General features: G+C 67.9%; 48 protein-coding genes (2 of these 48 running past the window's edge). 27 read left to right on the top strand and 21 right to left on the bottom strand.

Features of this window, described 5'->3' with window-relative positions; all coding sequences use genetic code 11:
* From I5803_RS12765 to I5803_RS12705, 13 genes are all read left to right on the top strand, one after another.
* A protein-coding gene (locus I5803_RS12765) for a TerC family protein (protein ID WP_196986722.1) crosses the window boundary here: on the top strand, positions 1 to 577 show its 3' portion. 113 nt of this gene lie to the left of the window's left edge; 577 of the gene's 690 nt are visible here — the last part of the coding sequence; its start codon lies beyond the left edge, outside the window; the stop codon is at positions 575 to 577.
* Positions 578 to 828: 251 nt separating this feature from the next.
* A complete protein-coding gene (locus I5803_RS12760) occupies positions 829 to 3,594 on the top strand; it encodes a CHASE2 domain-containing serine/threonine-protein kinase (protein ID WP_196986721.1) in 2,766 nt (921 codons plus the stop codon).
* Between the two features lie 10 nt (positions 3,595 to 3,604).
* The gene (locus I5803_RS12755; RefSeq protein ID WP_196988555.1) at positions 3,605 to 4,390 is read left to right on the top strand and encodes a Stp1/IreP family PP2C-type Ser/Thr phosphatase; all 786 of its coding nucleotides are present in this window, start codon (positions 3,605 to 3,607) and stop codon (positions 4,388 to 4,390) included.
* 49 nt (positions 4,391 to 4,439) lie between these two features.
* On the top strand, positions 4,440 to 5,129 hold the full coding sequence (locus tag I5803_RS12750) for an FHA domain-containing protein (protein WP_196986720.1): 690 nt from the start codon (positions 4,440 to 4,442) through the stop codon (positions 5,127 to 5,129).
* 51 nt (positions 5,130 to 5,180) lie between these two features.
* Positions 5,181 to 7,439: a CHASE2 domain-containing protein gene (locus I5803_RS12745; protein ID WP_196986719.1), complete on the top strand. Its 2,259-nt coding sequence runs from the start codon at positions 5,181 to 5,183 to the stop codon at positions 7,437 to 7,439.
* 12 nt (positions 7,440 to 7,451) lie between these two features.
* On the top strand, positions 7,452 to 8,243 hold the full coding sequence (locus tag I5803_RS12740; protein ID WP_196986718.1) for a 3',5'-cyclic-nucleotide phosphodiesterase: 792 nt from the start codon (positions 7,452 to 7,454) through the stop codon (positions 8,241 to 8,243).
* Positions 8,240 to 10,654 carry a GspE/PulE family protein gene (locus I5803_RS12735; protein WP_196986717.1) on the top strand — a complete coding sequence of 805 codons (2,415 nt, stop codon included), beginning with the start codon at positions 8,240 to 8,242 and terminating at the stop codon, positions 10,652 to 10,654. The genes I5803_RS12740 and I5803_RS12735 overlap by 4 nt, the downstream gene beginning before the upstream one ends.
* Before the next feature lie 164 nt (positions 10,655 to 10,818).
* The gene (locus I5803_RS12730; RefSeq protein WP_196986716.1) at positions 10,819 to 11,292 is read left to right on the top strand and encodes a pilin; all 474 of its coding nucleotides are present in this window, start codon (positions 10,819 to 10,821) and stop codon (positions 11,290 to 11,292) included.
* A gap of 104 nt (positions 11,293 to 11,396) precedes the next feature.
* A complete protein-coding gene (locus tag I5803_RS12725; RefSeq protein WP_196986715.1) occupies positions 11,397 to 12,566 on the top strand; it encodes a glycosyltransferase family 2 protein in 1,170 nt (389 codons plus the stop codon).
* Positions 12,567 to 12,568: 2 nt separating this feature from the next.
* Entirely contained in the window at positions 12,569 to 13,393 is an 825-nt protein-coding gene (locus I5803_RS12720) for a hypothetical protein (protein ID WP_196986714.1), read from the top strand.
* Positions 13,390 to 14,574 (top strand): hypothetical protein, encoded by a 1,185-nt coding sequence (locus tag I5803_RS12715; protein WP_196986713.1) that lies wholly within the window; start codon positions 13,390 to 13,392, stop codon positions 14,572 to 14,574. Before I5803_RS12720 ends, I5803_RS12715 begins: the two co-directional genes overlap by 4 nt.
* Positions 14,571 to 15,890, top strand: coding sequence for a glycosyltransferase (locus tag I5803_RS12710; RefSeq protein WP_196986712.1), 1,320 nt, complete (start codon positions 14,571 to 14,573; stop codon positions 15,888 to 15,890). Before I5803_RS12715 ends, I5803_RS12710 begins: the two co-directional genes overlap by 4 nt.
* Entirely contained in the window at positions 15,887 to 16,924 is a 1,038-nt protein-coding gene (locus I5803_RS12705) for a glycosyltransferase family 2 protein (protein ID WP_196986711.1), read from the top strand. The genes I5803_RS12710 and I5803_RS12705 overlap by 4 nt, the downstream gene beginning before the upstream one ends.
* Here the strand turns inward: I5803_RS12705 and I5803_RS12700 are convergent.
* The 9 genes from I5803_RS12700 to rfbF are packed head-to-tail and all read right to left on the bottom strand — an operon-like array spanning position 16,921 to position 26,197.
* A complete protein-coding gene (locus tag I5803_RS12700) occupies positions 16,921 to 18,156 on the bottom strand; it encodes a class I SAM-dependent methyltransferase (protein WP_196986710.1) in 1,236 nt (411 codons plus the stop codon). The genes I5803_RS12705 and I5803_RS12700 overlap by 4 nt on opposite strands.
* A gap of 25 nt (positions 18,157 to 18,181) precedes the next feature.
* Positions 18,182 to 19,390 carry a glycosyltransferase family 2 protein gene (locus tag I5803_RS12695; protein WP_196986709.1) on the bottom strand — a complete coding sequence of 403 codons (1,209 nt, stop codon included), beginning with the start codon at positions 19,388 to 19,390 and terminating at the stop codon, positions 18,182 to 18,184.
* Positions 19,391 to 19,431: 41 nt separating this feature from the next.
* Positions 19,432 to 20,904, bottom strand: a complete 1,473-nt coding sequence (locus I5803_RS12690; RefSeq protein ID WP_196986708.1) for a lipopolysaccharide biosynthesis protein — start codon at positions 20,902 to 20,904, stop codon at positions 19,432 to 19,434.
* Positions 20,905 to 20,918: 14 nt separating this feature from the next.
* Positions 20,919 to 21,725: a cephalosporin hydroxylase family protein gene (locus I5803_RS12685; protein ID WP_196986707.1), complete on the bottom strand. Its 807-nt coding sequence runs from the start codon at positions 21,723 to 21,725 to the stop codon at positions 20,919 to 20,921.
* On the bottom strand, positions 21,715 to 22,584 hold the full coding sequence (locus I5803_RS12680) for an NAD-dependent epimerase/dehydratase family protein (protein ID WP_196986706.1): 870 nt from the start codon (positions 22,582 to 22,584) through the stop codon (positions 21,715 to 21,717). The genes I5803_RS12685 and I5803_RS12680 overlap by 11 nt, the downstream gene beginning before the upstream one ends.
* On the bottom strand, positions 22,581 to 23,804 hold the full coding sequence (locus I5803_RS12675; protein WP_196986705.1) for a methyltransferase domain-containing protein: 1,224 nt from the start codon (positions 23,802 to 23,804) through the stop codon (positions 22,581 to 22,583). The genes I5803_RS12680 and I5803_RS12675 overlap by 4 nt, the downstream gene beginning before the upstream one ends.
* Complete coding sequence (locus tag I5803_RS12670; protein ID WP_196986704.1) at positions 23,801 to 24,352, bottom strand: dTDP-4-dehydrorhamnose 3,5-epimerase family protein; 552 nt, start codon at positions 24,350 to 24,352, stop codon at positions 23,801 to 23,803. The genes I5803_RS12675 and I5803_RS12670 overlap by 4 nt, the downstream gene beginning before the upstream one ends.
* Positions 24,349 to 25,422, bottom strand: coding sequence for a CDP-glucose 4,6-dehydratase (rfbG, locus tag I5803_RS12665; protein WP_196986703.1), 1,074 nt, complete (start codon positions 25,420 to 25,422; stop codon positions 24,349 to 24,351). The genes I5803_RS12670 and rfbG overlap by 4 nt, the downstream gene beginning before the upstream one ends.
* Position 25,423: 1 nt before the next feature.
* A complete protein-coding gene (rfbF, locus tag I5803_RS12660; protein WP_196986702.1) occupies positions 25,424 to 26,197 on the bottom strand; it encodes a glucose-1-phosphate cytidylyltransferase in 774 nt (257 codons plus the stop codon).
* Positions 26,198 to 26,322: 125 nt separating this feature from the next.
* Here rfbF and I5803_RS12655 point away from each other — a divergent pair, with 125 nt between their 5' ends.
* From I5803_RS12655 to I5803_RS12640, 4 genes are read left to right on the top strand one after another with little or no spacing between them, the layout of a single operon-like run.
* A complete protein-coding gene (locus I5803_RS12655) occupies positions 26,323 to 27,222 on the top strand; it encodes a GDP-mannose 4,6-dehydratase (RefSeq protein WP_196986701.1) in 900 nt (299 codons plus the stop codon).
* Positions 27,219 to 28,190: a GDP-mannose 4,6-dehydratase gene (locus I5803_RS12650; RefSeq protein ID WP_196986700.1), complete on the top strand. Its 972-nt coding sequence runs from the start codon at positions 27,219 to 27,221 to the stop codon at positions 28,188 to 28,190. Before I5803_RS12655 ends, I5803_RS12650 begins: the two co-directional genes overlap by 4 nt.
* A complete protein-coding gene (locus I5803_RS12645) occupies positions 28,183 to 29,364 on the top strand; it encodes a glycosyltransferase (RefSeq protein ID WP_354001658.1) in 1,182 nt (393 codons plus the stop codon). The genes I5803_RS12650 and I5803_RS12645 overlap by 8 nt, the downstream gene beginning before the upstream one ends.
* Positions 29,361 to 31,001: a PglL family O-oligosaccharyltransferase gene (locus tag I5803_RS12640; protein ID WP_196986699.1), complete on the top strand. Its 1,641-nt coding sequence runs from the start codon at positions 29,361 to 29,363 to the stop codon at positions 30,999 to 31,001. The genes I5803_RS12645 and I5803_RS12640 overlap by 4 nt, the downstream gene beginning before the upstream one ends.
* Positions 31,002 to 31,314: 313 nt before the next feature.
* Here the strand turns inward: I5803_RS12640 and moaC are convergent, their stop codons facing one another.
* On the bottom strand, positions 31,315 to 31,803 hold the full coding sequence (gene moaC, locus I5803_RS12635) for a cyclic pyranopterin monophosphate synthase MoaC (protein WP_196988553.1): 489 nt from the start codon (positions 31,801 to 31,803) through the stop codon (positions 31,315 to 31,317).
* Positions 31,804 to 31,846: 43 nt separating this feature from the next.
* Between moaC and I5803_RS12630 the strand changes: the two genes are divergently transcribed.
* Positions 31,847 to 33,370, top strand: coding sequence for a M48 family metalloprotease (locus I5803_RS12630; protein ID WP_231402404.1), 1,524 nt, complete (start codon positions 31,847 to 31,849; stop codon positions 33,368 to 33,370).
* Here the strand turns inward: I5803_RS12630 and I5803_RS12625 are convergent.
* From I5803_RS12625 to I5803_RS12615, 3 genes are all read right to left on the bottom strand, one after another.
* On the bottom strand, positions 33,338 to 33,691 hold the full coding sequence (locus tag I5803_RS12625; protein ID WP_196988551.1) for a phage holin family protein: 354 nt from the start codon (positions 33,689 to 33,691) through the stop codon (positions 33,338 to 33,340). The genes I5803_RS12630 and I5803_RS12625 overlap by 33 nt on opposite strands.
* Positions 33,692 to 33,757: 66 nt before the next feature.
* Positions 33,758 to 34,201, bottom strand: a complete 444-nt coding sequence (locus I5803_RS12620; protein ID WP_196986698.1) for a hypothetical protein — start codon at positions 34,199 to 34,201, stop codon at positions 33,758 to 33,760.
* A gap of 23 nt (positions 34,202 to 34,224) precedes the next feature.
* Positions 34,225 to 34,911, bottom strand: coding sequence for a TerC family protein (locus I5803_RS12615; RefSeq protein ID WP_196986697.1), 687 nt, complete (start codon positions 34,909 to 34,911; stop codon positions 34,225 to 34,227).
* Positions 34,912 to 34,961: 50 nt separating this feature from the next.
* Between I5803_RS12615 and I5803_RS22245 the strand changes: the two genes are divergently transcribed.
* From I5803_RS22245 to I5803_RS12605, 3 genes are all read left to right on the top strand, one after another.
* Positions 34,962 to 35,093, top strand: a complete 132-nt coding sequence (locus I5803_RS22245) for a hypothetical protein (RefSeq protein WP_255553415.1) — start codon at positions 34,962 to 34,964, stop codon at positions 35,091 to 35,093.
* Positions 35,094 to 35,257: 164 nt separating this feature from the next.
* Positions 35,258 to 35,698, top strand: coding sequence for a DUF3717 domain-containing protein (locus I5803_RS12610; protein WP_196986696.1), 441 nt, complete (start codon positions 35,258 to 35,260; stop codon positions 35,696 to 35,698).
* Positions 35,695 to 35,997, top strand: a complete 303-nt coding sequence (locus I5803_RS12605) for a putative signal transducing protein (RefSeq protein ID WP_196986695.1) — start codon at positions 35,695 to 35,697, stop codon at positions 35,995 to 35,997. The genes I5803_RS12610 and I5803_RS12605 overlap by 4 nt, the downstream gene beginning before the upstream one ends.
* 13 nt (positions 35,998 to 36,010) lie before the next feature.
* Here the strand turns inward: I5803_RS12605 and I5803_RS12600 are convergent, their stop codons facing one another.
* The 3 genes from I5803_RS12600 to purB form a co-directional block, all read right to left on the bottom strand.
* Complete coding sequence (locus I5803_RS12600; protein WP_196986694.1) at positions 36,011 to 37,465, bottom strand: mannose-1-phosphate guanylyltransferase/mannose-6-phosphate isomerase; 1,455 nt, start codon at positions 37,463 to 37,465, stop codon at positions 36,011 to 36,013.
* Between the two features lie 20 nt (positions 37,466 to 37,485).
* On the bottom strand, positions 37,486 to 38,046 hold the full coding sequence (locus I5803_RS12595; RefSeq protein ID WP_196986693.1) for a YaeQ family protein: 561 nt from the start codon (positions 38,044 to 38,046) through the stop codon (positions 37,486 to 37,488).
* A gap of 135 nt (positions 38,047 to 38,181) precedes the next feature.
* Complete coding sequence (purB, locus tag I5803_RS12590) at positions 38,182 to 39,561, bottom strand: adenylosuccinate lyase (protein ID WP_196986692.1); 1,380 nt, start codon at positions 39,559 to 39,561, stop codon at positions 38,182 to 38,184.
* A gap of 189 nt (positions 39,562 to 39,750) precedes the next feature.
* On the opposite strand from purB, the gene I5803_RS12585 reads away from it, so the two are divergent.
* On the top strand, positions 39,751 to 40,365 hold the full coding sequence (locus I5803_RS12585) for a glutathione S-transferase N-terminal domain-containing protein (protein WP_196986691.1): 615 nt from the start codon (positions 39,751 to 39,753) through the stop codon (positions 40,363 to 40,365).
* Positions 40,366 to 40,742: 377 nt separating this feature from the next.
* Here the strand turns inward: I5803_RS12585 and I5803_RS12580 are convergent, their stop codons facing one another.
* Positions 40,743 to 41,336 (bottom strand): glutathione peroxidase, encoded by a 594-nt coding sequence (locus I5803_RS12580; RefSeq protein WP_196986690.1) that lies wholly within the window; start codon positions 41,334 to 41,336, stop codon positions 40,743 to 40,745.
* A gap of 91 nt (positions 41,337 to 41,427) precedes the next feature.
* On the opposite strand from I5803_RS12580, the gene I5803_RS12575 reads away from it, so the two are divergent.
* Both I5803_RS12575 and rfaE2 read left to right on the top strand, forming a co-directional pair.
* Positions 41,428 to 42,294, top strand: coding sequence for a ferritin family protein (locus tag I5803_RS12575; RefSeq protein ID WP_196986689.1), 867 nt, complete (start codon positions 41,428 to 41,430; stop codon positions 42,292 to 42,294).
* 9 nt (positions 42,295 to 42,303) lie between these two features.
* On the top strand, positions 42,304 to 42,786 hold the full coding sequence (rfaE2, locus tag I5803_RS12570; protein WP_196986688.1) for a D-glycero-beta-D-manno-heptose 1-phosphate adenylyltransferase: 483 nt from the start codon (positions 42,304 to 42,306) through the stop codon (positions 42,784 to 42,786).
* Between the two features lie 16 nt (positions 42,787 to 42,802).
* On the opposite strand, the gene I5803_RS12565 is transcribed toward rfaE2, so the two are convergent.
* The 4 genes from I5803_RS12565 to glnE form a co-directional block, all read right to left on the bottom strand.
* Entirely contained in the window at positions 42,803 to 45,901 is a 3,099-nt protein-coding gene (locus tag I5803_RS12565; protein WP_196988550.1) for an efflux RND transporter permease subunit, read from the bottom strand.
* On the bottom strand, positions 45,901 to 47,028 hold the full coding sequence (locus tag I5803_RS12560) for an efflux RND transporter periplasmic adaptor subunit (protein WP_196986687.1): 1,128 nt from the start codon (positions 47,026 to 47,028) through the stop codon (positions 45,901 to 45,903). Before I5803_RS12560 ends, I5803_RS12565 begins: the two co-directional genes overlap by 1 nt.
* Entirely contained in the window at positions 47,025 to 48,419 is a 1,395-nt protein-coding gene (locus I5803_RS12555; protein ID WP_196986686.1) for an efflux transporter outer membrane subunit, read from the bottom strand. Before I5803_RS12555 ends, I5803_RS12560 begins: the two co-directional genes overlap by 4 nt.
* 72 nt (positions 48,420 to 48,491) lie before the next feature.
* On the bottom strand, positions 48,492 to 51,284 hold the full coding sequence (gene glnE / locus I5803_RS12550) for a bifunctional [glutamate--ammonia ligase]-adenylyl-L-tyrosine phosphorylase/[glutamate--ammonia-ligase] adenylyltransferase (RefSeq protein WP_196986685.1): 2,793 nt from the start codon (positions 51,282 to 51,284) through the stop codon (positions 48,492 to 48,494).
* A 24-nt stretch (positions 51,285 to 51,308) separates the two neighbouring features.
* Here glnE and I5803_RS12545 point away from each other — a divergent pair, with 24 nt between their 5' ends.
* The 3 genes in view from I5803_RS12545 to I5803_RS12535 are tightly spaced (at most 13 nt apart) and all read left to right on the top strand, a layout consistent with a single transcriptional unit that may run on beyond the window.
* Complete coding sequence (locus I5803_RS12545) at positions 51,309 to 55,463, top strand: YhdP family protein (protein ID WP_196986684.1); 4,155 nt, start codon at positions 51,309 to 51,311, stop codon at positions 55,461 to 55,463.
* Between the two features lie 13 nt (positions 55,464 to 55,476).
* Positions 55,477 to 56,283, top strand: a complete 807-nt coding sequence (locus tag I5803_RS12540; protein ID WP_196986683.1) for a carbon-nitrogen hydrolase family protein — start codon at positions 55,477 to 55,479, stop codon at positions 56,281 to 56,283.
* On the top strand, positions 56,280 to 57,473 hold the 5' portion of the coding sequence (locus tag I5803_RS12535; protein ID WP_196986682.1) for a two-component system sensor histidine kinase NtrB. It continues 873 nt past the right edge of the window; 1,194 of the gene's 2,067 nt are visible here — the first part of the coding sequence; the start codon lies at positions 56,280 to 56,282; its stop codon lies beyond the right edge, outside the window. Before I5803_RS12540 ends, I5803_RS12535 begins: the two co-directional genes overlap by 4 nt.

Below are 57,473 nucleotides of genomic sequence, written 5' to 3'. Positions count from 1 at the left end.
GCCCCCGCAGCAGCAAAAGAAGGCCATCCTGTTCGGCTCCGGCGCTGCCGTGGTCCTGCGGATCATCCTGACCGTGGTGGCCGCCAAGCTGCTTTCACTGCCCTACCTGCAGGTCGTCGGCGGCTTACTGCTGCTCTGGATCGGCATCCAGCTGCTGTCCGAAGAGGACGGTGAGGATGACGGCGAAGTCAAGGAATACGGCAGCCTCGGCGCCGCGATCCGGACCATCCTGATCGCCGACCTGGTGATGAGCCTGGACAACGTCATCGCCGTGGCTGCGGCAGCCAAAGGCAGCACCGTGCTGCTCATCCTGGGCCTGGCGATCAGCATTCCGCTGGTGATCTTCGGCGCGACCCTTATGGTCAAGCTGATGGAGCGCTTCCCCATCATCGTGGTGCTCGGCGCGGGCCTCATCGGCTGGGTCGGTGGCGAGACGATCGCGAGCGACGTGGTGCTGTCGGACTTCGCGCATGCGAACCCCTGGCTGCACTATGTGGCGGCCGCCGCAGGCGCCGTCTTCGTGGTCGGTGTGGGCAAAGCGCTGCAGGCGCGCGCGCACAAGACGCAAGAGGCTTGAAGCCGGCATTTCGCGGGGCGCGAATGCCCCGTGCACAAATGCAACAAAACGTAGTAGCGACGTGACAAAGTCCCTTGTCCGTCGCTGTTGCGTCTGTTAACGTCCCACCGGAGGCCTGCACCCTTCGTGGCGTCGGGTGTTGGTAATGCCGTGGTTGTCCGCGGTGTCGATCAGTTCTTCGCACGAGGGGCGGGCAAGTGAGCACATCTTCTTCGGCAAAACGTGGCCGTTTCTGGCGCGCGGACTGGTTCATGGGCGTCCTCGTCGTGGCGGCCGTGGTGTTGCTGAACCTCGGCACCGACACCATCGGCACGATGGAGCGCCGCTTCTACGATTACGCGAGCACCAGCAGCGGACGGCAGCCCTCCGACCGCATCGCGATCATCGCCATCGACGACCAGAGCATCGCGAACATCGGACGCTGGCCCTGGTCGCGCGACATCCACGCGCAGCTCATCGACAAGCTCGCCGCCGCCAAGGCCAAGACCATCGTCAACACGGTGTTCTTCTTCGAGCCCCAGACGGACCGCGGCCTCGTGTTCATCCGCAAGCTCAAGGAAGCGCTCGGGCCGGAAGGAAGCACGGGCGGCAATGCGCTGGTGGACAACCTGCACAAGGTCGTCGCGGAAGCCGAAGCCACGCTGGACACCGATGCCAAACTCGCCGCCAGCATGGCCAAGGCGGGCAACGTGGTGATTCCGTCCTTCTTCCAGCTAGGCGAGGCACAAGGCAAAGTAGACAAGGGGCTGCCTGCCGCAGCGTTGAAGAGCAGCGTCAAGGACACCGGGGGATTCTCCGTCCCCGCCATGGCCACTCAGCAGCCGATCGACATCATTGCGAATGCGGCGGCTGGGATTGGCCACCTCAACCAGCTCAACGACAAGGACGGCGCTGTGCGCACGGAGCCCCTGCTCGTGAATTACGACGGGAACGCGGTGCCTTCGATGAGCCTGCTCGCCGCGCTCAAGAGCCTGAACCTCACGACATCAGACATTCGCCTGAATGCAGGCGATTCCGTGCAGATCGGCAAGCTGCGAGTCAAGACGGACGAAGCGGCGGTCATGTTCCCGCAGTTCTACAAGGGTCGCGACGGCAAGCCGCCGTTCGCGATCGACTCCTTCTACGACGTGCTGAACGGCAAGATCCCGGCTAGCAAATACACCGGCAAGATCGTGCTCATCGGCGCCACGGCCGCGGGGGTGGGCTCGCAATTCGCTGTGCCCGGAACGCCCGCCGTCACGCCGGTGGAAATGATCGCCCACACCACTTCCAGCATCCTCAGCGAGCACTTCATCGTGCAGCCGGCCTGGGGCGGCTGGGCTGCGCTGGGGGCGTTGCTGCTGGTGGCCGCCTACGTCATCGGCGGCCTGCCGCGCCTGAGCGCGGGGCTGGCGGGCATGGTCACCGCGGTGCTCTTCGTCGCGCTGCTGGCCGCGGAGTTCGGCCTGCTAGCCGGCGCGTCGACCTGGCTGCAGCTCGTGTTCCCGGCCACGCTGCTCGTGATCGGGCACCTCGCGCTCACGACCAAGCGCTTCCTCGTCACCGAGGCCGGCAAGCTCAAGTCCGATGAAGAGTCGGCCGAGACCAATCGCATGATGGGCCTCGCGATGCAGGGACAGGGCCAGCTGGACGCCGCATTCGACCGTTTCCGCCGCGTGCCGCACAGCGACGCGCTGATGGACAACCTGGGCAACCTGGCGCTCGATTTCGAGCGCAAGCGGCAGTTCAACAAGGTGCAGGCGGTCTACGAATACATGGCCACCCTGGACAAAGGCTACAAGGGCCTGGACGCCAAGCTCAATCGCGCGAAGAACCTGTCCGAAACCGTCATCCTCGGCGGCGGCGGGGCGCACCCGGGCGGCACGATGCTGCTGGATGGCGGCGGCGTGGAAAAACCCATGCTGGGCCGCTACCAGGTAGAGAAGGAGCTCGGCAAGGGCGCGATGGGCGTGGTGTACCTCGGCAAGGACCCGAAGATCGGCCGCGTCGTCGCGATCAAGACGATGGCGCTGTCGCAGGAATTCGAGGGCGAGGAACTCGCCGATGCGCGCGAGCGCTTCTTTCGCGAGGCGGAGACCGCCGGCCGCCTGCAGCACCAGAACATCGTCACCATCTTCGATGCGGGCGAGGAGCATGACCTCGCCTACATCGCCATGGAATTCCTCAAGGGCAAGGACCTGGTCGATTTCTGCAAGGACGGTCAGCTGCTGCCCGCCGCCAAGGTCGTGTCGATCGTCGCGCGCGTGGCCGAGGCGCTCGGCTACGCGCACAAGCAGAACGTGGTGCACCGGGACATCAAGCCCGCGAACATCATGTACGAGTTCGACAGCGACACCGTCAAGGTGACCGACTTCGGCATCGCGCGCATCACGGACTCCAGCAAGACGAAGACGGGCCTCGTGCTGGGCACGCCGAGCTTCATGTCGCCCGAGCAGATCGCCGGCAAGAAGGTGGACGGCCGCTCGGACCTCTACTCGCTCGGCGTCATGCTGTTCCAGATGCTCACCGGCGTGCTGCCCTTCCGCGGCGACTCGATGGCGGAGCTGATGTACAAGATCGCCAACGAGGAAGCGCCGGACATCCGCATCGTGCGCAAGGACATCAGCGAGCGGCTGGCCAACATCGTCGCCCTGTCCCTGAGCAAGCGCCCCGAGACCCGCTACCAGGACGGCGACCAGTTCGCCGGCGACCTGCGTTCGGTGCTGGCGGAGTTGTCCGGTGCGCCGATGCCCGCGCCCGCGGCGAGAACCGGTCCCGCCACGCCCCCCGGCGTCGTCATGCGCCCCGACGACGAGGTCAACGTCGCCAACGCGGACAAGACGGTGGCGTTTGCCACCGGCGCGCACCCTTCCGCGGACGCCGCGCCGGTGTTCGAAGCCACGGTGGTCGGGATGCCGCCCCCCGCGGCGTCGCCGCCGGGCTATGATCCGACGCACAAAAATGACGGAGGAGACGCCGCCTTTGCCAAGACCGACGTGTTCCGCAAGCCAGGAACTGGCGGATCCGGCGAGTCCTGACCGGCAACCTATGAACTACGAGTTTTGCATCCGCACCGATCCGGGCCTTGCGCGCGAGAACAACGAGGATTCCGTCACCTTCGACGAACCGGTGCGCCTCGGCATCCTGGCCGACGGCATGGGTGGCTACAACGCCGGCGAGATCGCCAGCGGCATGGCCACCACGTTCATCAAGTCGGAACTGGGGCGCTGGCTGTCGCAGGCGGGGCGCCACGCCAACACCCGTGAAGTGCGCCGCGCGATGGAGATCTGCGTCGACAACGCGAACCGCTCCATCTTCAATGCCGCCAATTCGAATCCGCACTACAGCGGCATGGGCACGACGCTGGTCGTCGGCGTCTTCCAGGACGGGCGCGTGCTGATCGGGCACATCGGGGACTCGCGCTGCTACCGGTTACGGGGCAACGAGATCACCCAGGTCACCAAGGACCACTCGCTGCTGCAGGAGCAGATGGACGCCGGGCTGATCACGCCGGAGCAGGCGGCGACTTCCAGCAACAAGAATCTGGTCACCCGCGCCCTCGGCGTGGAAGACGCAGTGTTGCTTGAAGTCAACGAGCACAGGGTCGAACCGGGCGATATCTACATGATGTGCTCGGACGGTCTGTCCGACATGGTGGATGATGAGGGGATCGCGAAAATCCTGGCTGGAGACGCGACGCTGGAGCAGAAAGCCGCTCAATTGATCGATGCGGCGAATGCGAACGGCGGGCGCGACAACATCTCGGTTTTCGTGGCGCAGGCGAGTCTCGCGTCCAAAAAGCGGGGCCTGATTTCCAGAATGCTGGGAAAATAGCCTTTGGTACTAGTTCCCGAATAACGAGTCTTAAAGACAGGAGTGGACCATGCCGAAAATGATCGTTTCGATCGACGGTGTTGTCATCAAGGAAGTGCAGTTGACCAAGGACCGGACCTCTCTGGGGCGCCGGCCGTACAACGACATCGTGATCGACAACCTGGCCGTCAGCGGCGAACACGCGGTCCTGCAGATGAGCGGTAACGAGGTCTATCTCGAGGACCTGAACAGCACCAACGGCACCTATGTCAACGGCAAGGCCGTGAAGAAGCAGCTGTTGCAAAATAACGACACGGTGGAAATCGGCAAGTACAAGATCAAGTACATCAACGAAGTCGCCGGCCCCACCTTCGAGAAGACGATGATCATCAAGGCGGGCATGGTCCCGCCGATGCCCGGTCCGGCGGCGCCCGCCGCGGCCGGCGCCCAGGCAGCTCCCGCATCCAGCGGCGCTGCCCAGGCGAGCGACCTCGGGCACATCAACGCGGCGATCAAGGTGCTCTCGGGCGCCGCCGCGGGGCGCGAAGTGCCCCTCGTCAAGGTCGTCACCACCATCGGCAAGCCGGGTGTCGCGGTGGCGGCCATCACCAAGCGGCCCCACGGGTTCGTGGTGGCGCACGTCGAAGGCGCCAACAAGCCCACGCTCAACGGCGCGGCCATCGGCGCGGAGCCGGTCACCCTCAAGAACGGTGACCTGCTGGAACTGGCCGGCACGCAGATGCAGTTTGTGCAGCCCTGATCGCGCCGGCGCCCAGCGCGCCCCGCATCACCACCAGCGAGGTAGGGCCTGATGGGCTTGCTCTGGAAACACTGGCCACGCATCGCGGTGACGCTGATCCCGCTGGTGTTCGCGCTCGTGCATGCCATCGGCCTGGTGCCGATCGGCTTCCTGCAGCGCCTCGACGACATCATCTACGACGCGCGCATCCGCGCGACGCTGTCGAACAAGGCCGACGAACGCATCGTCATCGTCGACATCGACGAGAAGAGCCTGGCTGAGGTTGGCCGCTGGCCCTGGAGCCGCAACCGCGTCGCGGAGATGGTCCAGGACCTGTTCGACCGCCAGCAGGTCGCGCTCGTGGGCTTCGACATCGTGTTCGCCGAGGCCGACGAAAGCTCCGGACTGAAGCGGCTGCGGCAACTCGCGCAGGGGGAATTGAAGGACCAGGCCGGGTTCGGCGAGCGCGTCAACCAGATGCAGGCGTCGCTCGACTACGACGCGCTCTTCGCCAAGGCCATCGAGAAAAAGCCGGTCGTCCTGGGTTATTACTTCACGAGCGACCGCGATGGCCGCACCAACGGCGTCCTGCCCGCGCCCGTGATGACCAAGGACGCGCTGCGCGGGCGCCCCATCACTTTCATCGGCTACAACGGCTACGGAAGCAACATCGAGCAGATCGCCCGCGCCGCGCCGCTGGCGGGCTTCTTCAACCCGATCATCGAAGAGGACGGGGTGGTGCGATCCATCCCGCTCGTGGCCGAATACAAGGGCGCCTACTACGAGTCCCTGTCGCTCGCGATGTTCCGTGCGCTGCTGGGCCTGCCGAAGGTGGAGCCGGGATTCCCGCGCGACGACTCGCGCCTGGTCGGGCGGGACTACCAGAGCCTCGAAAACATCCGGTTGAACGTCGCGGCGGACAAGGTGCTGGGCATTCCCGTCGACCATCGGGTCGCCACGCTGGTCCCTTTCCGCGGTCCCGGCGGCCCGCAAGCCGGCAGCTTCCGCTACGTTTCGGCGTCCGATCTCGTGGCCCACCGCCTGCAGCCCGGCACCCTGAAAGACCGGATCGTCCTCGTGGGCACTACCGCGCCGGGCCTGCAGGACTTGCGCGTGACCCCGGTGGGGGGCACCTACCCCGGCGTCGAAACGCACGCCAACGTCATCGCCGGCTTCCTCGACGGCAAGATCCTCTTCAAGCCGGACTACGCCATCGGCTACGACGTGACGGTGGTCCTCCTCGCCGGCCTGGTCCTGGCGATCGGGCTTCCCCTGCTCACCGCCACCCGTGCCGTGCTCCTGAGCGTCGTGGTGATCGGCCTGGTGGTCGGCCTGAACTTCTACCTCTATCTGGGCAAGGGCTGGGTGCTGCCGCTCGCGACCACGCTGGTGATGTGCCTGACGGCTTTCGCCCTCAACATGAGTTACGGCTACTTCGTGGAAAGCCGAAGCAAGCGCGAACTTGCAAACCTGTTCGGCACCTATGTCCCGCCCGAACTGGTCGACGAGATGGTCAAGGACCCCGAGGCCTATTCGATGAAGGCCACCAACAAGGAACTGACGGTGATGTTCTGCGACATGCGCGGCTTCACCAAGATGTCGGAGACCATGGAGCCGACCCAGCTCCAGGAACTGCTCAACGCCGTCTTCAACCGCCTCACCGACATCATCCGCGGCAACCGGGGCACCATCGACAAGTACATGGGCGACTGCGTCATGGCGTTCTGGGGCGCACCGGTGGAGACCGCCGAGCACGCGCACCTGGCCGTGAAGACCGCCATGGAAATGGCCAACGCGGTGCGCAAGATCAACGAGGAGCACCGCGCCAAGGGGATGCCCGAGATCGGCATCGGGATCGGGCTGAACACCGGGACGATGTGCGTGGGGGACATGGGATCGGACATCCGCCGGGCCTATACCGTGATCGGCGACTCGGTCAACCTCGGCTCCCGGCTGGAGGGACTGTCCAAGGCCTACGGCGTGGACATAGTGGTGAGCGAAACCACCCGCAAAATCGCGCCGCAGTTCGCCTGGCAGGAGCTCGATCGGGTCCGGGTGAAAGGCAAGGAGCAGGCCGTGGCCATTTTCTGGCCGCTGGCGCCCGCCGACCGGCTGGACAAGGCCCACAGCGACGAGCTGAAAACCTGGGCGGCGCTGCTCAAGGCCTACCGCGCGCAGGACTGGGACCAGTGCGACCTTCTTCTGCTGAACCTGCAGCGGATGAATGCAAAAAAATACCTTTACGAACTGTACAGCGAGCGTGTAGCCTCGATGAGATTGCTCCCCTTCGACCCGGAGTGGGACGGGGCGACCAATTTCGAGACCAAATAGGAACCTTGTCGAATGAAGGTGCGGGTGCTGGGTTGCTCTGGCGCGATCGCGAAGGACTGCCGCACGACGTCCTTCCTGATCGACGCCGACGTGCTCGTCGATGCAGGCACCGGCGTGGGCGACCTCACGCTCGAGGAAATGCGGCAGGTGGACCACGTGCTGCTCACGCACTCCCACCTGGACCACGTGGCGGCCCTGCCGCTCATGATCGACGCGATCGCCTCGACGCTCACCAAGCCTGTACAGATCCACGCGCTGGCCGGCACGATCGCGGCGCTCAAGAGCCACGTCTTCAACAACGTCATCTGGCCCGACTTCAGCCGCATTCCCACGCCCGAGAAGCCCTTCATCACCTTCCACGAGATCCAGGTCGGACAGACCCTGGACATCACCGGCAAGCGCATCGAGGTGCTGCCCGCAGTGCACACGGTGCCGGCGGTGGGCTACGCGGTGACCTCGGGCAAGGGCTGCTGGATTTTCAGCGGCGATACGGAGCGCAATCCGGCGTTCTGGCGCCGCGTCAACCAAATGAACGTCGCGGCGCTCATCATCGAGACGGCGTTCAGCAACCGCGAAAAGGACCTCGCCAAGCGCAGCCTGCACCTGTCGCCGCATGCGCTGGCCGAGGAGCTGGATTGCATCGACAAGACCAAGTCCTTCCCGATCTACATCACGCACACCAAGCCGGCGGAGACCGAGCTGATCATGGCGGAGATCCAGAAGTTCGACCAGACGCAGCCTTTCGGCCCCAACGTGACACATGACATCCGCTGGCTTCGGGCGGGGCAGGAGTTCGACCTATGAATGCGGTATTGAAACCGGAAAAGGACTCGCAGGCGTTCTACGACTCGCAGATGCTGCCGCCGGAAAAGCGCGGCGTGTCGTTCGAGGCGCTGTTCTACAAGCAGCTGCAGGTCGTCACCACCAAGATCCACGAGACGGAGAACATCGACCAGATCATCCTGGACGCGAGCCCGGACATCTGCAAGCTGTTCAACGCCGACCGCCTGACGCTCTACGCGGTGAACGAAGACCGCACCGCGATCGTCTCCAAACTCAAGACGGGCCTGAACAGCAGCAAGGAACTGAAGCTGCCGATCAGCGCGCAAAGCCTCGCGGGTTACTGCGCCTTCAGCAAGCGCATGCTGAACATCGCCGACGTCTACGACGAGGAGGCGCTCAAGCGCATCGACCCGGCGCTCAGCTTCGCGACTGCCAAGGAGATCGACCGCCGCTCGGGATACCGCACCAAGCAGCTCATGATCGTTCCCATCCTCGATGGCGAGACCCTGCACGGCGTGCTGCAGGTGATCAACAACAAGAGCGACCAGCCGTTCGGTGATCTCGAGGTCGAAGGCGCGACACAGCTGTGCAAGACCCTCGCCACCGCGATCCGCCAGCGCATGCAGAAGGCCGAGGAAGGCCAGCGCCGCCGCGCCACCAAGTACGACGGGCTGGTTTCTGCCGGCGTCATGACGGCGGACGAACTCGCGCACTGCATCCAGCAGGCCCGCGAGGAAGCCAAGCCCGTCGAGCATGTGCTGATGGCGAGCTTCTCGATCCGGCCCGCCCAGATCGGGCCTTCGCTCGCGAAGTTTTTCGGCATGCCCTACGAGCCCTTCAACGCGGGCCGCATCCGGTCGGAGCAGTTGCACGGGAGCCTCAAGCGCGAATTCCTGCAGGAGCAGGGCTGGATCCCGCTGGAGGAATCGCCTGAGGGCCTCGTGGTGATGTGCCTGGACCCGGAGGCGACCAGGGGTTCGCGCATCGTGCCGCAGGTGTTCTCCCGCCTGTCGAAGTTCACCTATCGCGTCACCACCCAAACCGAGTTCGAGGAAACGCTCGCGCAGATCTACGGCGCGGGCGGCGAGGAAGGCGCGTCGATCGACGAGCTGCTGGCCGACCTCAGCGCGCCGGTGGACGACGAGGGCTCCGAGGACTTCGGTGACTCCGCGGCCGCCGACAACGAACTGGTGAAGTTCGTGAACAAGGTCATCGTCGATGCCTACAACATGAAGGTGTCGGACATCCACGTCGAGCCCCTGCCGGGCAAGGCCAAGACGGGCATCCGCTTTCGCATCGACGGCAGCCTGCAGCCCTACATCGAGGTGCCGGCGCATTTCCGGCAGGCGATGGTCACGCGCCTGAAGATCATGTGCGACCTCGACATCTCCGAGAAGCGCAAGCCCCAGGACGGAAAGATCAAGTTCAAGAAGTTCGGACCGCTGGACATCGAGCTGCGCGTCGCGACCATCCCCTCCGCCGGCGGCGTCGAGGACGTGGTCATGCGTATCCTCGCCGCGGGCGAGCCGATTCCGCTGGAGAAGCTGGGACTCACCCCGCACAACAAGGAGCGGCTCGAAAAGACGGTGAGCAAGCCCTATGGCCTGTTCTATGTCTGCGGGCCGACGGGTTCGGGCAAGACGACCACGCTGCATTCCATCCTGAAGTTCCTCAACACGCCGGACACCAAGATCTGGACGGCGGAGGACCCGGTCGAAATCACGCAGAAGGGCCTTCGCCAGGTGCAGATCAACAAGAAGGCGGGCATCGACTTCGCGTTGGTGATGCGGGCTTTCCTGCGCGCCGATCCCGACATCATCATGGTCGGCGAATCGCGCGACAAGGAAACAGTGTCCATGGGCGTGGAGGCTTCGCTCACGGGCCACCTCGTCTTCTCCACGCTGCACACGAACTCGGCGCCGGAATCCATCATCCGCCTGCTGGACATGGGCATGGACCCGTTCAACTTTGCGGACGCCCTGCTCGGCATCCTCGCGCAGCGCCTGGCCAAGAAGCTTTGCGACTGCAAGACGGAGTACTTCCCCGATGCCGACGAGGTCAAGTTGTTCGTCACCGAATATGCCGAGGAATTGCGGCACTCCGCCGCCTGGAAGGCGGACTATGCAGGCGAGGCGAAGAAGCTCTACGAGAACTGGGTCAAGCTCTATGGGCAGGACGGCCGGCTGAAGTTCTACAAGGCCAACGGCTGCGACAAGTGCAACAAGACAGGCTACAAGGGCCGGATCGGCCTGCACGAACTGCTCGTCGCGGACGACCCCACCAAGCGCCTGATCCAGGAACGCGCCCGGGTGGCGGAGCTGTTCGCGTCGGCGGTGGAAGGCGGCATGCGCACCCTGAAGATGGACGGCATGGAAAAGATCATGATGGGGATGACGGACCTGAAGCAGGTACGGTCCGTCTGCATCAAATAGTGTTCGCTCCGGCGACAAAAATGTCGCCGGAAGTGTCCCTGTAGCCAGATTTCGGCAGCTCGGACCCGTTCAATCCGCCAAAAACTGCATACTTTCCGGCGACGGATGGGCTGGCACAGCACTTGCAAAGTTGCCCCGCTTCTTCACACAACTCCGGAGGTTCCATGAAGCGTCAACTGCAACAGGGTTTCACCCTTATCGAATTGATGATCGTGGTCGCGATCATCGGTATCCTGGCCGCTGTGGCCTTGCCCGCGTACCAGGACTACACCAAGCGCGCGAAGATGTCGGAGGTCGTTCTGGCCGCATCCGCTTGCCGTACGACCATCACCGAGGTCTACCAGTCCGGTAGCACCACCCCTGCCGCTGACGGCTGGGGCTGCGAGTCTTCGTCGCAGACCAGCAAGTACGTCAAGAGCATCCACACCGACTCCAATGGCGTGGTCACTGTGGAAGCCACCGGCTTCAACGACACCAACATCGACGACAAGAAGATCATCCTGACGCCTTACGCCACGGATACGACGACCGCCGCCGTCCCGGCGAACCTCGGTTCCGCCGTGTTCAAGTGGGTCTGCGGCCCGGCGCCCACGAACGGCGTGCTGCCGAAGTACCTGCCCGGCTCCTGCCGCGGCTGATGATCCCCGGCATGCAGCCGGTGATTCTCTAGAAAACGCAAAACGAGCGGCCCAGGCCGCTCGTTTTCTTTGGTGCACCGATAATCGAGCCGCTCCTGCTGCCAATGACCGATACCACCTGCGAACTGACTGTCCTCATGCCATGCCTGAACGAGGCGAGGACCTTGGGCTCATGCGTGCGCGCCGCGCGCGACTTCATCCAGGGTTCGGGTATTCGCGGCGAGGTCCTCGTGGCCGACAACGGATCCACCGACGGTTCCGTGGAGATCGCCGAAGCGGCCGGCGCCCGTGTCGTACGGGTGCCGCAGCGCGGTTACGGCGCGGCGCTGCAAGCCGGCATCGCCAGTGCAAGGGGCCGCTTCGTCATCATGGGCGATGCGGACGACAGCTACGACTTCTCGCGTCTCGGCGGATTCGTGGAGCAACTGCGCGGCGGCGCGCACGTCGTGATGGGCAACCGTTTCCAGGGCGGCATCGCGCAGGGCGCGATGCCCTTCCTGCATCGCTATCTCGGCAACCCCGTGCTCAGTTTCATCGGACGACTCTTCTTTCGCACGCACATCGGAGACTTCCATTGCGGCTTGCGCGGCTTCTCGCGCGAGTCCGTGCAGCAGTTGGGCCTCATCACGACCGGGATGGAATTCGCCAGCGAACTGATCGCCAAGGCGGCACTGGCGGGCCTGCGCATCGAGGAAGTCCCCACCGCGTTGCGGCGCGACGGCCGCGGCCGGCCGCCGCACCTGCGCACCTGGCGCGACGGATGGCGTCACCTGCGCTTCCTGCTGCTGTTCTGCCCGCGATGGCTGTTTCTCTACCCCGGCATCGCGCTCCTCGTCGCGGGGCTGTCCGGCCTGCTGTTGGGCCTCGCGGGCCCACAGGTGGGACCCATCCCCCTGGGCATCCACACCTTGCTGTACCTCGGAGGGGCGACCATCCTGGGCGTCCAGTTCATCCTGTTTGCCGTCCTCACCAAGTGGATCGCAGTGCTCGCGGGGCTGGTGGCCGAGCCGCCTTGGATGACCCGCTGGGGCTCCTCCTTCACGATCGAGAACGGCCTGCTGCTCGGCCTCTCGGTCTTCCTCGCGGGCCTGGTCTGGTCCCTGTGGCTCACGTTCGATTGGGGACGCAGCGGGTTCGGCCCGCTCGATCCGCTCGAGACCATGCGATCCGCCATCCCCGCGGTCACGCTGATGGCCACCGGCATGCAGGCCACCATCGGCTCCTTCTTCGCCGGGGCCCTGCACTTCTGCTGGCGTTCCGCACGCGTGGAATGACCATGCAGCGCCTGCGCAACTTCCCGCCTCCTTCCGCACGCCTCGAACTCGCGGCGATCCTGTGCATCGCCTGGGCGCTTTTCGTGGCGATCCCTGTGTCGCTCGGCGGCATCGGCCTGTCGTGGGATGCGCTCAACCACCACATCTATCTGGGCTGGATCGCCGAGCATCCGCGCTTCGACCGCGACTTCCTCGCGGCGTCGTACCAGTCGTTCCAGTACCCCTACCTTTACTGGCCGTTCTACAAGCTCTTTCAGACGGGCATGCCGGGAACCTGGGCGGGCGCCGTGCTCGCGTCCATCAACCTGGCGGCGGTACCACCGCTCTGGATGCTGGCGCGGCGCTGCGTTGCCGAAGCGAGCTGGTATGGCGTGGCCATGCGTGTGCTGGGTGTCGCCCTGGCGTTCCTCACCGGCGTCGTGCTGTCGCTGTTCGATTCCACGGCCAACGACGTGATGGCGTCGATCCCGCTCGTGTGGGCCATCGCGCTGGCGATGGAGCCCTCTGCTGCGCCCACCGGCAGCGTCCTGGCGCCTGCGCGCTTACCGCTGTTGTCCGGGCTCTTCGCGGGGGCCTCCGTAGCCTTTAAATTGAGCAACGGCCCGCTCGCGATCCTCATGCCCCTGCTGTGGGTGCTGCACGGCCGCTCATGGCCCGAGCGCGGCGCGCATGTGGTGTGGGGGTGCGTGGCTACGCTCGTGGGTTTCCTCGTGTTCTACGGATACTGGGGCTGGTTGCTGTGGACGTGGTACGGCGATCCGGTCTATCCCTTCTATGACTACTGGTTCGAGGGGCTGCGCGCCTGGACCGGCTGGCGCCAACCATGATCCGATTCCTGCCCGACACCTGGCGCGATGCCATCCTGAGGCCCATCGCGATGGCCTCGCCCGACGGTGCGGTGTACGTGGAAATCATCGCGCCGGATTTCCGCTTCGTGTTCCTGATCCTGCTTGCGCTGATGTGGTTGGTGCTCGCGCGCGGCGAGCAACGCAGGAAATCCGCGCCGCTCGTGCTGCTCGCCTTCACGGCGGTCGCGTTCGTGCCCTGGCTCACCACCACGGGCAACGGCCGGTATTTCATTCCCTTCCTCCTCATCGCGGGACCGCTGTGCATCGGCATGCTCCAGCTGATTCCGCTCAGCCGAAGCTTTCGCCTCACGCTCGCGGCCGGCATGGTGCTCTGCCAGGTGTTCGTGATCCACGAAGTGAGCCCCTGGCGGTATTGGGGCCACGTGGTGTGGGGCGAGGGCGAGCCATTCCCGGTGGAGGTACCGGCCGACGTCGCCGCGCAGCCGGCCACCTATGTGACGCTGTCCAGCATCTCGTATTCGCTCATCGCCCCGCGGTTCCATCCGCAATCGCGCTGGGTCAACATCTCCACGCAACCCGGCCTGGCCGACAAGTCCAAGGAAGGCCTGCGCACCCAGGCACTGATCGCCGCGCCTGGCCCGCTGAAGGTGATCTTCCCGACGGTGCCCGGCGGCCAGGAAGGGGACCGGCTCGATCCGCAGCTGGGCCTCGCCATCGACGGGCTGCTGGCGAGGCAGGGGCTGTCGCTCGAGGACGCCGGAAAGTGCCGCCTCATGCGCTCCACCGGCCTGGCGGGCATGGCCTCGAGCAAGCTCGCCGACGAGGCCGCCGGCCGCGCAGGCATCCACGGCTTCTGGCTTTGCACCCTCGCGCGTCGCGCCAGCGAGCGTTCAAAGGATGCGCCCGTACTGCTTCCGCGCGCCGAAGAGGTCTTCGCCAAGCTCGAGCGCACCTGTCCGCGCATTTTCCCGCCCAACGAGACAGTCAGCCTGCGGATTCCGCAAGGCGCGGTGCGGGGCTACCCCGGCTCCGACTTCAAGCTGTACGTGCTCGATGATGGCCGTGTGTTCTACAAGTACTACCGCGCACTGAACTCGGTGGACCTCGGCCGCATCGACGAGGTGCTCGCGCCGGGCTTCAAGATCGATTGCAACCAGGTCCAGGGCCGCTCGGGCCTGCCCTGGGAGCGCACCATATGAGCGCGGCGCCGCGCGTGTTCATGGATGTGAGCTACACGCGCACACAGCGTGTGGCGGTCGGCATCACCCGCACGGTGCGGCGGCTCGAGGAAGAACTGCGCAGCCTCTGCGCTGTCGAAGGGATCGATTTCCGGACGGTGTCCTTCCACACCCAGGGGTTTCGCGAGATGGCGCCGGATGCGCTCGCGGCGACCATCCATCGTGCGGACGCCTGTGCGGATGCGCCGGCGGCGCGTCTCTTTCGCTGGATCACGGGTGCGTTCTTCCGGCGGCTCGTACTGATCGCCTTGCACGTGCTGCCCTGGCGCCTGCTGCGCTTCATCTGGGCCACCACCAGCCGCAAGACCTTCGATGTGCTGAGCCGCACGGAACCCGCTGTTGCGTTCTCCCCCGGCGACGTCCTGCTGCTGTTCGATGCCTCGTGGAACTACCCCGTGTGGATCGCCGCGGCGAAGGCGCGCGCGCAGGGTGCCCGCGTCGTGTTGCTGATGTACGACCTCATTCCGCTGCGCCATCCCGACTTCACGCACAAGCTGGTGCCGCCGATTTTCAGGTTGTGGCTGCAGCGCATGCTGCCGCTGTCCGATGCGGTCGTGTGCATTTCCCGCGCGACCGAAGACGATCTTCACCTCTTCGCACGCGAAACGGCAATGGCCTTGCCGCCCACGGGCCACTTCCGCCTCGGCAGCGATCCGGTGCGCACGCCGGCAGCGGGCCGCAGGCCGCGCGACGAACTCGAGGCCTTCACGCGCGGCGGACCCACCTTCGCGGCGATCGGCTCCTTCGAGCCCAAGAAGAATTACGGCTTCCTGCTCGAAGTCTTCGAACGCTTGTGGGCGCGCGGCGAACCGGCTCGGCTTCTCCTCATCGGGCGCGCCAGCGCCGAGTGCGAGGCGCTGATCGCGCGCGTGCGCCAGCATCCCGAGCAGGGCAGGCGGCTCCTCGCGCTCTTCGATGCCACCGACGCAGAAGTCGACTTCGCCTACGCGAATTGCCGCGCCCTGGTGTTTCCGTCACTCGCGGAAGGTTTCGGCTTGCCTCTGGTCGAGGCGCGCACCCGCGGCAGCCTCGTGATCGCGAGCGACCTGCCTTGCTTTGCCGAACTTGCCGACGAAGGCGTGGAAACCTACCCGCGCGATTCGCACGCGGCGCTGGAACGCCTGGTGCTGCACCACGCCGCGCACGACCGCAGGGGCGAAGTCGCCCCCATGCCGCCCTTCACGTGGGGCCAGGGCGCCCGCCAGTGCTGGGACGAAGCGTCGCGCCTGCTGGCCGGCGTTTCGCAGCCTGTACCTCACCGCTTCCCCCCACCATGACCGTTCGCCTGTCGATCTGCCTGCCCGTCTACAACTTCGGCGCCTTCCTGGGCGAGACGCTGGATTCGATCATGCCGCAGGCCACGCCGGGCGTGGTCGAAGTGATCGTCGTGGACGGCGCGTCCACCGACGATACGGCGGATGTCGTCGCGCGCCGCGCCGCGCGCTGGCCCAACGTGCGCCACGTCCTGCTGGAGCGGCGAGGTGGCATCGACGTCGACATGGCGCGCAGCGTGGAGCAAGCGAAGGGGGAGTATTGCTGGCTGTTCAGCGGGGACGACATCATGCGCCCCGGCGCCGTGGATCGCGTGCTGGCCAGCCTCGGTGGCGGCGACGACGTCGTCATGTGCCGCCACACGATCTGCGACAAGGACATGCGCTTCCTGGCGGACTACCCGGTGCTGCGCTCGAGTGGGCCGCGGCGCCTGGATTTCGCCGACGCCGCGCAGCGGCAGGCGTTCCTGCAGGACGGTGTGAACACCGAGTGTCTTTTCAGTTTCATGAGCGGCCTGGTGATCCGGTGCGAGACGTGGCGGTCGATGCCCGCCGTCGACAGCTTCACCGGAAGTTGCTGGGGCCACACGGCCCGGCTGCTCGCGCTGGCCCGCACGCGCCTTCGTGTCTTCTACACGGACGAGCTCTGGCTGGACAAGCGCGGCGAGAACGACTCGTTCATGGACCGCGGCGTCGTTTACCGCATCCACATCGCGGTGGACGGTTTCCTGCGGCTCGCGCACACCTACTGGGGCGAGGGCTCGGTCGAGGAGGCGCAGGTGCGGCGCTTCCTGCGCAACGAATTCACCATCGTGTCCTTCATGGCGGCGCGCAAGGCCGTTCGCAGGAATCCTTCCCTGGAAAGCCGCGCCGAGCTCGATCGTTTTGTGGATACGCTCTACGGTGGCCGCGGCCCGATGGACCTCGTCACGCAGGCGGTCTACCGGGGATTTCCGCTGTGGCTCTACGCCGCGCTGCGCGCGGTGGCCGTAAAGGTGCGGCCCTGGGTCGCGCGCCGCGGCTTCATCATGATGCGCTAGACGATCTCGATTTCCGGAAACGGGAAGATGAACTTGCCGCCCGCGGCCAGGTAGTCCCTCTCGCGGCGCAGGATGCCGTCCTTGAAGTGCCAGGGGAACACGATGAAGTAGTCGGGCTTCATGGCGCGCGCCTCGGCTTCCGAGATGATGGGAATGTGCGTGCCGGGCGTCACGCGCCCGAACTTCTCCGCGTTCACTTCGGCGATCGCGGGGATGTCCTGCGGCGTGAAGCCGCAGAACTGCAGCACGACGTTGCCCTTCGTGGATGCGCCGTAGCCGAGGATCGTCTTGCCGTCGGCGCGCAGCGCGCGAACCAGCCGGATGAGGTCCTGCGCATGACGGTAGACGCGCTCCTCGAAATCCCGGAAGGGCCGCGGCGTGCCCAGCCCCATGCGCTCTTCCTGCGCGAGCATCCAGTCGATCACCGCGCGGTTCTCCACCAGCGTCCGGTTGTCGGCACGCGCGGCCGTCACGGCGAAGCTGCCGCCGTTCACGTTATTCATGGTGACGTCGATTGCCTTCAGCCCCGCGGCCGCCAGGATCTTCTCGACCACCGACAGCGAGTAGTACTCCAGGTGTTCATGGCAGATCGTGTCGTAGGAGTTGAGCCGCAGCATCGACGGCATGTAGCTTTGCTCGAAGTGCCAGATGCCGTCGGGCCGCAGGATGGAAGCAATCTCGCGGGCGAACCGGATGGGTTCCTCCAGGTCGTAGAACATCGCGATGGACGTCACGATGCGCGCCGGCTTCGCACCGCTCGCCCGGTAGGCTTCGGCGCTGAAGAAGTCGGGTACCAGCTTGACGTCGGCGGGGTAGTACGCGGCGAACTTGCTGCCGGTCGGGTCGATCCCCACGCGCTCGTAGCCGGGGCCGTAGACGTTGAGCAGCGTGCAGTCGTTGCTGCCGATGTCCAGCACCGTGTCGCCGGCGGCCAGGCCGCTCGCCCGCTGCAGCTGCCGCACCTTGTGCGTGAGGTGGTCGACCATGGACTGGTTCAGGCCCGAGCGGTAGCCGTAGTTGTCTCCGTACATCTCCGACGGCTCGAACGAGTGGCGCAGTTGCAGCAGCCCGCTCTCGGGGTTCCAGACGAGCTCGAGCGGCCCCTGGCTCACCGGCTCGGCGGCGCTCTTCGGGAAGACACCGGTCATCGCCTGCATGCCGAGGTTCAGCACGGAAACCAGGTTCGTGCCTCCGCCGACCCGGCAATGTTCGATTTCGCGGTAAGTGTTCATCGCCAATCCCTTTGCTTGAAAGCCATTATCCGCGCCGCCACGGCAGGCGCCGCACGAGGGCGGCCAGCGCCCTGCGCGAGCGCCCCCAGCCGCGCCGGCGCTCGGCGAGGTACAGGTCGCGCGAGAGGCGCGCCGCGCCCTGGATGTCCCGCACATCGTAGTCGGATGCATCCACCGTCAGGTCCGCGAGCCGGACGCCCAGCCCGGGCAGGCCGCGCAAGCGGTCGGCCAGCCGGCGCAGGACCATGCGCGCATCCGACGGCAGCGCCGCTTGCGGCGGGTCTTCGCGCAGGAGGATCTCCTCGCAATAGGCCCGGATCGCCGCGCGGTCGGCAGGGGCTGCCTGCGCGAGGGCAAGAATGAGCTGGTCGCGCAGGCGCACATGCAGCCGGTTGCCGTGCAGGTGCAGGGCCTGCAGGTAGCTCTCGTAGACGACGATCGGGATCGACTTCACGCGGTTGGAACCCAGTGCCGCGTGGAAGGGGATGTTCGGCTCCGAGAAGAACTGCTCGCTCGGGCCGGGCGGCGCGTTGGGCGAAAAATTCGACGCGCCGTTGCTGTGCGCGGAGACGCCCATCACGGCGATGGGCTCGTGGATCATCACGTAGCTGGGATGCGTGGACGCCAGCGCGATGGCCGAATAGACGTCGGGCGTCATCGAGCAGAAGAACGTGCCCTCGGCGTTGCGCGAAGCGCGCAACAGGGCGACGTCCGCGAAGCCGCCGCTGTAGATGTGGGGCAGGTCATGGTAGACCACCCGGCCGTCCATCAGCCTGCGCAGCCACTGGCTGGAGTCGCGAACCTCGTAGCCGCTGCCGCAATGGACCATGAGCTGGTTGGCAGGGCCGGCCGCCCCGGGCCAGAAATAGAAGCGCCAGCGCGACACCACGGTGCGGGCGCCGGTGGCCTCGATCACGCGAGCCACACGCTCGAGCGCGCCGGGCAGCAGCCCGTCGTCGTCGCCCACGAAGCCCACCCAGCCTTCGTTCACGTGGCCCAGCGCGAATTCCCAGTTGTGGGACATGCTGATGCGCCGGCCGGTGTTGATGTAGCGGATGCGCGAGTCGGCGAACGACTCCACCACCTCGCGCGTGTTGTCCCGGCTGGCGTTGTCGCTCACGATGATGTTCAGCCGCGGCCACTGCTGGTCGAGCACGGTGCGAAGCGTCCAGGCCAGCGTGTCGGCCCGCTCGCGGGTCGGGATGATGATGGTGAAGGCAATCGGCTCGGCCACGGATTGCGATTGGAGCACAGGCCCGGCCCCTCCCGTCGCGCTCATGGCCGCCCCGCGCGCGTCGTGAGCCAGGCGGCCCCCAGGGCGGCGGCCGATACGGCGGCCAGCGCCAGTTCGAACCAGGGTGAAGGCAGCGGCGCGGGCAGGGCTGCTCTGGCGGGTGCGGCAACGGCCAGCACTGCAAGCAGCGGAATGGCTACATCCTCGACGTACCAGCGGCGCTGTTCGCGCGGCAACAGCCGCCGGTGCATCAGCTGGACGGTGATGCAGAGATAACCGAGGTTGAGCACGATCCACACCACGGCCGCGCCGGGGGCTCCCCAGCGCCCGATGGCGACGTAGAGCGTCGGCACGAGCACGGCAACGGCGATCGCGTTCGACACCAGCGCGAGCCGGGTCCAGCCGAAAGCCACCTGCAGTGCATACGGCAGATGCATGAGCCCGTGCAGCAGGTTGCCCACCACCAGCAGGCTCACGAGCACGCCGCTGCGCGCCGCAAGTTCCGGGTTGCGTGTCCACCAGGCCACGAACTCGGTGGAAAAGAGCGCAAGCACGACGCCGGCCGGGATGATGGCTACCGCCATGGTCCGGCAAGCGTGGTGGTACACGCGCGCCAGGACGCCGGTGTCGGGCAGCGCGGCCAGCGCCGCGAAGCGGGGCTGGTATGCGGCGTGCACGGCCGTCGTCAGTGCATACAGCGCCCCTGCCACGGTGGTGGCGAAGACGTAGTAGCCGAAGTCGGCGAGCGTGAGCATGCGGCTCAGAAGGATCTTGTCGACCTGCGTGAGGAGCATCGAGACGACCGCGATCGCGGTGATGCCGGCCGCGAAGCGCCAGAGCCCGTGCAGGATCGCGATGTCGAAGCGCGGCGGGCGAGGCGGTGCGATGCAGTGAAACAGCACGATCCGCATCGCGCCCACCTGGACCAGCGCGCACGCGCCCTGCCACAGCAGGAAGTTCTGCACGGACGGCGCGATCCACCGGAGGACCGCGACTCCACCCAGCGCCTGCACAGTGGCGAAGCCGGCCAGGAGCCCGTTGAGGAGCACCTGGCGCTGGATGCCCGCCATCGCCCCTTGATAGAGCGCCAGCGGCCAGCGCAGGCCGATCACCAGCGCCATGATCCACAGCGCGTCGCGCACGGCTTCGCGCGAGAGGTGCTCGGGCCGCAGCCATTCGTGCGCGATGAATTGCGCGGCGCCCAGCACCAGCAGCGCCACGGCGACGGAAGCGCAGGCATAGACCACCTCGATCGTGCACGCGGTGTCCGCCATCGCCTGGCGATTGCCCGGGTCGACCGAGAGCCGGGCCATCTCCCGCGACAGCGTCTGCGACAGGCCGAGGTCGAGCATCGCGAAGATCGCCTGCAGGGATACCAGGATGCCCACCACGCCCCAGGCTTCGATCCCCATCAGGTGGATGTACACCGGCACGACGGCGAGCGCGATCAGCGCGGCCCACGCGTTGCCCGCGAAGTTGGCCGCCACGTTCCGGTCGACCGGCAGCTGGGGCATGCGGACTCGCGCGGTCAGGGCCCGGGCCGCTTCAGGTAGCCGTCCGGCGCCACCGTGAACAGGAGCTGGTCGGGGATGCGCCGCTCGATCTCGAGCACGAGCGGGCTGCCGTCGGCCGCGCGCCTGCCGTCCGACGCGAGCCGCCGCAGGTATTCGCGCACCGCGGTCTTCGGGTTGTTGCCCGGACCCCAGGGACGGTCGGGATACGCGTCGGGCGGCATGTCCTCGATCAGCGTGTCGAAGACGCAGCAGTAGCTCCCGGGTGACGTGAGCGGCGCGTACGCCTCCAGCTCCTCGAGCACGTGCTCGTGCGTGTGGTTCGAATCGAGGCACACCAGCACGCGCCGGTAGCCGGACGAGGCTTCGCGCACCTGGTCGATCACCTTCGCGTCGACCGAGGAGCCCTGGATCATGTGGATCAGGTGCGCGAGCGGATGCGCCTCGATCGCGCTGCGGTTGTGGGCTCGGATGTCGATGTCGACGCCCACCACGCGCCTGCGGCTGGCGCGCGGGTCGAGCGGCGTTCCCGCCGCGCTCGCTTCGCAGTAGTCGATCAGCGCGAGCATCGAAGCGCTCAGCATCAGCGAGCCGCCGTGCGCGATGCCGGTCTCGACGATCAGGTCGGGCTTGACGCGCCAGATCAGCTCCTGCATCGCGACCATGTCCTGCGGGTACTGGATGATGGGGCGACCCGCCCACGCGAAGTTGTAGGAATACTGCGCGGGGACGGAAGCCTGCAGGAATGCGGCAGCGGCTTCGCGCAAGGGGGCGTTCGCCGCTTGCGCCGCGATACGCGCGGTCACTTCATCGTCAAAGCTCATGGGGGTCGTCTCCCGTCTGGAATTCATTGGACAGCGGCGCCATCCGGGACGCATCGCCCCAGAACGCCATCGGCTCGAGCGGCGAATAGGGGATGGCGTTCAGCCGCAGCGGGAGGTTGGCGCCGGCGCGCCGGATATGTTGTTCGGCGAGCGCGCGCACGGAGACCGGACGGCCGCTGCAGATGTTGGTGACGCCATCGAGTTCGGGATGTTCCAGCAGCACGGCGAGGCGACGGGCGACCCCTTCGATCGGCAGGTAGTCGCGCAATTGCTCGCCGCCGGTCATCGGGAAATCCGGCCGGCCCTGCGCGATGGCTTCGTCCACTGCGGCCAGGAGGCTGCGCGGGTTCTGGCCGGCCCCATGGCTGTAGAAGAGGCGTGCCCATTGGAGCGTGAATGGATGGTCCTGCCGCAGCGCCTGCAGGAAGCGGCGCAGCGTGTCCTTGGCCAGGGCGTACGGATTGGAAGGCTCGGACGGCAGGTCTTCGCGCAGTTGCCCGTTGCGCAGGCCGTATTCGAAGCAGGTGCCCGCGACCAGCACCTGGGCGAGGCCCGCCTGCACCAGCGCCTTGATGAACCGGTAATGGGCGGGAAGCGCGTCCTCGAAGTGGCTGCGCAGCTGGTAGTGCGGCAACTGCGGCCAGGCGAGGTGCACCAGTGCGTCGTGGCCCGTCAAACCGGGAGCGAGGCGCGGCGCCTCGATCTCCCCGGTCACGAGGTGGACCCGCTTCTCCCATGGATGCTCGCGTACCCTGGCAGGATCACGTACGAGGGCCGTGACTTCATGGCCGCGCGCCAGCAACCGCGCCACGGCGTGGCGTCCCACGAAACCCGTGGCACCGGTGACCAGCAGCTTCATGCTTCCTTCATCCCGGGCACGCAGGTGTAGAAGCGCGCGCCCCAGCCGCGAATGTAGCCCAGTTGCTGCGTGACTTCGCCCACGAGGTTCCAGGGCAGCACGAGGACCACGTCAGGGCGGCGCTTCTCCAGCTGCGCAGGCTCCAGGATCGGGATATGGCCCCCCGGCGTGAAGCGGCCTTGCTTGCTGGGCGCCGCGTCGCAGATGTAGGGCAGCAGGTCGGGCCGCACGCCCGCATAGTTCAGCAAGGTGTTGCCCTTCGCAGCCGCGCCGTAGGCGGCCACGCGGTGGCCCAGGCGTTTTTGCTCGATGAGGAAGGCGAGCAGATCGTTCTTGATGCGGTCCGCGCGCGCCTGGAAGCCCTGGTAGGCGGCCGCGCCCTGCAGGCCGGCCGCAGCCTCCGTCGCCAGCAGTGCGGCGACGGCCGGTGCATCCACGCGCGGGTCGCCGCGATGGCAGCCGTAGACGCGCAGGCTGCCGCCGTGCGTCGCCAGTTCCTCGACGTCGAACACGCGCAGGCCGGCCCTTCCGAAAATAGACATCGTTGTTCCCAGCGACAGGTACGAATAGTGCTCGTGGTACACCGTGTCGAACTGGGCCTGCTCGATCAGGCGCATGAGGTGCGGGAATTCCAGCGTCACCGTGCCGCCGGGCTTGAGGACCTCCCGCAGGCCCAGCGTGAAGTCGTTGATGTCGGGCACGTGCGCGAACACGTTGTTGCCGATGACGAGGTCCGCGGACCGGCCCTGCGCAGCCAGCTGGCGCCCCAGCGCCGCGCCGAAGAATTCGCGCAGGACGGGCACGCCGAGCCGCTCCGCCGCCTGGGCGGTGCTCGCGGTGGGCTCGATGCCGAGGCAGGAAATGCCCGCCTGGACGAAGTTGCGCAACAGGTAGCCGTCATTGGAGGCGACTTCGATCACATGGCTGTGCGCGCCGAGCCCCAGCCGCCGCGTGATGTCCCGCGAGTAGCACGCCGCGTGGTCGAGCCAGCTCACCGACGTGGAAGAAAAGTAGGCATAGTCCGCCGCGAACAGCTCGTGGGCCCCGGCATGGTCCTCGGTCTGCACGAGCCAGCATTGCGTGCAGGTGTAGAGCTTCAGCGGGAACCAGGACTCGGCGCGGTGCAGGGCCGCGGCGTCGAGGTAGGCGTTCGACGGCGGCGCGAAACCAAGGTCGAGGAAGACAAGCTCCAGCGGGTGGGCGCAGTGGCGGCATTTCACGGCACGAGCCCCTTGAAGTCCCTGTCGACGCGGCGCAGGGCGATGTCGCGCGGGGAGCGGTGGGCCAAGGGCAGGGGCCATGCGATGGCGAGGTGCGGGTCGGCCGCGTCGACGCCGTCCTCGGCCTGCGGCGCATAGGCGGCGGTGTGCAGGTAGAGCAGTTCCGTGTCCGGCTCGAGCGCCTGGAAGCCGTGGGCGCAGCCCGGCGGGATCACGAGCATGTCCGCCTGCTCGGCATCGAGCTCATGGGCGCGCCACTTCAGGAACGTGGGAGAACCTGCCCGCAGGTCCAGCGCCACATCCCATGCGCGCCCCCTGAGGCAGCGGACGAATTTGGTTTCCGCGTGCGGTGCGTGCTGGAAGTGCATGCCACGCACGGTGCCTGGAGCGCGCGTGACGGAGTGGTTGATCTGGACGATGCGCCTGCCTCCCAGCAGGTCCGCCAATTCCTCCTCGCAGAAGAAGCGCGAGAAAGCGCCCCGCCCGTCCCCGCGGCGTTCTGTCCGCACCACGACGACATCCGCGATGGGCGTCGACTCGATCTTCATGCGCGGGCCCAGGCGTGGCCGGCTCGCGCGGCGTCGGCGGTGAACTCGTGCAGGTCGGTGTGCGTGCGCAGCAGGCCCGAGCGCAGGTGGTCGCGATACCACCGCGCCGTGGCTTCCAGGGTTCGCTCCAGCGGCCACACCGGTTGCCACCCGAGTTCGGCGCGCGCCTTCGCGCTGTCGAGGTGCAGGAGGGTTGGTTCATGCGGATGCGGACCGGCGCCCGCCGACCATTCCAGCTCGGGCCAGTGCGCCTTCAGGCCGGACAGGACCTTGGCAACGGTCTGCTCGCTCTCCGGCGACGGGCCGAAGTTCCATGCGGCTGCGCAGGCGCGATCGCCTTCGATCAAGCGCTGGCCCAGCAACAGGTAGCCCGCGAGTGGGTCCAGCACGTGCTGCCAGGGCCGCACGGCGTGCGGCGAGCGGATTTCCAGGCGAGAGCCGCCGGCCACCGCGCGCATCGCGTCGGGAACCAGGCGGTCGCGCGACCAGTCGCCGCCGCCCACGACGTTGCCGGCGCGAGCCGTCGCCACGAGCGCACGCCCTGCGGGATCGAAGAATGCCCGGCGATAGCTTGCCGCAGCCAGTTCCGCGGCGGCTTTGGAGGCGCTGTAAGCGTCGTGCCCGCCCAGCGGGTCGTCCTCGCGGTAGCCGCGTTCCATCTCCCGGTTCTCATAGCATTTGTCCGACGTGACGACGACGATGGCGCGCACGTCGTTGGAGCGCCGGCAGGCTTCCAGCACGTGGACCGTGCCCATCACGTTCGTCGCCCACGTGTCGACCGGCTCGTCGTAGGACGCGCGCACCAGCGACTGCGCGGCCAGGTGGAAGACGACTTCCGGACGGAAGGCAGCCACCGCATCGGCCACGGCGCGCGCATCGCGTACGTCGCACAGGCCGCCTTCCATGGCCAGGCCCAGCAGGTCCCAGTGATTGGGCGTCGTCGGCGGCGACAAGGCGAGGCCCTGCACCTGTGCGCCGAGCTCGCGCAGCCAGGCCACGAGCCAGCTCCCCTTGAAACCGGTGTGCCCGGTCACCAGGACGCGTCGATCGCGGTAGCTGCCGCCGAACATCCTAGGACCAGACCTTCCACGGTGCGCCGCCCTGCCACAGGTCCTCCAGCTGGTTCTTGTCGCGGAGCGTGTCCATGGCTTGCCAGAAACCGGTGTGGCGGAAGGCGCGAAGCTGGTCGTCGCGCGCGAGGTCCTGCAGCGGCTGGGTCTCCCAGCTGGTGTGGTCGCCCTCGATATAGGGGAACACGCCGGGGCCCAGCACGAAAAATCCGCCGTTGATCCACCCACCGTCGCCTGCCGGTTTCTCCTGGAAGTCACGCACAGCGCCTTCCCCCTCGTCCAGGCGCAGCGCCCCGTAGCGGCCGGGCGGCTGGATCGCCGTCACCGTCGCGTGCCGGCCGTGGGCGCGGTGGAAGCGGACGGCGGCCGCGATGTCGAGATCGGCGAGGCCGTCGCCGTAAGTGAAGCAGAACGGCTCGTCCCCGAGGTAGCTGCGCACGCGCGCGAGCCGCCCGCCTGTCAGCGTTTCGGTGCCCGTATCCACCAGGGTGACCCGCCAGGGCTCGGCATGCCTGGCATGGACCTCCATGCTGTTTCGCGTCATGTCGAAGGTGACGTCGGAGGTGTGCAGGAAGTAGTTGGCGAAGTATTCCTTGATCGCGTAGCCCTTGTAGCCGAGGCAGATCACGAAGTCGTTGATCCCGTGGTGGGAGTAGATCTTCATGATGTGCCAGAGGACCGGCATGCCGCCGATCTCGATCATGGGCTTGGGCTTCAGATGCGACTCCTCGCTGATGCGCGTGCCCAGCCCGCCGGCGAGAATCACAGCTTTCATGGTGCTGAAGATTATGCTGCCTGCCCGCCGGGAGGCCCAAGCCACGAGCCATCCGGACCGACGGGCGGCTCTGCCCGCCGGCCGAGCGACAATCGGGCATGGTGATTTTGGACTGACGATCAGGTATGCCAATTCTCGTGACCGGCCTGTCCGGCTTCGTCGGCTCGCATTTCGGGTCCCGGGTGCCCGGCGCCGTCGATCTCCTGGACGGCGCGCGGGCGGCCGACATCCGCCGCCGCGATGAAGTCGTGCGGGCCGTCGCCCAGGCGCGCCCCGATGCGGTGCTGCACCTCGCGGCACAGGCGGCCGTGCCGGCGTCCTTCGACGATCCGGCGGAAACCTACGACACGAATTTCGAGGGCACGCTGAACCTGCTGATGGCGTTGCGGGAAAGCGGCTTCCGCGGGCGCATGCTCTTCGTCGGCTCCGCCGACATCTACGGAACGGTGCCGGAGGCCGAACTGCCGATCACCGAGGGCCGGCCGTCCCGCCCGCTCAATCCCTATGCCGTGAGCAAGGTGGCGGCCGAAGCCCTGTGCTACCAGTGGAGCCAGGCCGGGCCGTTCGAGATCGTCATGGCCCGCCCCTTCAATCACATCGGCCCCCGCCAGAGCCCCCAGTTCGCCGTATCGGACTTCGCGCGGCAGATCGCCGCCGGTCGCCGCGGACGGGGTCCCGGCAAACTCGTGGTGGGCGACATCGACACCACGCGCGATTTCACCGATGTGCGCGACATCGTTCGCGCCTACGAACTCCTGCTGAAGCATGGCCGCAACGGCGAGGCCTACAACGTCTGCTCCGGTGTCGAGCGCAGCGTGCGCGACGTGATCGCGGCGATGCTTGCCGCGGCCGGCGCGGACATGCCCCTCGAGGTGGACGCGCACCGCCTACGCAAGATCGAACAGCGCCGCATGCTGGGAAGCTTCGCCAAGCTCCAGGCGGACACGGGATGGCGGCCGGAAATTCCCTTCGGGCAGACGCTGGCCGACACCCTCAACTATTGGGACGAGAAGGAACAAGCATGACGCGATCCGCCCTCATCACCGGCATCACCGGCCAGGACGGGGCCTACCTGTCACGGCTGCTGGTGGACAAAGGCTACGAGGTGCACGGCGTGCTCGCGCGCCGTTCCACGGATACGCTGTGGCGCCTGCGCCATACCGGCGTGGTCGACGACGTGATCCTGCACGACGGCGACATCACCGACCTGTCGTCCATGATCCGCATCGTCGAGAAGTCGAAGGCCCACGAAATCTACAACCTCGCCGCCCAGAGTTTCGTGGGAACGTCCTGGTCGCAGCCCCTCCTGACCGGCGCGGTCACGGGCCTCGGTGCGGTGACGCTGCTGGAAGCCATGCGCATCGCCAACCCGCAAGCCCGCTTCTACCAGGCGAGCACGAGCGAGATGTTCGGGCAGATCCGCGAGCCGGTCCAGAGCGAGACCACGCCGTTTTACCCGCGCAGCCCCTACGGCTGCGCCAAGCTGTACGCGCACTGGATGACGATCAACCACCGCGAGAGCTTCGGGCTGCATGCGTCGAGCGGCATCCTCTTCAACCACGAATCGCCGCTGCGCGGGATCGAGTTCGTCACCCGCAAGGTGACGGACGCCGCCGCACGCATCAAGCAGGGCAAGCAGAAGCAGCTCAAGCTGGGCAACATCGATGCGAAGCGCGACTGGGGTTTCGCGGGCGACTTCGTGCAGGCCATGTGGCTGATGCTGCAGCAGGAGGCAGGCGATGACTTCGTCGTCGCGACCGGCCGCACGGTCACCGTGCGCGACATGTGCCACATCGCATTCGAGCGGCTCGGCCTGAACTACGAGGACCATGTCGTGATCGACCCGCAGCTGTTCAGGCCGGCCGAAGTCGAGGTGCTATTGGGCAATCCGGCGAAGGCGAAAGAAAAGCTCGGTTGGAGCGCCACCACCACCCTCGAGGAGTTGATCGCGATGATGGTGGACGCGGACATGAGGCGTGTCGAGCGTGAGTGAGGCCGCGCCCGCGCGCGTCGCGTGCGTGCACGAGTGGCTGACGGAGTGGGGCGGCTCGGAAGACTGCCTGCGGCTGATGCTGCAGTGCTATCCGCAGGCCGAGCTCTTCGCCACCATCGACTTCCTTTCCGCGCGGGACCGCGAGCGGCTGGGCGGCAGGCCCATCGCGACCACCTTCCTTCAGCGCGCGCCCGGTGCGCGCACCAAGTTCTGGAATTACCTTCCCATCACCGCGCTCGCCGTGGAAACGCACGACGTCGGCGATGCCGAGATGGTCATCTCCAGCTCGCATGCGTTCGCCAAGGGCGTGGTGACGCGCGCGGACCAGCTGCACGTGAGCTACGTGTACTCGCCGATGCGCTACGCCTGGGACCTGCACCACCAATACCTGCGCGACTACCGGCTCGACCGCGGTGTGAAGGGCATGCTCGCGCGCCTCATGTTCCATCGCCTGCGCGCCTGGGACAGGCAGACGCCCAACAATGTCGACTTCTTCATGGCGATCTCGAAGCATGTGCGCGACCGCGTGTGGCGCACCTACCGCCGGCCAGCCAAGGTGATCTACCCGCCGGTGCGCACGCATGAACTGGCGGTGCAGTCGCACAAGGACGACTTCTACGTGACGGTGTCGCGGCTCGTTTCGTACAAGCGCGCGGACATCATGATCGAAGCCTTCCGCGCGATGCCGTCGCGCAAGCTGGTGGTGATCGGCGACGGGCCCGAACTCGCCGCGTTGCGCGCCCGCTGCCCGGCGAACGTGGAACTCAAGGGCTGGCAGCCCGACGAGGTCGTGCGCGAACACTTGCGGGCTGCGCGCGCATTCATCTTCGCCGCGCATGAGGACTTCGGCATCTCGCCGGTGGAAGCGCAGGCTTGCGGCACACCGGTGATCGCCTATGGCGCCGGCGGTTCGCTGGAGACGGTTCGGGGCGCAGCCGGTGGCGCGCGGCCGACAGGCCTCTTCTTTCATGAGCAGACGGCGGCGTCGCTGCAGCGGGCCGTGGAAGCGTTCGAAGCCTCGCGCGCCGATTTCGATCCGCAGGTGTGCCGCGAGTGGTCCGAGCAGTTCAGCGAGGCGCGCTTCCTGCATGAATTCGCGCAGGCCACGCAACGGGCCTGGTCGCAGTGGCAGCGCGATCCGCGCACACTGGAATCGGCCCTGACCGACTCGTGAACGCCAGCGTGTTCACCGGCGGGCCGCAACCGGCGATGCTGCAAGGCCGCCTGCGCGCCAGCGTCTGCTTCCTTTGCGTGTTGCTGCCGTGGATCAATCCCTTCGCGAGCGGCCCCTCCTCGTCGATCGATCCCTGGCTGTTCAGCGCGCTGTGCGCGGCCGCCGTGTGCGCGATCCAGCCGGCGGCACGCTTGAGCCTGCCGCTCGTCGCCGCGTTCGCGGGGCTGTGCGCCTGGGCCTTTGTCAAGAGCGGGCCGGCGCCCGAAGTCGCCGCGCTGGCCGGCGCGTGCGTGCTTGTCCTCCTGGCCGCGAGCGCGTCGTCCGCGGGCAGGCACCGGCAGGAGTTCGTTCGCGCGCTCGCGCTGGGGTGGTTGCTGGCCGCTGCGATCAGTACCGCCATCGCGCTGTGCCAGTATTTCAGCGTGGGCGAGCAGCTTGCGCCCTGGGTCAACCTCTCGTCCAGCAACGAGGCCTTCGCCAACCTGCGCCAGCGCAACCAGTTCGCGTCGCTCACCGTCATCGGCATGGCGTCGCTGTTCTGGCTGCATCCGGGCGCGATGCGCAAGTGGATCGCATGCGCGGCCATCGCCTGGCTGGCCGTCGGCGACGCGGCGACGACGTCGCGAACGGGGCTGGCGCAGATGCTGATGCTGGGCGTCGTAGCCTGGCTGTGGCCCGGGCCGCGGCGCGAGCGAATGCTGCTGTGGGGCGTCGGTGTGGCGGCCTACGTGGCGGCGGCACTCGCACTCCCGGCCGCGCTCGAGTGGGCCACGGGCATGCCGGGCAACCGCATCTGGGAGCGTGTGGCCTCGGTGGAGAGTTGCAGCAGCCGCACCGTGCTCTGGTCCAACGTGCTGCACCTGGTCGCGCAGCGGCCGTGGGCCGGATGGGGCTGGGGCGAACTGGATTACGCGCATTTCATGACGCCTTATCCGGGCGCGCGCTTTTGCGACATCCTCGACAACGCGCATAACCTGCCGCTGCACCTGGCGGTCGAACTGGGTGTTCCCGCCGCGCTGCTGGTTTGCGCAGGCGCGGCCTGGGCGGTGCTGCGCGCGAGGCCGTGGAACGAGAGCGATCCCGCGCGGCAGATGGCGTGGGCCGTGCTCGCGGTGCTCGCGGTGCACAGCCTGCTCGAATATCCCCTGTGGTATGGGCCGTTCCAGATGGCGCTGGGCCTGGCCGTCGGGCTCTTGTGGTCGCACGGCGAGCGCGCAAGTCCGGCCGGCGCAATGGGGCGTGCCGTTGCGCCCGTGTTGGCACTTTGCACGATCGCATGCTGCGCCTACGCCGCCTGGGACTACCGCCGGGTGTCGCAAATCTATCTCGCGCCCGAAGCGCGTTCCCCGGGGTATCGCGAAGACCCGCTCCCGGCGATCCGCAAGTCGGTCCTGTTCCGCAACCAGGCGAAGTTCGCCGAACTCACGATCACGAGCCTTACGCACGACAACGCGCAGTGGGTGTACGACAACTCCCGCGAGCTGCTGCACTATTCACCGGAGCCGCGCGTGATCGAGAAGCTGCTGGAGAGCGCCGTCGTGCTGCATCGGGAGGGCGAAATCGTCGATGTGCTTGCGCGTTACCGCGTGGCATTTCCGGATGCCCACGAGAAGTGGGCCAAGGACTTCCGCAAATAGTTGGCCTAGACCGCGCCGATTGTCGTCCGGTTCGTCCGCGCGTCCCCCTGCGACCGGGCACGACGGCTTGCGCGCGCTGTGCGCGACTGCCCGATTCCACGAGGATCCGGCCACGTTGGCCCACTCGGTGGGCAGCGCGTGCTGCGCCAGGATCCCGGGGGCGGCGGGGGCCGCCCCACATGCCGCTCGAGGCATTTGCCTCGCATTGGGCCTCACGGGGGAGGTCAAGACGGGCCGAAGACGCGTCATCGACTTCCTGCCCAGTCCCATCCAGAGGGTGGGCAACGAGAGCTTCAGGGAGAGGTGATCCGCTTCAGGATCGAACGTAATGCCCTGACTTGCCGCCCTGCTTCTCCACGAGTTGCACGGCGGTGATCGTCATGCCGCGGTCGACCGCCTTGCACATGTCGTAGATCGTCAGGAGGGCGACCTGCACCGCGGTCAGCGCTTCCATCTCCACGCCGGTCGGACCCACCGTCTCGGCCGTGGCCAGGCAGGTCACGCACGGCTGTCCGCCGGGGCCCACCTGCTCGACCGTGAAATCCACCGCCACGCGTGTCAAGGCGAGCGGGTGGCACAGCGGAATCAGCTCGCTGGTCTTTTTCGCGCCCTGGATGCCGGCGATGCGTGCGATGCCCAGCACGTCGCCTTTTTTCGCGGTGCCGCCCTCGATGAGCGCGAGCGTCGCGGGCAGCATCTCGATCCGGCCGCTGGCGACGGCCACGCGGCGGGTGCTGGCCTTGCCGCCCACATCCACCATGTGCGCCTGGCCTTGTGCGTCGAAGTGTGTCAGCGCGGGCATATCCATTTACGCTCCGTTCATGTTCTTCGCGCATCATAGGCCCATGAGCTTTCGCATTGCCGGCCGCCGCGCCGGGGATTTGCCCCGCGTCCTCACATGCGCTGCCATGGGCGCGCTGCTCCTGGCGTCGCCCGCGCGGGGCCAGTTGCCCACCCTCGGGGACGGCAGCGACATGAGCGTCGCCGCCGAGAAGAAGCTGGGCGAAAAGATTGCGCGCGAGCTGTACCGGGACCCCGACTACATCGAGGACCCGGTGCTCGACGAATACATCCTGGGCATCTGGACGCGCCTGCTGGACGCCGCACGCACGCGAGGAGACCTCACCTCCGAGCTGGATACCAACTTCGCGTGGCAGGTCGTGCTCGGCAAGGACCGCGTCATCAACGCCTTTGCGCTGCCGGGCGGATGGATGGGTGTGCAGCTGGGCCTGGTCAACGTCACCATCTCGAGCGACGAAATCGCCGCCGTGCTGGCGCACGAGCTGAGCCACGTGACCCAGCGCCACATCGCGCGCCTGTCGGCGCAGCAGTCCAAGCAGCTGCCGGTGCTGATCGCCGCGATGATCCTCGGCGCGATCGCCATGAGCAAGAATCCGGAGGCGGGTAACGCGGTGCTGGCGGGCGGGCAGGCCGCGGCGATCCAGACCGGCCTGAACTTTTCGCGCGACATGGAGCGCGAAGCCGACCGGGTGGGCTTCGGCGTCATGACGCAGGCCGGCTACGACCCGCAGGCTTTCGTGACGATGTTCGAGAAGCTGCAGCAGGCGTCCCGCTTGAGCGACAACGGCAACTTCCCCTACCTGCGCACACACCCGATGACCACCGAACGCATCGCCGAAGCGCAGTCGCGCCAGCAGCTCGCGGCGCGTCCCGCCGGCGCGGGGGCGTCCAGCATGCTGCACACGATCATGGTCGCGCGCTCGCGCGTGCTCTCGAATCCGGGTGTCGATGGTCTGCGCGCCTACGCGAGCGAAGCGGACGGTCCGCAAGCCGCCGGCGGCGATCGCGCGCGGCAGGTCGGCACGCTGTACACGGCGGCATTCGCGCAGGCCAAGCTGCGCGACTTCCCCGCCGCCCAGCGCCTCGTGGCCCGGTTGGGCGCCGCCGCGGCCGGTGACGCGGTTGCCGTGCGGCAGTCCAGGCTGCTGGACGCGGAGATCGCGTTCCTCGCCGGCGACATGGCGCGCGCGTCATCCCTCGCGGACATCGCCGCGACCACGCGGCCCGAAATGATCCTGGGCGCGCAGGCGCGCATCCAGGGCGGCAAGCCGAAGGAAGCGGCGCAGCGCCTGCAGACGTGGGTCGCGCTCAATCCGCGGGATTCGCTCGCATGGCAATTGCTGGGTGCCGCGTATCACGCGCAAGGCGACACGCTGCGCGCCATCCGCGCCGAAGCGGAGGCGCAGGTCGCGCACCTGGACTACCAGGCGGCGATCGATCGGTTCAAGGCGGCGCAGGACGTTTCGCGCAAGGCCCCGGGCGCAGGCGACCACATCGAGGCGTCGATCATCGACACCCGCACCCGTCAGGTGCAGTCACTTCTTCGAGAACAGGCTGTCGAGCGCTGACTCGATCACCATGCCGGCAAGCGAGTAGATCAGCGAGCCGACGAGCGCGGCGAGGAAGCCGCTCACCTGGAAGCCGTCCAGCAAGGCGGATGCCGCCCAGAACATCAGCGCGTTGATCACGAAGAGGAAGAGCCCCAGTGTCACGATCGTGACGGGGAAGGTGAGCAGCACGAGGACCGGCCGCACCACGGTGTTCAGGAGCCCGATCACGAACGCCGCGATCAGCGCCGCGGTGAACGAGGTGACCTGCACGCCGTTGTAGATGTAGGCGACGAACAGCAGCGCGGCGGCGCTGAGCAGCCATTTGGCGAGGAGCTTCATCATGGCGCGCAAGCATACACCCGGCGGGCGCCATGGCGCCAACGCCGGGTGCACGGAACCGCCCCGCTATTCCGCGGCGAGCAGCAGCGCCGCGCCGAGGCCGGCGACCGCGCCGGGAACCTCCCAGCGCTCGTTCGACGAAGGCGGCTGGTCGGCCGTCACGGGCGGAAGGTCCTGGCCGAACTTCGGCCGGCGGGCGTCGAGCACGCGCGCCGCGCCGTGCCGGGCGATCAGGCTCTGGGTCAGCTTGACGAGATTGCCCTCGGCGATGACGGAGGTCACGTCGCCGCCGCCCTCACGCAGGCCGGGCGCGACTTGCGCCACCAGCTTCTCCGACCACTTGGCCCGCCATGTTTCGCGCGCGCTGTGGCTCACCCACTTGCTGATCCGCTTCGTCATGCGCGGCGGGCACGCCACGATGACCCAGTGCGCGGCGCTGCCGCCCGCCATGGGAACGAGTTGCTGGGCGGCATACGCCGCGTCGTCGATGTACACGATGATCCTGTCCATGATGTTCCTTTCGGGAGAGTCGCTTACGCGTAGTGGGAGGGGGAGTGCTGGCGATGCGTCGCCCACCAGCCGGCCGCGAGCACGCCCGCGATGACGACGCCGTAGGTGAGCCAGCGCACCGGCGCGTGGTCGTCGAAGACGCCGTCGAGCAGCGGCTCCGCGATGATCATGTGCGCGGCGGTGTAGGCGAGGACGGCCGCGCCCGCGTGGATGATCAGCGGGAAGCGCTCGACCAGCTTGAGCACCAGCGTGCTGCCGAAGACCATGATGGGTACGCTGAGCAGCAGGCCGACGATGACGAGGTCGAACGAGCCATGGGCCGCGCCGGCGACGCCGAGCACGTTGTCGACGCCCATGAGCGCGTCGGCCACCACGATGGTTTTCATGGCACCCCAGAAGGTGCTGGCGACGGGTCCGTCATGCTCGCCGCTGTTCTGGTCGGCCATGAGCTTGTAGGCGATCCAGATGAGCCCGAGGCCGCCGACGAGCATGAGCCCGGGGATCTTGAGCAGCCAGACCACGCCGAGGGTCATCGCCGAGCGCACGACGATCGCGCCGACGGTGCCCCAGACGATGGCTTTCTTCTGCAGCTGCTGGGGCAGGCTGCGGGCGGCCAGGGCGATGACGATGGCGTTGTCGCCGGCCAGGACGAGATCGATGAGGACGATGGCCAGCAATGCCGACCACCAGGCGGAGGAGAGAAATTCCATGACGAGTATTCCAAGGTTGCTTTCGAGACAACCCCGAACGGGAACGGTCGATGGAATCGGTGACTGCCGCGGTGCTGCCGGAAGTCACGAACGCTTCGACCGAACCCGCCGGGTTCGTATCGAAGGTCTTGCTCGGCATGGAGTCATGCGGATATGTGCCCGACAAGCCGGAAGCCCTGTAATGCCTGGACTTCGTATTGACGACTTGCCGATACGTGCTGCAACGCGGCCTGTGGGCGGCCCCCCTTTGCTGCAACACGCGGGAGCTACTCCCCTTCGTGGGGGAATTAGACCATGAAACGCCCGCCTGCGGGGGCCGGGGGCCGGCGGTATCATCCCTTCCCCCATGGCAGGCATCCACATCACCGACATCGAAGCCGCCATCAATTTCTGGCGCGAGAAGAAGCCCTCACCGGACGGGGTGACGCTCGCGCCCGAGCTGCGCGCGCTGGCCGAGGTCTACGCCCTCATGATCTTCTATCACGAGGATGAGGTGGCCGAAAAGGGCTTCCCGCCGGCCGCCTACGCGGCCTGGAAGGCGTGGTTCGATACCCTCCCCGACACGCCTTGCATCGCCATCTGCTCCACGAGCCAGGGCGACGAAACCTGCAAGGGCTGCGGGCGCAGCTTCGAGGAGGTACAGCGCTGGACGGAAATGAGCCCGGCGGAGCGCCGCCGGACCTGGCGGCGCATCACGCTCGAAGGCGACGCATGGCGCTTCAACCGCTATGCCGAGCGGGCCGGCGCCGACCCCGCGTTGCCGCCGGCGGAGCCGCCCGCCAAATGATCCGGCTCACCCGGGCGCCCAACATCGCGATCGCGGCGCTCTGGGTCGACGCCCTCACGCAGGCGGGAATGCCCGCGTCGGTCCAGCGCTACTACCTCGGTTCGGTCGCGGGCGAGTTGCCCCCCGACCAGTGCCTGCCGGAGGTGTGGCTCACGCATGACGAGCAGGAGTCGCAGGCCCGCGCCTTCCTGCGCGAATTCACGCACGTCAAGCAGCGGCGCTGGCATTGCGCGTGCGGCGAGATCGTGGAGGGCGGCTTCGAGCAGTGCTGGAACTGCGGGCTGCCGATGCCCGAGTGAGCGCGGGTGCGGCTTACTTGCGGCCGTACGTGTCGTCGAAGCGCACGATGTCGTCCTCGCCGAGATAGCCGCCCGACTGCACCTCGATGATCTCCAGCGGCACCTTGCCCGGGTTGGAGAGCCGGTGCTTGTGGCCCATGGGAATGTAGGTGCTCTCGTTCTCCGCGAGCAGGAAGGTGTCGTCGCCGCGTGTGACCTTCGCGGTGCCGGAGACGACGATCCAGTGTTCGGCGCGGTGGTGGTGCATCTGCAGGCTGAGCGACGCGCCGGGCTTGACCATGATGCGCTTGACCTGGAAACGCGAGCCCGAGTCGATGCTGTCGTACCAGCCCCAGGGCCGGTGCACCTTGCGCGGCAGCAGCGGCTCGGCGCGGTCGCGCGCGGTGAGGCCGGCGACCACTTCCTTCACGTCCTGGCTGCAGTCGCGCTTCATCACGAGCACGGCGTCCGGCGTTTCGACGACCACCGCGTCGTCCATGCCGATGACGGCGACGAGGCGGCTCGTCGCATGCACCAGCGTGTTGCGGCTCGTGTGCAGCACCGCGTCGCCTTCGAAGGCGTTGCCGGCGTCGTCGTGCGGGCGCGTCTGCCACACGGCATCCCAGGCGCCGAGGTCGCTCCAGCCGGCGTCGAGCGGCACCATGCGGATGTCGAAGGGGCTGCCCGCGCACTTCTCCATCACGGCGTAGTCGATCGATTCCGACGGCACCTTGGCGAACTGCTCCTTGCCGGGCCGCACGAATCCCGCGTCGGTCGTGCGCGCGTCCCAGGACGCGCGCGTCGCGGCGGCGATGTCCGGCCGGAATGCCTCGAGCGCGGCCAGCCAGGTGGAGGCCTTGAGCACGAAGATGCCGCTGTTCCAGTGGAATTCCCCGGACGCCACGTAGCGCTCGGCGGTCGGGAGGTCGGGCTTCTCCACGAACTGCAGCACCTGCCGCGCGCCGTCCGGGGCAGGGGCGCTGCGGATGTAGCCGTAGCCCGTCTCCGGCCGCGACGCGGGGACGCCGAGCACCACGACCGAACCGGTCGCGGCCTGCTCCACCGCCACCCGCAGCGCGGATGTCATGGCCGGCACGTCGGAGATGCCGTGGTCGGCGGGGCACACGACCATGACCGGGTCGGCGCCCGGGCCCTGCGCGTGCAACGCGGCGAGGGTCAGCGCGGGGGCGGTATTGCGGCCCAGCGGCTCGAGCACGATGGCACCGTCCGCCGCGCCGCTGGCCGCGAGCTGGTCCAGCACCATGAACCGGTAGTCTTCATTGGTGATGACCACTGGCGGTGTGAGTTGCCATCCTCCGCCCGCAAGGCCGTGCAGGCGCACGACGGAGTTCTGGAACAGCGAACGGTCGCCGCCCGACGGCGCGAGGAATTGCTTGGGATGACCGGAGCGCGACAGCGGCCAGAGCCGCGTGCCGCCGCCTCCGGCCATGATCACGGGGCAGATCGTCGCTTGGAATGGGTTGCTCATGCGGTCCTCCTGGCTTCGCGTCACTTCCAGCGCTGCGGCTCGAGCTCGACGGTGTGCGCGGAATTGCTGATCATCAATGTGCCTTCCTGGATCGTCGCCTGCAACTGCATGCTGCGCTCGGCGAGCAAGGCGAGCGCCTGCGAGGCCGCGGCTGGCACGCGCCACACCGCCAGGTTCTGCAGGCGCGTGAGTTTGGTCTCGATGCCCTTCCACCAGATTTCCGCGGCATTCGCGAAACAGTAGACGGCGACGTGGTCCGCGCGCGAACAGGCCCTGGAGACCGGCTTGTCCTCGGGCTGCCCGACTTCGATCCACATGCGCGTGCGTCCGGTGTAATCGCGGATCCACACGTCGGGGTCGTCCGGGTTCGACAGGCCCGCGCCGAAGGCCATGGTCGCGTCGCCGTTGCACTCGGTCTGCACGAGGTGCGCATTGAGCGCCAGCGCGACGAGGCGGATCATCATGCGCTCGTCGGTTTCGCTCGGGTGCCGCGCCAGCGTGAGCGTCTGGTTGGCATAGTAGGCGTGGTCGATATCGGCAATCGACAGGTTCGCCTTGAAGATGGTGGACTTCAGCGCCACTGGAACCGCCGACAGGCCGCCCTTAGGCGGTTCAGCCCCCTCGGGGGGCAGCGAAGCGTGGGGGCCATATACCGCCGACAGGCCGCCCTTAGGCGGTTCAGCCCCCTCGGGGGGCAGCGAAGCGTGGGGGCCATATCAGGCGCGCTTCGCAAGTTCAGCGGCTTTGCCGATGTAGCTGGCGGGCGTCATCGCGAGCAGCCTGTCTTTTTCCGCCGCCGGGATTTCCAGCGAGCGGACCAGCGCATGCAGGTCCTCCGCACGCACCGTCTTGCCGCGCGTGACCTCCTTCAGCTTCTCGTAGGCGCCCTGCACACCGTAGCGGCGCATCACGGTCTGGATCGGCTCGGCGAGCACTTCCCACGAACGGTCGAGGTCGGCGACGAGCGCCTCCTCGTTGAGCTCCAGCTTGCCCAGGCCGATGCCGAGCGAGTGGTAGGCGAGCGCCGCGTAGCCGAGCGCCACGCCCATGTTGCGCAGCACGGTCGAATCGGTGAGGTCGCGCTGCCAGCGCGAGACCGGGAGCTTTTCCGAAAGATGCCGCAGGATCGCGTTGGCGAGGCCCAGGTTGCCTTCCGCGTTCTCGAAGTCGATCGGGTTCACCTTGTGCGGCATGGTGGACGAGCCGATCTCGCCTTCGCGCAGGCGCTGCTTGAAGTAGCCGAGGCTCACGTAGCCCCAGACGTCGCGCGACCAGTCGATGAGGATCGTGTTCGCCCGCGCGACGGCGTCGAACAGCTCGGCCATGTAGTCGTGCGGCTCGATCTGGATGCTGTACGGCTGGAAGGTGAGGCCCAGGCCCAGCGGCTCCGGCGACTCGACGACCTTGCGGCTGAACGCTTCCCAGTCGAAATCGGGCCAGGCGGACAGGTGCGCGTTGTAATTGCCGACCGCTCCATTCATCTTGCCGAGGAGCTTGACGGCCGCGATCTTCTCGCGCGCCGCAGCCAGGCGCACGACGACGTTCGCGATCTCCTTGCCGACCGTCGTCGGGCTCGCAGTCTGGCCGTGCGTGCGGCTGAGCATCGGCACTTCGGCATACGCCCTGGCCATCGAGCGCAGCTTGTCGACGAGGCCATCGATCGCCGGGAGGATCACGAGGTCACGCCCGCCCTTGAGCTGCAGCGCGTGGCTCGTGTTGTTGATGTCTTCGCTGGTGCACGCGAAGTGCACGAACTCGCTGGCCGCGCGCAGCTCGGGCCGCGCCTCGAACTTCGACTTGATCCAGTACTCCACGGCCTTCACGTCGTGGTTGGTGGTCTTCTCGATCTCCTTGATGGCACCGGCGTCGGCTTCGGAAAAATTCTTGACCAGCCCGAGCAGGTAGGTGCGCGCGCCGGGCGTGAGCGGCTTGAACTCGGCGAAGCCCGCGTCCGACAGGGCGATGAACCAGCAAATTTCGACCTGCACCCGCTTGTGCATGTAGCCTTGTTCGCTCATCAGCGGACGCAGCGGGGCGAGGCGGCCCGCATAGCGGCCGTCGAGCGGCGACAGGGCGGAAATCGTGGAAAGCGTCATGTCCGGGATTGTAGGGCGCGCCCTTTGCACCGCCGGGGTGCACGCCGTGTCGTGCCCCTGCCACACAACACGGCGCGGTCCCGACGCAAAACCCCCAGATTGGGCCGGCGCCAGGGTGTTACCCGGGCAAGCAGTGCGCGCTCGCTAAAATGAATCGACCGACAACTCGAACACCAAAGAGAGCTTTTCATGAAACTGATCGGATCCAACGCGAGCCCGTACGTGCGCAAGGTTCGCATCGTCATGGCCGAGAAAAAGCTGGACTACGATTTCGTGACGGAAGACGTGTGGGCCGCGGACACGACCATCGGCCATTCCAACCCGCTCGGCAAGGTCCCCTGCCTGGTGATGGAAGGCGGCGAGGCCCTGTTCGACTCGCGCGTGATCGTGGAATACCTAGACACCCTGTCGCCCGTCGGCAAGTTGATCCCCGCGGTCGGCCGCGAACGCGCCGAAGTCAAGACCTGGGAAGCGCTGGCCGACGGCGTGCTCGACGCGTCGATCCTCGCGCGCCTGGAAGCCAACTGGGCGGGCCGCACGAAAGCCCAGCGCAGCCAGCCGTGGATCGACCGCCAACGCGCCAAGGTGGACGCGAGCCTGAAGGCGATGAGCCAGGGCCTGGGCGACAAGCCGTTCTGTGCCGGCATCTACCTGAGCCTCGCGGATATCGCGGTGGGTTGCGCGCTCGGCTACCTCGATTTCCGCTTCCCGGACATCGACTGGCGCGGCCCGTACCCGAACCTGGCCAAGCTGCAGGAAAAGCTGATGCAACGCCAGAGCTTCGCCGATACGAAGCCGGGCTGAATGGCGCCCTGATCCAGCCGCACGCAGCAACACGCAGTGCGGCGCCCATGAAAAAACCCGGCTCAGCCGGGTTTTTTCATCTGATCAGACCACTCTGAAATCGCAGCGCGATTTCAGAGTGAACATACAAAATGCTGCGAAGCGCCCCGAAACGAAGGAGGGAGGGAGGGAGGAGGAGAAGAGTCGCTCCAGGATTGCAGCCGGACCAAACAGCATCCGGCAGGCTTCGCAGCAATAACTGAATTCTTGGGTCCACTCCCCTTGCCTGCCAGATAGAGTGGGGACGGCGCGCGCAGGTTCCAGTGCCTTGCCAATCGACGTGGTAAATTTTTGTGAACCCGATGTATCGCGCTGTTGCGCGCGCAGCGCGCGCCGGCCTACTTCGCGGCCAGCTGCTTCTCGATGTCGGCCACCAGTGCCTTGTCCTGCGGCGTGGTCAGGCTCGTGTAGGTCGCGAGGATCTTTCCGTCACGCCCGATCAGGTACTTGTGGAAGTTCCACAGCGGCTGGCGTCCCGTGGCCTTGGCCAGCTGGACGTAGAACGGGTTCGCATCGGCGCCGCGCACGGCTGTTTTCGCGAACATCGGAAACTTGACGCCATAGGTGTTCTCGCAGAAGTCGGCGATCTGCTTGTTGTCGCCGCCCTCCTGCTCGAAATCGTTCGACGGAAACCCGAGCACCACCAGCCCTCGCTCCCGGTACCTGGAGTAGAGCGCCTCCAGCCCCTGGTACTGCGGGGTGAACCCGCAGTAGCTGGCGGTATTCACGACGAGCAGCACCTTGCCGGCGTACTGGCACAGGCTTTGCGGCTTTTCGTCCTGCAGTCGCGCAAAGGTGTAGTTCAAGGTGGCGGGGCACGCGGTCCCCGCGGGCGCGGCAGCGGCGGCCGGGGCGGTGGCCGCGCTCGCCGGCGTGTCGGCCAATGCCGCGATCGTGGCGAGAAATGCTGCGATGAGGCTGAAAGTGTTCAAGATATGGACCTCCAGGTGGCCGTTGGCTTTCCGATTGTCAAGCCCTTTTCACGCCGCCGCTTAAAATGTGTGCAGCAGAAGAAAGTCAGACATGCTCTATCCCGAATTGTTCAAACAACTCGAATCCGTCCGCTGGGACATGGACAAGGACATCCCGTGGGACAAGTTCGATGCGGCCCAGCTCTCCGATGAGCAGGCGCAGACGATCAAGATGAACGCGATCACGGAATGGTCCGCGTTGCCCGCGACCGAAATGTTCCTGCGCGACAACCGGGACGACAGCGATTTTTCCGCTTTCATGTCGATCTGGTTCTTCGAGGAGCAGAAGCACTCTCTGGTGCTGATCGAGTACCTCAAGCGTTTCCGCCCCGACCTGGTGCCTACCGAGGAGGAACTGCACGAAGTGCGTTTCGAATTCGAGCCCGCGCCCGCGCTGGAAACCCTGATGCTGCATTTTTGCGGCGAGATCCGGCTGAACCACTGGTACCGCCGGGCCAGCGAGTGGCACACCGAGCCCGTCATCAAGCACATCTACATGACGCTGAGCCAGGACGAGGCGCGCCATGGCGGCGCCTACCTGCGCTACATGAAGCGCGCGATCAACAAATTCGGCAACGAGGCGAAAGCCGCGTTCACCAAGATCGGGGTGCTGATGGCCAGTGCCCGCCGCACGGCGCAGGCGCTGCACCCCACCAACCTGCACGTCAACAAGGCGCTGTTCCCCCGCGACACGATCCAGAGCCGCCTGCCCGACCCCGAGTGGCTGGAGCAGTGGCTGGACACCCAGATCAACTTCGACGCCGTCTGGGAGAACAAGGTCGTCGAGCGCATCCTGCACAACATGAGCCTGCTGATGGACCGCAGCTTCAAGACCGTGCAGGAGCTCAACCGCTACCGCAAGGAAGTCGCGGCACTAGTGGCCGGTGCTCCGGCATCCGCGGCGCCGGGCGCGGCCTGATCTCCGGCCTTGTCCGCCCCTGCGTTCCTGTCCAAGATCTGCGCCCGCGACGAAGCCGCGGCGCGCGTCGCCTCGCTGCCGCAGCCCGTCGTCTTCACCAACGGCGTCTTCGACGTCCTGCATCGGGGCCATGTCAGCTATCTCGCGCAGGCCCGCGCACTCGGCGGGAGCCTGGTCGTGGCACTCAACACCGACGCCTCGGCCCGGCGCCTGGGCAAGGGCGCTGACCGGCCGCTGAACAGGGAAGCGGATCGCGCCTGCGTCATCGCGGCGCTGGAGAGCGTGAGCCTCGTCACCTGGTTCGACGAGGACACGCCGCTCGAACTCATCACGCAGCTCAAGCCGGCGGTCCTCGTCAAGGGCGGCGATTACGACATGAGCAAGCTCGCGGAGACCCGCGCCGTGGAGAGCTGGGGCGGGCGGGCGCTCGCCATCCCCTTCGTGGACGGCTATTCCACGACCGCGCTGGTTCGCAAGATTCGCGAGGGTTGAGGCGAGTCAGGGCGCGTCAGGGCGCGGCGGCCGGCGCCGCATCGCGCGGCTTGCGGCGCACCTTGTCGCGCATGCGGCCGAGCCAATGCTCGATGTCGTCCATGAACGTGAACACCACCGGGATCACCAGCAGGCTCAGCACGGTGGACGTGATGAGGCCGCCGATCACCGCGATCGACATCGGCGAGCGGAAGCTCGGGTCGGCGGTGCCGAAACCGATGGCGATGGGCAGCATGCCCGCGCCCATCGCAATGGTCGTCATGACGATCGGCCTCGCACGCTTGTGGCACGCGTCGATCAGCGCGTCGAAGCGCGACAGGCCATGGTCGCGGCGCGCGACGATCGCATATTCGACGAGCAGGATGGAGTTCTTCGTTGCGATGCCCATCAGCATCACCAGGCCGATGAGGGACGGCATCGAGAAACTCTTCTGTGCGATCAGCAGGCCGACGAACGCGCCGCCGAGCGACAGCGGCAACGCGGCGAGGATGGTGACCGGCTGCAGGAAGTCCTTGAACAGCAGCACGAGCACGATATAGATGCACAGCACGCCGGTGACCATGGCGAGCAGGAAGCCCATGAAGAGTTCACCCATCACTTCCGCATCGCCGACTTCCACCACCTTCACGCCGGCGGGCAGGTTCCTGACCGAGGGCAGTTCCTTCACCTTCGTCGCGACGTCGCCGAGCGGCAGTCCCGAGAGTTCGATCTCGAAATTCACGTTGCGCGACCGGTCGTAGCGGTCGATCACCGCCGGCCCGCCGGTCATCTCCAGCGTCGCGACCTGCCCCAGCATCACCGGGCCCTTGGAGCCGGGCACGGCCAGGCGTTCGAGCACCGACAAGTCCTTGCGCGCGTTGTCGTCCAGCTTCACCACGATGGGCACCTGGCGCTGCGACAGGTTGAGCTTGGGCAGCGCGATGTCGTAGTCGCCCGTGGTGGCGATGCGCAGCGTTTCGCCGATGGACGCGCTGGTCACGCCGAGGTCCGCCGCCTTCGCGAAATCGGGCCGCACCGCGATCTCGGGGCGTATCAGGCTGGCGGTCGACGCGACGCTGCCCAGGCCCGGGATGGTCCTCAGGTCCCGTTCCACCGCGCGCGCGGCCTCGCCGAGTGCCTGCGGGTCTTCCCCGGTCAGCACCAGGATGTACTTTTCCCCGGAGCCGCCCAGACCCACCTTGCTGCGCACGCCCGGCAGCGGTTCGAGCGCCGCGCGGATCTTGTTCTCGATGCCCTGCTTGCGCGGCCGGTCGCCCCGGTCGGTCAGCAGGATGGTGAGCGTCGCGCGCCGCGTCTCCGCCGTGCCGGAAGAGGCCAGCGGGTCCGCGCCCGCCGTGCCGCCGCCGATGGTCGTGTATACGCTTTTCACGTGCTCGACCCGCGCCACCATCTGCCGCGCCTGTTCCGCGGTGGCCATCGTCTGCGCCAGCGTGGAGCCAGGCGCGAGTTCCAGGTAGACCTGCGTCTGCGAATTGTCGTCCGGCGGGATGAAGCCGGTCGGCAGCAGCGGGATCAGCATGATCGAGCCGAGGAAGAACAGCCCGGACAGCACGAAGGTCGCGAGGCGATGGCGCATGCTCCAGTTCACGCACCTGAGGTACACCTTCATCCAGCCCGCGTCTTCGTGTGCCGTGACGATGGGCTTCAGGATGTATGCGGCCATCATCGGCGTCAGCACGCGCGCGACGACGAGCGATGCGAATACCGCGAGCGAGGCGGTCCAGCCGAACTGCTTGAAGAACTTGCCCGCGATGCCGCTCATGAAAGCCGTGGGCAGGAACACCGCGATCAGCGTGAAGGTCGTCGCGATGACCGCGAGCCCGATCTCGTCGGCCGCTTCCATCGCGGCCTGGTAGGGTGTCTTGCCCATGCGCAAGTGGCGCACGATGTTCTCGACCTCCACGATCGCGTCGTCGACCAGGATACCGACGACCAGCGACAGCGCCAGCAGCGTGACGACGTTGACCGAGAACCCGAGCAGGTGCATGCCGATGAAGGCGGGGATCACCGACATCGGCAACGCGATGGCGGAGACGAAGGTCGCGCGCCAGTCGCGAAGGAACAGCCACACCACGATCACCGCGAGGATCGCGCCCTCGTAGAGCAGGTGCAGCGAGCCGTGGTATTCCTCCTCCACCGGCGTGACGAAGTCGAAAGCCTGGACCAGCTGGATGTCGGGGCGCTGCGCCTTGAGTTCCGCCAAGGCCTTCTGGACCGCCGCGCCCACCGCAACTTCGCTTTCGCCGCGGCTGCGCGCCACTTCGAAGCCGACCACGGGCTTGCCGTTGAGCAGCGCCGCGGCGCGCGGCTCCGCCGTCGTGTCGGTGATGGTGGCGACGTCCTTGAGGCGGACGCTGCGCGGCGGCGTTCCCGCGAGGGACAGTTGCAGCTCGCCGATCTCCGCCGCCGTCTTCACGGTCGCGAGCGTGCGCACGGGCTGCTCGGAGCCGCCGAGATCCGTTCGCCCCCCCGCGCTCTCCGTCTGGACCTGGCGCAGCTGCCGTGACACGTCCGCCGCCGTGGCGCCCAGCGCCTGCAGGCGCACCGGGTCCAGCGCCACGCGGATTTCGCGATCCACGCCGCCCACGCGGTTGACGGCGCCCACGCCGCGCACCGCGAGCAGCTTGCGCGAGATGTCGTTGTCGACGAACCAGGAGAGCGCCTCGTCGTCCATTCGGGGCGACGACACGGTGAAGGCCAGCACCGGCTGGCTCGCGAAGTCCAGCTTGGTGACGATGGGTTCGCGCACGTCGGCCGGCAGGTCGCTGCGCACGCGCGCCACGGCGGACCGCACGTCGTCCACCGCTTCCTGCACCGGCTTTTCCAGGCGGAATTCGGCGAGGATGGTCACCGCGCCGTCCTGCACCTTGGTCGTGATGTGCTTCAAGCCCTGCGTCGTCGCGATGGCGTCTTCCAGCTTGCGCGCGACATCCGTTTCCATCTGCGCGGGCGCCGCGCCCGGCAGGGCCGCCGCGACGCTGATGGTGGGCAGGTCGATGTCCGGGAAGTTCTGCACCTTCATCGCATTGAAGGAGATCATCCCGCCGAAGGTGAGCATGACGAACAGCATCACCGCCGGGATCGGGTTGCGGATCGACCAGGACGAGACGTTGATCATGGCCTGGCGTCCGAGATGCGCACCAGGTCGCCGTCGTTCAGGAAGCCCGCGCCGACCGAGACGATGCGTGCGTCCTTCGGCAGGCCCGACAGGACTTCGAGCTGGTCGCCCGCGAGCCGGCCGGTCTGCACCTTCAGCTGGCTCACGCGGTTGTCGGCGTTGACGCGGTAGACGTAGCTGAAGCCGTCGCGCACCACCACGGACGCCTGCGGCACGGTGATCGCCGGTGTCGCACCCAGGTCGAATTCGCCGCGCGCGAACATGCCCGCGCGCGCCGAAGCGGGGCCGCCTGGCAGGGGCGTCACGTCGACGTACACGAGCGCCGCGCGGCTCTGCGGGTCCACCGTGGGGCCGATCATGCGGACGCGACCCGAGAGGCGCGCGCCGCTCGCCGCGGTGACGAGCGCAGTCGTTCCGGTCGTGATGCGGCCCAGCTCCTGCGACGTCACTTCCGCGCGCCACTCCAGCCGTCCCTGCCGGATGAGGCGGAACAACTCCGTGCCGCTTCCGACCACCGCGCCGACCGTCGCCGTGCGCGCGGAAATGATGCCGCTGTCCGGGGCGTACACGTGCGTCTGGTTCACGCGCACTTCCTGTGCCTGCAGCGTGGCGCGCGCGGCTTCGACGCGGGCCTGCGCCGTCTTTTCCGCGGTGAGGTACTGGTTGATCTGCGAGGCGCTCAGCGCGCCGCTGGACTGCAGCGTGCGTGCGCGCTGCGCGTCCGCGGCCGCGTTCGAGGCGGCCGCCTCCGCTTCCGCGAGGCTGGCGCGCGACTGGGCCGCTTCCGCGCGCGGCGTGTCCGATGCGAAGGTCGCCAGCACCTGGCCCTTGGTGACCTTGTCACCCACGTTCACGTTGACTTCGGTCAGGCGCAGGCCCGGGGTGTCGGCGCCGACGCTCGCTTCCTGCCAGGCGGTGATGTTGCCGTTCGCCGAGAGCTTTACGGGCAGGCTCATGCTGCGCGGCACGACGGTGGAGACCGTGAGCGCGGGCCGCACCGTGGCCTCGTCCTTCTTTTCCGGCGGCTTCCCGCTGTCGGACAGCTTGTAGAAAATGCCGCCGGCCAGCAGGACGGCCACGGCGATCGCGCCGATGACGAGGGGGGTGAATCGAATCTTCTTCATCGCGTTGCCATCTCCTGCGCGGCCCAGCCGCCTCCCATCGCGCGGTAGAGCGCGATCCATGCCGTGACGCGTTCGCGCCGCAGCTGCACCCAGGCGGTCTCGGCTGCGAGCGCGGTGCGCCGCGAATCCTCCAGTTGCACGAGGCTCGCGAGGCCGCTGTTGTAGAGCGCTTCGGTGGCGGTGAACGACGCGCGGTAACCTTCGCGCGCGGCGAGCGCGTCCTCGGTGCGCGACCTTGCGCTCTGCAGGTTCACCAATGCCTCCTCCACTTCGCGCACGGCCTGGCGCACGCGCGCCCGGTACAGCAGCACGGCTTCCTCATAGCGTGCCTGCGCGGAGTCCACGTTCGCGCTGCGCCGCCCGCCGTCGAAGAGCGGCAGCGTGAGCGCGAGCGGGCCGATGGACCAGGTCTGCAGGTCCGACGTGACGCCGCCCGTGCGCACGACACCCGCGTTGATCGAGCCCGTCAGCGACACCCGCGGGAAGCGCTGCGCGCGCGCCGAGCCGACCTCGGCGCTGGCCGCGGCGACCTCGAGTTCCGCCTGGCGCACGTCGGGGCGCTGCGCGAGCAATTGCGCGGGAACGGAGACGACGGTGAGCAGCCCCGGTGTCACGGGTTCGGTCCAGCCGGCAGCCAGGCGCTCCCGCAGTACCGGCTCCGGCATGGCGGTCAGCGCGACGAGGCCCTTCACTTCGATGTCGCATTGCGCAGCCTGCTGCGTGGCGCGTGCCGAGGCCTCCGCCGCGCTGGCGCGCGCGAGCGATGCCGTCGCAGGCGCGGTGAATCCCGCGCGTTCGCTCAGGCCCGACAGGCGTGCGGTCTCTGCGCGCGACTTTGCGTCGTTCAGCGTCACGGCGCGCAGTTCCTCACAGGTGCGCAGGCTCACGTAGCTCGTGGCCGTTTCCGCGGCGACGGCCACGCGCGCGGCGTGCCAGCCCGCACCGGCGCCTTCGAGCCGCGCCTGCGCCGCATCGGCGGCGTCACGGTTCGCACCGAACAGGTCGATTTCCCACGCCGTCTGCAAGCCGGCTTGCGCCACGCTCGCGAGCGGCACGGGCGGCTGCGTGTCGCCGCGCTGCGCGGACGCCACCGCATCGAGCGTGGGCAACAAGGCGGCGCCGGCCGCGACGCGGGTGGCGCGCGCTTGCCGGATGCGCGACGCGGCCGTCGCGAGGGTCGGGCTGGCGGACTGCGCGGACTCGATCAGCTGGATGAGCAGCGGATCGTCCCATTGCGCCCACCACGCCCGCAGGTCGGCGAGTTCGCCGGCATGCGGCAGGGGCGCGTACCACTGCGGCGGCGCCTGCGTGCCCGCGGACGCGGGGGGCCGGGGTGTACTGCAACCGGCCGCCAGGACTGCCGCGGCCGCCAGAAAAACGAGTTTCTTCATGGGTAACCCACAAGCCTACCATCGCGCGGCTCGCCGCGGCAGGCCCGCGCTACAGGGTGCAACCCGAATCTGTCAGGAGAAAACGGCGTGCCACAGGGCCACGACGGCGCCCCGCTCCGCCTGCATCGTGTCGATGGGGACCTGCGTCGGCTTTTCCTCCAGCCGTGCCTGGTGCTGCACGCGGCGCAGCTCGCGGTAGGCGCCGGCCGCGGCCTGTCCGACGCCGGGAGGCAGCAGGCCGCAGTGCTCGGCGCGCTGCAGCAGGGCGATGTTGCCCACGTTGGGCACGAGCTCGGGGTGCGAGGCCGACTGGGAAAGCACCAGGTACTGCACCGCGAACTCGGCATCCACCATGCCGCCCGGGCTGTGCTTGACGTCGAAGAGCCCGGCCCGCACCGGGTGCGCCGCACGCACTTTTTCGCGCATCGCGATGATCTCGCCGCGCAACGCGGCGCTGTCGCGCGGCGCGGTGATCACGGCGCGGCGCACCTCGTCGAAGCGTTGCCCGAGCGCCGGCTCGCCGAGCACGAAGCGCGCGCGCGTCATGGCCTGGTGCTCCCAGGTCCATGCCGTGTTGCTGCCGCGCCGCTGCTGGTAGTTGTCGTAGGCCTCGAAGCTGGTGATGAGCAGGCCCGAACTGCCATTGGGCCGCAGCGCCGTGTCGATCTCGAAAAGGTCGCCCTCGGCCGTCTTGGTCGTGAGCCAGTTGATGAGCTTGCGCACGAACGCGGCGTAGGCCTCCGGCGCCGCCTCGTCGTCGTCCTCGAACACGAAGACGATGTCCAGGTCGCTGCCGTAGCCGAGCTCCTTGCCGCCCAGTTTCCCGTAGCCGATGATCGCGAAACGCGGAGTCTCGCGGTGCCTGTTCTTCAGGCGCTGCCAGCACCAGCGGGCCGTCACGCGCAGCACGGCGTCCGCGAGCGCGCTGAGTTCGTCCGCGACCTGCTCCACCGTCAGGCGGCCTTCCACGTCGCGCGCCAGCGTGCGGAACACCTCCGCATGGTGCGCGCGGCGCAGCAGGTTCAGCAGCGCCTCGTCGTCGTCCTCGCCGGTGATCTGCAGCGAGCGCCGGCGGTCTTCCAGTTCGCGCTCGAACTCTTCCGGCGCGAAGCGCTCGGCCAGCATCGTGTCGTTGGCGAGCTCGTCGATGACGCCCGGATGCTGCAGCAGGTAGCGAGCGGGCCAGCGCGCCGCCCCGAGCACGCGCAGCAGCCGCTCGTGCACGCCCGGTCGCTCCAGCAGCAGCGCGATGTAGCTTTCGCGGCGCAGCAACGGCTCGATCCAGTCCGCCATGCGGAGCGCTGCCTCTTCGCTCACGCGACCCTGCGCGAGCCACTGGCCGGTGCGCGCGACCAGCCGCGCCAGGCGGGCGCGTGCGTCCTCGCGCAAGGCCAGCACGCGCGGATGCGTCGCCCAGGCGGCCACGCGCTCGCGCAGGCGCCCGGGCAGATCCTCGAGCAGCGTTTCCAGGTCGGGCGCGGCGGCCTTGCCCTTGGGGCCGCCGCATCCCTTGCATTCGGTGGCGCCACCGAGGAGCGTGTCGAACTCCTGCGCGACCAGCTCCCGGTGGCTGTCGAGTTCGTGCAGGAACGGGCAGCAGTCCGCGAAGCCCATGGTGCGCGCGATCCAGCCCAGGTCGCCCTCGTCATCGCTGTCGCACGACATCGGCATCACGTGGGTCTGCTGGTCGTCCAGGTACTGGATGCGGTGCTCCACGCGGCGCAGGAATTCGTAGGCACGGGCGAGCGCATCCGCGGTGGCCTGCGGCATGAGGCCCGCGGCCGCGACGCGCTGCAGCGCCTGCAGCGTGGGGCGCGTGCGCAGTTCCGGGTAATGGCCCCCGCGCACCACCTGCAGGAGCTGCACGATGAACTCGATCTCGCGGATGCCGCCGCGCGACAGCTTCACGTCGTTCGCGCGCTCGGGCCGGCCGGCGCTGCGCTTGGCGGCGTGGTCCCGGATCTGCTTGTGCAGCACGCGCAGGGAATCGAAGACGCTGTAGTCCAGGTAGCGCCTGAACACGAAGGGCAGCACGGCGGAGCGCAGCCCCTGCGCCGTGCCGCTCGCGATGCAATCGCGAGGCGCGACCACGCGGCTCTTGAGCCAGGCGAAGCGTTCCCACTCGCGGCCCTGCACCTGGAAGTAGTCTTCCAGCGCGCCGAGCGATACCGCGGGCGGGCCGGAGTTCCCGTTGGGGCGCAGTGCGAGGTCGACGCGGAAGACGAATCCGTGCTCGGTGGTGTCGCCGATGAGGCCGAAGATGATCTTGACGGCCTTGCCGAAATATTCGTGGTTGGAGATGCGGCCCCGCCCGCCCGGCAGGCCCGCGGTTTCGCCGTCGTGGTCATAGACGTAGACGAGGTCGATGTCGCTGGAGACGTTCAGCTCGCGCGCACCGAGCTTGCCCATGCCGATGATCCAGAGCTCGGCGCGCGCCCCGTCCGGGGCGAGCGGCGCGCCGTGCTGCGCGTCGAGCTCGCGCGTGGCGCAGGCGCAGGCGACGTCGAGCGCGAATTCGGCGAGCTCCGTGACGGCGGTCGTCACCTGCGACAGCGGCGCGCCTTCGTCGCAGTCGAGCGACATGAGCCGCTCCATCACCAGCTGGCGCAGCACGCGCAGCGCGGTCGATTCGTTGTCCCCGCGCGCGCGCAGGGCGTCGTAGACGGACTGCATGGACGCGCGATCCGGCGCCCCGGGGGCGAGCAGGTGCAACTCGGCGGCATAGCGCCGCCGCAGGCGCTGGGCGAACCGGGAGTGGCCCGACAGGGGCGCATCGGTCGCGTCCGCGGCCGCGCCGGGCAAGGGGCCGCCCGAAGGCGAAACAGCCTGTAGTTGCCGCGAACCCGCGGGTGCGCCGAGGGTCATAATTCCTGCCACATCGATGAATTCATGAACGACCGCCCGCCGTTTCCGTCACGTCCGTTGAAGGCTTACGCCATTGTCGCGAAAGGGTTGTTGTGGCTGTTGATGACCGCCTGGCTGGTGCTCGCACTCGGCTGGGGGGCCCTTCACGGCTGGATTGTGCCCAAAATCGGCGAGCTGCGCCCCGACCTGGAAATCGAGGCCGGGCGCGTCCTGGGGGTACCCGTGCGCATCGGCAGCATTGCCGCGCGCAGCGAGGGACTCATTCCCTCCTTCGAACTCTCGGACGTCGTGCTGCTCGACCCGCAAGGGCGCGCCGCGCTGCGGCTGCCCCGGGTGATCGCGGCGCTTTCGCCGCGCTCGCTGTGGAACCTCGGGTTCGAACAGCTGTTCATCGACCGCCCCGAGCTGGACGTGCGCCGCGCGCCCGACGGAAAGATCTTCGTCGCGGGCCTGGACTTCTCCCGCGGCGGCGACAACGACGGCAAGGGCGCCGACTGGTTCTTCCGCCAGACCGAGTTCGTGATCCGCGACGGCACGGTGCGCTGGACCGACGAGATGCGCGGTGCGCCGCCGCTCGCGCTCGAGAACGTCGACTTCGTCGCGCGCAACACCGGGCGTAGCCACGCGATCCGCGTCGACGCGACGCCCCCTTCGGCCTGGGGCGAGCGTTTCACCTTGCGCGGCCTGTTCCACCAGCCGCTCCTCACGACCCATCGGGGGCGCTGGCAGGACTGGGTGGGGCAGGTCTACGCCGATTTTTCGCGGGTCGATGTCTCGCAGCTTCGCCGCTACGCGAACCTCGGGATCGAGATCAGCGAAGGTCACGGCGCGGTTCGCGCGTGGGCCGACGTCTCCAGGGGCCAACTCACCGGCGCCGCCGCGGACCTGGTGCTCGCGGACGTGAGCACGACGCTCGGCAGGTCGCTGACGCCGCTTGCGCTGCGCTCCCTGTCGGGCCGGCTGGGCGGCAAGCGGCTGGGCGAGGGCTTCGAGTTCCAGACCGAGCGCCTGCAGTTCGACACCCGGGACGGCCAGCGCTGGCCGGGGGGCAACGTCTTCGTGTCCTGGCAGCCTTCGGACGGCAAGCGGGCCGCGCAGGGCGAGTTCCGCGCGGACCGGCTCGACCTGCTGGCGGTGAGCCAGATCGCGACGCACCTGCCGCTCGGCACGGCGACGCACGCCGCGCTCACGGCCTACGCCCCCCAGGGCCTGGTGGAGACGCTCCAGGCGAAGTGGCAGGGGCCGGTCGACAACCTGCAAAGCTACCAGGCGAAGGGCCGCGCGGTGCGCCTCGAGATCGCGGCGCGCGCAGCCGACACCTCGGCCAGTGCGCCGCATGCGGCGTCGCCCGGCTTGCGGGGCGCCGCCGTGGACTTCGACCTCACGCAGGCAGGCGGCAAGGGCCGCGTCGTGATGCAAAAGGGCGCGATCGAGGTGCCCGGCGTGTTCGAGGAGCCGCTGGTGCCGGTGGACGAGCTGTCCGCCGACGTCCAGTGGCAGGTCGACGGCCCGGCGATTTCGACGACCGTGAGCAACCTGAAGTTCGCCAATGCCGACGCGCAGGGCGAAGCGAAGGCCACCTGGCACACCGGCGACAAGGGCCAGCCGCGCTTTCCCGGCGTGCTGGATCTGCAGGGCTCGCTCAGCCGCGCCGACGGCGCGCGCGTGTATCGCTACCTGCCGCTGGCGGTGCCCAGGAACGCACGCGAGTACGTCCACGAATCCGTCGTGCAGGGGACGGCGACCGGCGCGAAGTTCCGGGTGCGCGGCAACCTGCGCGAGTTCCCCTTCCGCGACGGCAAGTCGGGCGAGTTCCGCGTCACGACCGACGTGCGCAACGTGACCTATGCCTACGTGCCGCGATCCCTCGTGAAGGGCACCGCGACCTGGCCGGAGATGACGCAGCTCTCGGGCGAACTGCTCTTCGAGGGCGGGGGGATGTCGGTGAAGAATGCGGCGGGCCGCTTCGCAGGATCGCCCGGCCTTCAGTTCAAGGCGGACGCCACGATCCCCGATTTCCGCACCACCACGGTGGCCGTGACGGGCCAGGTCGGCGGGCCGCTGTCGCAATCGCTGGGCGTCGTCAACGCGTCTCCGCTGGCGTCGATGACCAATGGCGCGCTTGCCAGGGCGACCGGCACCGGCAACGCGGACCTGAGGCTCAAGCTCGACCTGCCGATCGCCACGATCGACCGCTCGAAGGTGCAGGGGACGGTGACGCTTGCGAACAACGACGTGCAGATCACGCCCGACAGCCCCCTCCTGACGCGGGCGCGCGGCGCCGTCACCTTCAACGAGCGGGGTTTCGCGCTCGTGGGAACGCAGGCGCGGGCGCTCGGCGGGGACGTGCGCCTTGAAGGCGGAAGCCGCGCGGCGCCCGCCGCGCCCGCCGGCAACGATGCAACCGTGGTGCTGCGGGCGCAGGGGACGGCCACTGCGGAGGGATTGCGGCAGGCGCGGGAAATCGGCTTCGTCTCGCGCCTCGCGAAAGACGCCACGGGCGGCGCCGCGTACACCATGGTGATGCAGGTGCGGCGCGGCGTACCGGAAATCGCGGTCACGACCAACCTGCAGGGCCTCGCGCTGAACCTGCCGGCACCGCTCGCCAAGACGGCCGAGTCCGTGCTGCCCATCCGCTACGAGAACGCGCTGCTGCGCGAGACGCCCGCAGCGGGTTCGGCGCCGAGGATGCTCGACCAGCTGACGGTGGACGTCGGGCGCATCGCATCCATCGCCTACGTGCGCGACATCTCGGGGCCGGAGGCCCGGGTGCTGCGCGGCGTGATCGGCATCGGGCTGCCGCCGAACGAGGCGCCCGCCATGCCGGACCAGGGTGTGCTCGCCAACATCAACCTGGCGTCCGTCAGTGTGGATGCATGGGAGGACGTGCTGGGCAACGCGGCGATCGCGGGCGGCACGGGTTCGGGCGGGCCGCGCGCGCAAAGCGGCGGCGCCTCGCAGGCCTACCTGCCCACGGTGCTCGCCGTGCGCGCGAAAGACCTGACCTTCGGCGGGCGCACGCTGCACAACGTCGTGCTCGGCGGCTCGCGCGAGGGCCTCACCTGGCGCGCGAACGTGGACGCCGGCGAGCTGAACGGCTATATCGAATACCGGCAATCCTCGTCAGGCGCCGGCAGCGGCCGCCTGCATGCGCGCCTGGCGCGGCTGTCGATCGCGGCGTCGGCGGCCAGGGAAGTCGAAACGCTGCTGGACGAGCAGCCGGACAACCTGCCCGCCCTCGATGTCGTCGTGGACGATTTCGAGCTGAAGGGCAAGAAGCTCGGCAAGCTGGAGATCGATGCGGTCAACCGCGGGGCAACGGCGGTGGCGCGCGAAGGCGGCGTGCGCGAATGGCGGTTGAACAAGCTGAGCCTCACGGTACCGGAAGCCGTGTTCAGCGCCACCGGCAACTGGGCGAGCATCAACGCGCAGGCGGGCGTGCCGGCGTCGGCGCCCGTGCCCGCGCGCGCCGGGCCGCGCGCCGCGGAGCAGCGCCGCACGGTGATGAATTTCAAGCTGGACATCGCCGACTCGGGCGGCCTGCTCACGCGGTTCGGCATGAAGGACGTGGTGCGGCGCGGCAGGGGAAAAATGGAAGGCCAGGTGGCGTGGCTGGGCTCGCCGCTCACGCTCGACTATCCCTCCATGAACGGCAACTTCTTCGTCAACGTGGAAGGCGGCCAGTTCCTCAAGGCCGATCCGGGCCTCGCGAAACTGCTGGGCGTGCTCTCGCTGCAATCGCTGCCGCGGCGCCTCACGCTGGACTTCCGCGATGTGTTCACCGAGGGGTTCGCCTTCGACTTCGTGCGCGGCGACGTCACCGTGCAGCAGGGCATCGCGGCGACCAACAACCTGCAGATGAAGGGCGTCAACGCCGCCGTGCTCATGGAAGGCAAGGCCGACCTCGCGCGCGAAACGCAGGACCTCAAGGTGGTGGTGGTGCCCGAAATCAACGCCGGCACGGCCTCCCTCGTCGCCGGCGTGATCAACCCGGCGATCGGCCTCGGCACCATCCTCGCGCAGCTCTTCCTGCGCGAGCCGCTGATCCGGGCCGCGACGCAGGAGTTCCACATCGACGGCACCTGGGCCGACCCGCGCGTGACCAAGGTCGATCGCAAGGCGCAGCCCGGCGCGCGGGCGGACGCCGCCTCCGAACCGCGCGTTCCCAAAACGAACTGAGGCCTGTCCCGCCATGAAGATCGCCGCCCTCCAGATGGTGTCCGCCACGTCCGTTCAGGCCAACCTCGACGCCGCGCGCGCGCTGCTCGAGCAGGCTGCGCGCGAAGGCGCGGAACTCGCCGCGCTACCGGAGTACTTCTGCCTCATGGGAAAGCGCGACACCGACAAGCTGGAAGTGCGCGAAGCCCCGGGCGAGGGCGCGGTGCAGCGCTTCCTTTCCGACGCGGCGCGCGAACTGGGGTTGTGGGTGGTGGGCGGCACGCTGCCGCTCGCCGCGGGGGACGATGCGCACGTGCGCAACACCTGCATGGTGTATCGCCCCGATGGCGAGCGCGCGGCGCGGTACGACAAGATTCACCTCTTCAAGTTCGACAACGGGCGCGAGCAGTACGACGAGTCGCGCGTGATCGAGCGCGGCGCGCAGCCCGTGGTGTTCGACGTCACCTCGCGCGACGGGCATGCCTGGCGTTTCGGCATGAGCGTCTGCTACGACCTGCGCTTTCCCGAGCTGTACCGCTCGCTGGCCGCCGACGTGCTGCTGGTGCCCAGCGCATTCACCTATGTGACGGGCCAGGCGCATTGGGAGCTGCTGCTGCGCGCACGCGCGGTGGAGAACCTCGCCTTCGTCGTGGCGCCGGCGCAGGGCGGGCAGCACGAGAACGGCCGCCGTACCTGGGGGCACAGCATGGTGGTGGACCCCTGGGGCGTGGTGCTCGCGCAGCGCGAAGCGGGCGCGGGCGTCGTGTTCGCCGAGCTGGATGCCGCGCGGCAGGCGCAGGTGCGCAGCCAGCTGCCCGCGCTGGAGCACCGCGTGCTATGAGCGCGTCCGGCCGGCCCCACCGCCATACCCCGGCGGCCGTGCGCTGGTCGCTGTGGGCGGCGGTGGCCGGGCTGGTCGCCGCGCTGCTCATCACGCTGGTGTGGCTCGCGGGGCGCTACGAAGCGAGCCAGGTCCAGTCCAAGCTCGAACGCGATACCGCCGACGCGCTGGGCGACATTCGCGCCGCGCTGACGCGCAACGTCCAGAGCCTCCAGGCGCTGCAGGCCGGCCCGCCGTCGCGCGCGGCATGGTCCGAGCAGGCGGCGCAGCTGCTGCGCGACCACCGCGAATGGATCCGTATCGAATGGCGCGACGCCGCGCTGGGCACCGTGCTGTACGCGGACACGCCGTTCCGGCCGCCGCCCTTCGCCCGGCTGGGGCGCGCCAACGCGCAGGCCGACGTGGCGCTTGCCTGCGCGAACGGCAGGCGCGTGAGCGGTCCCGCGTATTCGAGCAGCTACTTCCTGCCGCAGCTCGACGGCCTGGGCGTGGAAGTGATGGAGCTGTGCCTGCCCCAGGTGGATGCGGGCCATCTCACGGGCTATGTCGTCGCCACGTATTCGCTGGGCGAAATGCTTTCCAGCCTCGTGGGGCCGCAGCTGATGCGCAGCCAGGAGGTCTCCTTCACCGAGGCCGACGGCACGCGGCTCGCGCTGCACGGCGCCGCGCGGCGCGGCAGCCGCGTCTTCACCTCGCAGCAGTTGCTGGACCTGCCGGGCAACACCATGGTGCTGCGCATGGACAGCTGGCGCGGCGCGCCCGACCTGTTCCCCAATGTCCTTACGGCGCTGGTGACGGCGATGTCGATCGCGCTCGTGACGGTGCTCCTGCTGCTGGGCCGCGACATGCGCAGGCGCCTGCGCGCCGAGCAGGACCTCGCGGACGCGCTGGCCTTTCGCAAGGCGATGGAGGATTCGCTCGTCACCGGGCTGCGCGCGCGCGACCTGCAGGGCCGCATCACCTACGTCAACCCCGCGTTCTGCGCGATGGTGGGATTCGAGCCGCACGAGCTCCTCGGCCACATCTCGCCGGCGCCCTACTGGCCGCCGGAGCTGGCCGGCGAATACCAGAAGCGCCAGGAAATCCGGCTCGCGGGCGAACACCAGCCGCCGCGCGAAGGCTACGAGTCGGTCTTCATGCGCAAGGACGGCTCGCGGTTCCCGGTGCTGATCATCGAGGCCCCGCTCATC

The organism is Caenimonas aquaedulcis (genome assembly GCF_015831345.1).
Lineage (GTDB): Bacteria > Pseudomonadota > Gammaproteobacteria > Burkholderiales > Burkholderiaceae_C > Ramlibacter > Ramlibacter aquaedulcis.
Note: the sequence above shows the minus strand (reverse complement) of the source record. Positions and strands in the feature narration are given on the sequence as shown.

What these genes read in the sequence shown, in the direction of transcription:
- I5803_RS12735 (WP_196986717.1), top strand. Translation starts at nt 8,240, where the DNA reads ATGAATGCGGTATTGAAACCGGAAAAGGACTCGCAGGCGTTCTACGAC.
- I5803_RS12750 (WP_196986720.1), top strand. Translation starts at nt 4,440, where the DNA reads ATGCCGAAAATGATCGTTTCGATCGACGGTGTTGTCATCAAGGAAGTG.
- I5803_RS12705 (WP_196986711.1), top strand. Translation starts at nt 15,887, where the DNA reads ATGACCGTTCGCCTGTCGATCTGCCTGCCCGTCTACAACTTCGGCGCC.
- I5803_RS12710 (WP_196986712.1), top strand. Translation starts at nt 14,571, where the DNA reads ATGAGCGCGGCGCCGCGCGTGTTCATGGATGTGAGCTACACGCGCACA.
- I5803_RS12650 (WP_196986700.1), top strand. Translation starts at nt 27,219, where the DNA reads ATGACGCGATCCGCCCTCATCACCGGCATCACCGGCCAGGACGGGGCC.
- I5803_RS12725 (WP_196986715.1), top strand. Translation starts at nt 11,397, where the DNA reads ATGACCGATACCACCTGCGAACTGACTGTCCTCATGCCATGCCTGAAC.
- I5803_RS12545 (WP_196986684.1), top strand. Translation starts at nt 51,309, where the DNA reads ATGAACGACCGCCCGCCGTTTCCGTCACGTCCGTTGAAGGCTTACGCC.
- rfbG (WP_196986703.1), bottom strand. Translation starts at nt 25,422, where the DNA reads ATGTTCGGCGGCAGCTACCGCGATCGACGCGTCCTGGTGACCGGGCAC.
- I5803_RS12615 (WP_196986697.1), bottom strand. Translation starts at nt 34,911, where the DNA reads ATGGAATTTCTCTCCTCCGCCTGGTGGTCGGCATTGCTGGCCATCGTC.
- I5803_RS22245 (WP_255553415.1), top strand. Translation starts at nt 34,962, where the DNA reads ATGGAATCGGTGACTGCCGCGGTGCTGCCGGAAGTCACGAACGCTTCG.
- I5803_RS12625 (WP_196988551.1), bottom strand. Translation starts at nt 33,691, where the DNA reads ATGAAGCTCCTCGCCAAATGGCTGCTCAGCGCCGCCGCGCTGCTGTTC.
- I5803_RS12720 (WP_196986714.1), top strand. Translation starts at nt 12,569, where the DNA reads ATGCAGCGCCTGCGCAACTTCCCGCCTCCTTCCGCACGCCTCGAACTC.
- I5803_RS12575 (WP_196986689.1), top strand. Translation starts at nt 41,428, where the DNA reads ATGCTCTATCCCGAATTGTTCAAACAACTCGAATCCGTCCGCTGGGAC.
- I5803_RS12745 (WP_196986719.1), top strand. Translation starts at nt 5,181, where the DNA reads ATGGGCTTGCTCTGGAAACACTGGCCACGCATCGCGGTGACGCTGATC.
- I5803_RS12700 (WP_196986710.1), bottom strand. Translation starts at nt 18,156, where the DNA reads ATGAACACTTACCGCGAAATCGAACATTGCCGGGTCGGCGGAGGCACG.
- moaC (WP_196988553.1), bottom strand. Translation starts at nt 31,803, where the DNA reads ATGCCCGCGCTGACACACTTCGACGCACAAGGCCAGGCGCACATGGTG.
- I5803_RS12610 (WP_196986696.1), top strand. Translation starts at nt 35,258, where the DNA reads ATGGCAGGCATCCACATCACCGACATCGAAGCCGCCATCAATTTCTGG.
- I5803_RS12685 (WP_196986707.1), bottom strand. Translation starts at nt 21,725, where the DNA reads ATGAGCTTTGACGATGAAGTGACCGCGCGTATCGCGGCGCAAGCGGCG.
- I5803_RS12755 (WP_196988555.1), top strand. Translation starts at nt 3,605, where the DNA reads ATGAACTACGAGTTTTGCATCCGCACCGATCCGGGCCTTGCGCGCGAG.
- I5803_RS12630 (WP_231402404.1), top strand. Translation starts at nt 31,847, where the DNA reads ATGAGCTTTCGCATTGCCGGCCGCCGCGCCGGGGATTTGCCCCGCGTC.
- I5803_RS12600 (WP_196986694.1), bottom strand. Translation starts at nt 37,465, where the DNA reads ATGAGCAACCCATTCCAAGCGACGATCTGCCCCGTGATCATGGCCGGA.
- glnE (WP_196986685.1), bottom strand. Translation starts at nt 51,284, where the DNA reads ATGACCCTCGGCGCACCCGCGGGTTCGCGGCAACTACAGGCTGTTTCG.
- I5803_RS12655 (WP_196986701.1), top strand. Translation starts at nt 26,323, where the DNA reads ATGCCAATTCTCGTGACCGGCCTGTCCGGCTTCGTCGGCTCGCATTTC.
- I5803_RS12715 (WP_196986713.1), top strand. Translation starts at nt 13,390, where the DNA reads ATGATCCGATTCCTGCCCGACACCTGGCGCGATGCCATCCTGAGGCCC.
- rfbF (WP_196986702.1), bottom strand. Translation starts at nt 26,197, where the DNA reads ATGAAAGCTGTGATTCTCGCCGGCGGGCTGGGCACGCGCATCAGCGAG.
- I5803_RS12540 (WP_196986683.1), top strand. Translation starts at nt 55,477, where the DNA reads ATGAAGATCGCCGCCCTCCAGATGGTGTCCGCCACGTCCGTTCAGGCC.
- purB (WP_196986692.1), bottom strand. Translation starts at nt 39,561, where the DNA reads ATGACGCTTTCCACGATTTCCGCCCTGTCGCCGCTCGACGGCCGCTAT.
- I5803_RS12560 (WP_196986687.1), bottom strand. Translation starts at nt 47,028, where the DNA reads ATGAAGAAGATTCGATTCACCCCCCTCGTCATCGGCGCGATCGCCGTG.
- I5803_RS12585 (WP_196986691.1), top strand. Translation starts at nt 39,751, where the DNA reads ATGAAACTGATCGGATCCAACGCGAGCCCGTACGTGCGCAAGGTTCGC.
- I5803_RS12605 (WP_196986695.1), top strand. Translation starts at nt 35,695, where the DNA reads ATGATCCGGCTCACCCGGGCGCCCAACATCGCGATCGCGGCGCTCTGG.
- I5803_RS12760 (WP_196986721.1), top strand. Translation starts at nt 829, where the DNA reads ATGGGCGTCCTCGTCGTGGCGGCCGTGGTGTTGCTGAACCTCGGCACC.
- I5803_RS12555 (WP_196986686.1), bottom strand. Translation starts at nt 48,419, where the DNA reads ATGAAGAAACTCGTTTTTCTGGCGGCCGCGGCAGTCCTGGCGGCCGGT.
- I5803_RS12730 (WP_196986716.1), top strand. Translation starts at nt 10,819, where the DNA reads ATGAAGCGTCAACTGCAACAGGGTTTCACCCTTATCGAATTGATGATC.
- I5803_RS12680 (WP_196986706.1), bottom strand. Translation starts at nt 22,584, where the DNA reads ATGAAGCTGCTGGTCACCGGTGCCACGGGTTTCGTGGGACGCCACGCC.
- I5803_RS12670 (WP_196986704.1), bottom strand. Translation starts at nt 24,352, where the DNA reads ATGAAGATCGAGTCGACGCCCATCGCGGATGTCGTCGTGGTGCGGACA.
- I5803_RS12620 (WP_196986698.1), bottom strand. Translation starts at nt 34,201, where the DNA reads ATGGACAGGATCATCGTGTACATCGACGACGCGGCGTATGCCGCCCAG.
- I5803_RS12690 (WP_196986708.1), bottom strand. Translation starts at nt 20,904, where the DNA reads ATGCCCCAGCTGCCGGTCGACCGGAACGTGGCGGCCAACTTCGCGGGC.
- I5803_RS12740 (WP_196986718.1), top strand. Translation starts at nt 7,452, where the DNA reads ATGAAGGTGCGGGTGCTGGGTTGCTCTGGCGCGATCGCGAAGGACTGC.